This is a genomic window from Thermococcus sp. CX2, from assembly GCF_012027555.1.
GTDB lineage: Archaea > Methanobacteriota_B > Thermococci > Thermococcales > Thermococcaceae > Thermococcus.
On sequence record NZ_SNUQ01000006.1, the window covers coordinates 1 to 57671 of the forward strand.

Here is a 57671-nt window from a genome sequence, read left to right on the forward strand (position 1 = left end):
ATATATATCTTGCGCTTCTATGTGCTGATTTATAACACACGCACATTATAGGAACATGGGGAAAAAGGGAGACATCAGTGAACTGAAGCGAGCACTAAGAACGACCACGGTTCCAGCGGGAGGTATCTTAATCCGCCCGTAATGGGGAGGTACACCCGGGGGATTTTAACTTCCTGGGCGTTGGGTGAATAGTTTATGGCTACAAGAACGTGCTCGTTTCCATAGGTTCTCTCATATACGAGGAGCCGCCCTTTGAACTTTATCGGCCTGAAAAGCCCGAGCTGCAGGGCTTTACTGGTTCTCCTCAACTGTATCAGTGCTTTTGTCACCCCGAGTATTTCGGTGTTCCACGCTTCCTTCTCCCATCTCATTGGAGTCCTTGGACTTTCCATCCCAAAAGCGCCCATTCCCCTCAGTCCTATTTCGTCACCGTAGAAAAGTGCTGGAATCCCCTTGTAGGTCATCAGGAAAGCGAGAGCGCAGAGGTATTTCTGCTCGTCACCGACGAGGTCGAGGAACCTCTCAACATCGTGGTTGTCGAGGAAGTTGTACATGGAATATTCCGCTGGCCCATAATAGGCACTCAGAAGCTCGAGCCAGTTGAGGAACTCTTCGGCGTTCATCTCTCCACGCACGAAGAACCTTAGAATGGCCTCGTACAGGGGATAGTTCATCGTCCCGTGGAACTTGTCGAAAAGCCAGGGCCTTGCGTCGTCCATCACTTCTCCAATCAGATACGCGTCCTCCGGCATTCTCTCCCTGACCTCGCGCCACAGCTCTGGCGGGACGCCGTGGGCGACATCCAGCCGCCAGCCGTCGGCACCCTTCTCGAGCCAGTGTTTCATTACCCTGACTATGAACTCCCTAACCTGTGGGTTGTCATGGTTCAGGCGGGGCATGAGCCACACCGAGAAGAAGTTCTCATAGTTCTGACGGAGCTTCTTCAGCCTCTGGTACTTCCGCTCCGGTGGTTCGTTCGAGTTGAGAACCCGAAGGAAGTCCTCCGACACCACCGGGAACTTCAGGATTCTGTAGAAGTCCCGGTATCTGCTCTCTCCTCCATTCTTCACGACGTCCTGGAAATAGGGGTGGAAAAAGCTCGTGTGGTGGAAGACGCCGTCTAGAATCAGTTTTATGTCCCTCCTTTTCAGCTCCCCGGCGAGCTCTCTGAAGGCCTCGTTACCTCCGAACTTTCCAGCGACCTTGAAGTAATCAACTATGTCGTAGCCATGGTAGGTCATGGACTCGAAGATTGGGGTCAGATAGAGAGCATTCACACCGAGCTCCTCAAGGTGGCCGAGCCTCTTCGCGATTCCGACTAAATCGCCACCGTGGTGCCCCAGACCGGTTTCGATTCTCCTTCCCAAGGGCTTTTTGATTATACCTCTCTCGAACCTGTCGGGCATTATCTGGTAGAAGACCCGGTCGAATACCCATTTCGGAACTTGGAGCTCTCTCGGTTCTGCGGTGAAGTTACCGTATTCGATTGTTCCCTCTCCCGTATCTATCTCGAAGTGGTAGCTCAGCTCCCCAGTTCTTGGAAGAACGGCCTCGAAGTAGTCGAAGAACTCGTCGCTTGCCTTCTTTCTCATCTCTATACGCTCATCGGCGATGAGGTACGTGGAGATTGCTTTCCCCTTCACAGCCCTCAGCAGGACGTGAGTTCTGTTGGCAAAGGAGTAGAGATAGGTTAGCGCTGGCTCGTGGTAGAAGTCGTCCCCAGCCGAGATCTTGGCAACACTCACATCTCTCTCGAATTTGTATGACAGCCGTCTGTAGGTTATCTTCTCTGGATTCTCTGGGTCTGGAGCGTATTTTCCGTCAATTGAGAAGCCGTAGTACCAGATCCCCTCCGGCAGCTCGACCCTTATCCGCCACCTTCCTGCCTCTCTTCTCATCCGAAAGCTGCCTTCATTGAAGGCGTTGAAGCTCCCGACGAGGTAGGCGTAGCTTCCCCTGGACGGGACTGAAAATTCAACCTTTGCGACCCGGCCAAAGTACTCGTTTGACTCGAATCCGAAAATTTTATACACCTTCCCCACCCAGGTATCACTAGTGATGATTAAACTGATGCTAGTGAACTTAAAAAGTTGGAGGTCTGGAAATGAAGGAAGAGAAAATCGTCGAAAAGCTCCAGAAACTTGGCTTGACTAAGTACGAGAGCCTAGCCTACATAACCCTCCTTAAGCTTGGTCCCAGCAAGGCCACGGACATAACGAAGGAGAGTGGGATCCCCCACACGAGGGTCTATGACGTTCTGAGCTCCCTTCACAGAAAGGGGTTCGTTGACGTGATGCACGGTGCCCCAAGGCTCTACAAGCCCGTCAATCCAGAGGTCGTCCTCGAGAAGATAAAGGAGGAGTTCATCGAGGACATAGAGAACTTGAAGGCAGCCTTCCTCGAGCTCTACCGCCAGGTGCACGGGGAGGAACTGCCTGAGATATGGACGATTCAGGGCTTTGAGAACACCGTCGAGAGGGCAGAGTACGTCATCAGGACGGCCAAACACGAAGTTTTAATAAACACCCCATTCGAGTTCCTTCGCCTTTTGAGGGACGAGATAAAGCGCCGGAAGGACATAATCTTCGTTATAATCAGCAACTTCGAGGAGATTCCAGAGTGGCTCAGCGGCGACAACGTTATTCTGGCAAAGACAGGAGGTGCCCCGTGGCTCATGGCGAGCTGGATAATCGGCGACATTGACTATGCACTCTTCTTCGGTGCTCTGCCGAGGGACAAGAGGCGCGAGAAGTTCTACTCCTTCTGGGCTAAGAGTCCAAAGATCATCCAGAACTACATGCACTGGTTCTACACCATATACCTCGACAACAGTGAGATCATCAAGCCCCTCAACTACGATAAGCTTCCCAAGCCACTATCGTTTGTTAACATTAGAACTCTCATAACTGTCTTGAAGTTTACAGAGCTTCCAAGGAGGGCTGAAGTCATCGGCAGGCTCGTCGAGACGAAGAAACCAATAACCCTCGATGGGGAGATAGTTGGGTACGAGTACACGCCGCTTATGGCCAACGTTACGGTTAAGGCCAACGGTAAGGAATGGAAGATCGGCGGAATAGGGAGTTACTTCGAAGATGTTGAGGGTGAGAAGTTCATACTTTTGGAGTGATTTTTCGACCTCCTCTTATTTTTAAAAGGAGATGACCGCAATGCAGATTCTGATATTGGGATTTGAGTACCTGCCCGTGAAGGTTGGGGGCTTGGCCGAGGCCGTAACCAGCATAGCCGAGGGCCTCTCGAATCTCGGCCACGAAGTGGTGGTCTTTACCCCGAGCCACGGGAAAGAAATGGGTGAACCTTTCACCTCCTTCAGGGTTTCGGCCTTCGGGGAGAGAGTGGATGTGACTGTGAGGAAGAGGGAGCAAAACGGTGTCATAGTGTATTCTCTCGGTGGGGGTGTTCTTGACAGTCCTGACATCTACGGTCCCGGCTGGGACGGCCTGCTGAGGAAGGCCGTTCTCTTCGGCAAGGCCAGTGTTGGACTCATGAACAAACTGATAGGTGAGTTCAAGCCTGATGTCCTCCACGCTCACGACTGGCACACGGTCTTCGCGCTCGGTCTTCTCAGAAAATACTTTGGTTTGAGGAGCGTTTTCACCATCCACAGGCTCAACAAGGCCAAGGTTCCAGCGCGCTACTTCCACGAGGCCAACCTCGATGAGCTCGTCCCCTATCCGGACATAGACCCCGAGCATACGGCCGCTTACATAGCCGACGCAGTAACGACCGTCAGCAGGAGCTACCTCCTGGAGGAATGGGACTTCTTTGGGCTCTTCGAGGGCAAAGTTACGCACGTCTTCAATGGTATAGACTGCTCCTTCTGGAACGAGGATCTGATAGAGACGAGAGACCTCCCTCGGGAGGAGCGCAGGAGGAGGATTCTTGAGAACCTCGGATTGCGCGATGGAAAGGTCTTTATGTTTATAGGGCGTTTTGACCGGGCACAGAAAGGTGTGGACACTCTGCTGCGTGCGATAGAGCTCCTTTCCACTGACCCATCTTTCAGTGATATGCGGTTCCTCATCATCGGCAAGGGGGATCCGGAGCTGGAGGCATGGACAAGGGCCATGGAAAACCGTTTCCCAGAGAACGTGAGGGCAATTACTAAACTTCTCAGCAGAGAGGTCGTTAGGGAGCTCTACGGCTCCGTGGACTTCGTGGTAATCCCGTCATACTTCGAGCCTTTCGGCTTGGTTCAGCTCGAGGCGATGTGCCTTGGTGCCGTTCCGATAGCTTCCGCCGTAGGAGGGTTAAAGGACACGATAATAGACCTCAGCAGCGATCCGGAGCATGCCACGGGGATGCTCGTCCCCCCAAGGGACGCCTTTGCCCTGGCAAGTGCGATGATATGGGCCAAAGAGCTCGACGACGAGACCTTGGAGAGGCTCAGAGAGAACGGGAAAAAGCGAGCCAGGGAGGACTTCAGCTGGGAAAAGGCCTGCGAGCGATATGTGAGGGTTTATGGGGGGAGGGTTGATAAGGCTGTTTCCTTCCTTCGCTGATTTTATTTCCATCCGAATTCACTCAGGAACTTTCTCTTCAGCCTCTTTATCGTCCCAGAAACGCCAAGCGTCCTGAAAATCGCCTTAGAGCCGTTTATGTGAGTGACGAGCGTCAGGGCGAAGCGAAGCTCCTCCACGTGCTTTCTATCAACGCGCACTATACCAGTCTGGCTCTTCTCGTCGAACTTTATGAACCAGGGCTTGGCCCGAGCGGAGCCGAGCGTCCCGAGGGTCGAGAGGCTCGCCTCCCAGATGGCCCTCTTTATCTCGTCCTTTGTGAAGGTTCTCTCACCGATGACCTGAAAGGCAATATAGCGGTGCTTGTCCCTCAGTGTCGGCGGCAGTGTCTTGGGTCTTTCCCTCATTTCAACACCTTCTCAGATTTGGTGACCAACCTTTTTAAGGCCTGCTCCTCTGGTTGTGTTAGCGAGAGCTGGAGGGATTTGGATGTGGGAGACCCCTTACTTTTCATACGCCGTGAGAGAACTGCCGAAGGGCTGTCAGATGTGCGTTAGAGGAGAGAAGCTCGTCCTCTTCACCACGGGCGCATGTCCGAGGGACTGCTTCTACTGCCCGCTGAGCCCTTGGAGGAGGGAGGATGTCGTTTACGCCAATGAGAGACCAGTTAAGAGGATAGATGACATTATTGAGGAGGCCAAAATTCAGGAGGCGAGGGGAGCAGGAGTCACCGGCGGCGACCCGCTGGCGAGACTGGAGAGAACAGCTGAATATATTCGAGCCTTAAAGGAGCAGTTCAGGGAAAAGTTCCACATCCACCTCTACACGACCGGAGCTCTCACAACGAAAAAGGCTCTCGAAAAGCTCTACGACGCCGGTTTAGATGAAATTCGCTTCCATCCGGACCTCTTCAACCCGAACTCAAGGCTCTTCAGGGTGGAGATTGAGAACATAAAGAACGCATTCGACTTCGACTGGGACGTTGGAGGAGAGGTTCCCGCCGTTCCTGGTCAAGGCGAGAGGATTAAGTGGTTCGCGGAGTTTTTGGACGGACTTGGAGCGAGGTTCCTCAACATCAATGAGCTGGAGTTCAGCGAGACCAATTTAAGGAACCTCCTGGATAGGGGGTACCGGCCCATCAGCGACGAGAGTTCGGCGATTAAGGGAAGCTTAGAGCTTGGCCTCGAAATCCTCCGCTGGGGGGAGGAGAACACCTCACTGAGCTACCACCTCTGCACCGCCAAGCTCAAGGACGCGGTTCAGCTCAAGAACAGGCTGAAAAGGATGGCGAGAAACGTCGCTAAGCCTTACATGGAGATAACCGAGGACGGAACGCTCCGCTTTGGCATAGCAGAGTACGAGGACTTAGACGAGCTCTACGCTCTTCTCGTGGAGGAGGCTGAGGTTCCCGAGGAGTGGCTTTACGTAAACCGCGAGAAGGGCAGGATAGAGATGCCTGAGGAAGTAGCTCTGGAGCTTGCCGAGGCGATAGAAGGCGACGTCAGGTTCTTCATCGTCGAGGAATACCCGACCTGGGACAGGATAGAGGTCGAAAGGATGCCGCTACCGTGAGTTTTACTTTTTCAGGTTGCTGGTTCTGGGGGCGTAAGTAACTTACGGGGGCGTAAGTTACGAGGGTTTCGAGAGTTGTTTACCTCACTCTCTCAGAGAACTTCCTCTGGAAGAGTTTTCGGAACAAGCCCAAGCACTTCTGGATGAGATGGCTGGGGATTTTCTCAGGGGCATTTCTGAGGAAAGACAGAGAAACGCCAGGTTAAAGATAATCGTGGGAATTGCTGGTTTGACTGTCTCTATACTCGCCACAGTTCTTCTGGGTAAGATGCTTTAAAGGAAAAGGGAGAGAAGTCAAACCCTCTCAATCCCTATCTTCGCCTGAACCTCGGGCCATTCAACAACGAAGCCCCTAGCCTCCTCGAACTTTACTTCGACAGCTCTCGTCTCCTTCATTATGTAGTCGAGGTTCTCCTGAAGAAGCTCGCGGTTCTCGTCGGTGGTCTCTATGGTGACGATTATCCTGTCGTTGACGTCCAAATCGAGGCGCTTCCTCATCTCCTGTATCCTCCTCACGAACTCCCTCGCGAGGCCCTCAGCTAACAGCTCCCTCGTGAGGGTCTTGTCCACGAAGACCCTTCCGCCGTCGAAGTCTTCGCTGACGAAGAAGTCTGGCAGCTTCTCCTCTATGCTGAGGTGCTCCCTTGTGAGGTGGAAGGTCTTTCCTTCGATCTCGACGTCCATCTCGCCGGCCTCGTAGAGTTCCCTGCCGTGCTCGGCTATCCACTGGGAGACGAGCCTAGCGTCGCCCTTGAACTCCGGCCCGACCTTCGCGAAGTTCGGCTTTATGATGAGCTCGCGCTCGACCTTTTCTACAACGACCTCCTTGGCGTTGAGCTGGTCGCGGAGTATTCTGTTAAGCCTATCGACTGCCTTGGCGACGGTTTCATCCTCCGTCTCTATGATTATCCTCCTAACCGGGTAGCGGAGCTTTATCTTTGCCTTCTGTCTGGCACTTGAGCCGGCCTCGACTATCTTTCTTACGGCTTCCATCTCCTTCTCGAGCTCTTCATCAATGGCATTCTCGTCGGCTTTGGGCCAGTCAAGCATGTGGACGCTCTCAACGCCAAGGAACGGCTTGAGGAGGTTCTGGTATATCTCTTCAGCTATGTATGGCGTGAAGGGTGCCATAAGCCTCAGGAGGACGTTGAAGACCTTCCAGACGGTGTAGTAGGCAGCTAACTTGTCCGGGTCGTCGCCTTCAACCCACATGCGCTTCCTGATCAGCCTGATGTACCACCTGCTCAGGTCCTCGACGACAAAGTGGTATATCGCCCTCGTCGCCCTGCTGAGGTAGAAGCTCTCTATGCCGTTCTCGACCGCTCCGATTAGGCTGTTGACCCTGCTTAGTATCCACCTGTCCTCCTCGCGGAAGGGCAGCTCTTCGGGGTTGACTCTCGTCGGGTCGAAGTTATCCAGGCTCATGTAGGTGGCGCTCAAAACGTAGACGTTCCAGAGTATGTTGAGCATCCTCTTGACCTGAGCCAGGCCCTTCCAGCTGAACTTGAGGTTCTCCCAGGGGTTGGTGGCCCAGAGCATGTAGAACCTGAATGGGTCCCTTCCCTCCTTCTGGACGACCTCTTCTGGCCTTATGATGTTGCCGAGACTCTTGCTCATCTTGTCGCCCTTTTCATCGAGGACGTAGCCGTGCATGGCGACCTTCCTGTAGGGGACTGTGTCGAAGGCTATAACACTGGCCGCCTGCTGGGAGTAGAACCACTTGGTTACCTGGTCTTCACCCTCAACTATAAAGTCCGCCGGCCAGAGCTCCTTGAAGAGCTCCTCGTTCCTCGGGTAGTCGAGGGAAGCCCAGCTGGCTATTCCGCTGTCAAACCAGACGTCAACGACGTCCTTAACGCGGCGCATCTCCTTGCCGTTGACCTTTATGATGAATGCATCCACGTAGGGCCTGTGGAGGTCCTCCGGGCCGAGCTTCTCTTCGATGACCTTGAGCTTCTCTTCGTAGCTCTCCGGCAGCTCTATTCTCTCGCCGTTCACCTCTATGGCCACTGAGAGCTTGACAAGCTCCTCAAAGCTCCCAACGACGTGTATCTCCCCGTCCTCGCTCTGCCATATCGGCAGGGGTATTCCCCAGTAGCGCTGTCTGCTTATGACCCAATCTCCGGAGTTCATGACGCCGTTGTCGTACCTGACCTTCACCCAGTCGGGGTACCAGGTCACCTTCTCGTCGTTCTCCTTAATTATCTGATCCTTGACCTTGCTGACCTTGAGGAACCACTGGTCGGTGGCGCGGAATATAAGCGGCGTCTTACAGCGCCAGCAGTGCGGGTACTTGTGCTCTATCGTTCCGGCCTTGACGAGGTAGCCCTTCTCCTTGAGGTGCTCTATGATCTCAGGGTTGGCGTCTTTGACGTAGACTCCCTTCCACTTGCCCTCCACGTATCTGCCCTGGTCATCAACTGGTGAATACGCTGGAAGGCCGTACTTCCTTCCGACTTCGAAGTCTTCCTCACCGTGGCCTGGAGCGGTGTGGACAAGGCCAGTACCGTCCTCCAGGGTAACATGTTCTCCGAGGATCACGCGGTGGGCCCACTCGTACCTCTCGTTGAATTCTTTCTGAGTTGGGTACTCCTCCATGAGTATGTGCATGTAGCGGAGTCCCTCGAGGTCTTCACCCTTGAACTCCTCCACTACCTCGCCCTTGACGCCGACCTCGTTGAGAACCCTCTCAGCCAAGGCCTTGGCCACTATCCAGTACTCCTCGCCGTTCTCGGTCTCGACCCTGACCTTGACGTAGTCGTATTCTGGATGAACGGTGACGGCGAGGTTTGCCGGCAGGGTCCACGGCGTGGTTGTCCAGATGAGGAGGAACTCTTTTTCCTTCCCCTCAATCGGGAACTTGACGTATATGCTCGGGTCCTTCCTTATCTTGTACTCACCGCGAACCTCGTGCTCAGCCAGGGCCGTCTCACAGCGCGGGCACCAGTGCAGAACCCTCTTGTCCTTCTCGAGGAGGCCCTTCTCCCAGGCGCGCTTGAGCGTGAACCAGCCCGATTCTATGTACTCGTTCTTTATGGTCATGTAGGGGTTGTCCCAGTCCATCCATATGCCGAGCATCTTGAACTGCTCGGTCATGACCCTGAGGTTGTTGAGGGCGAACTCCTTACACTTCCTTATGAACTCGTCAACGCCTATCTCGGTCTCTATGTCCTTCTTGGTCTTCAGGCCGAGAGCCTGCTCGACCTTGACCTCTATCGGCAGGCCGTGCATGTCGAAGCCTGGCTGCCTGCGAACGTTGTAGCCCTGCATGGTCCTGAACCTTATCACCATGTCCTTGATTATCTTGTTCCAGGCCGTTCCGAGGTGTATGGCACCGCTGACGTAGGGCGGCCCGTCGAGGAAGTAGTACTTCGGTCCATTCGCCCTGCTGGCTTTAACCTTCTCGTAGACCTCGTTCTCCTTCCAAAAGCGCTCTATCTTCTCTTCCAGCTGAGCTGGAGAGTACTCCCTAAACTCTGGCTCCTTGATCATTTCAAAACCTCCCGATGGTCGTTGACAGGAAAGCTAAGACTAACTAACTCAGAATAGCGAGGGGCCTTACTCGAAACGAGCCAAGCGAAGGATAAAACACTCCCCCCTCATTGGCATCGGGGCAAAATTGGGAACTTTCCTTATAAGGTTTTTGGATGGGAGGCGCTGCGCGTCTCTCATTCCCCAAACGTTCCCTCCCGATTTTGGCTTGCTGGAGACTAGTGGAGAGAAGTGTGCCCTCCCCGACCGACCCCAGGTCACGTCTCCCAGGGGCGTGAGGGGGGAGGGCGCGGTGATGATTATCTCTCTAGAGAATTTAAACCTCACGGAGAACTGGGTGACGTGAAGAGCTCGGTGGGAATTAGGGGTCTCCCAGAGGCTTGTTTACTTGGCTTGTGGTCAAAAAGACAGGATTAGAAAATCGAAAGGGGCTTACTCCGTCTTCATCTGCCTCTCTTCCTCCGGCTCACCCTTTCTTCTGCTCTCATTCTTGATGACCTGGATGACGTAGTCTATGAACTTCCTGACCTCTTCGAGGTCTTCCTCGGGGATGTCCTGGATTTTCTTGTTCTTCGTCTTGTACGTGAGGAGCTTGAGGAGTGCGAGCCTGCCCAGTGCAGTCCTGGTGCTTATCTCACCCTCTTTCCAGTCTCGCCAGATGGCGTTGGCTATGCCGTAGAACTCGGGGATGCTGTCGAGGCCGGGATCTCCGACGTCGATGACTTCCTTTCCGAGGTACTTGTAGCGCTTCTCCTTCTCTTCCTTCGAGAACTCTCTGGCCTTTTCCTTAATGTACGCGTGGACCATCTTCATCACCTCCAGAAGAGTGTACTCTGAAAAATTTATTAACTTTTTGTTGGTAAATATCTCTCAGCTCTCTTTTCTGACCTCGTTCCATATGCCGGCCATGATCAGCGCCGCGCCGAGGTAGCCTTTGAGGCTGAGCACCTCCCGTATCGTGAGGAAAGCCGATATGTGGCCGAAAATGGGCTCTGCGGAGTAGATGAGGGCCGCCCTGTGGGCCTTGGTGTGGCGCTGGTGCTTGACCTGGAGGGTGAAGGCAATAACCGTGGCGAACACCGACGTGTAGAGAACCCCAAGCCACGGTATCGGGTCCTTTGGAACCATCAAAGGCTCGAAGGTGAGCGCGAAGGCCGAGGAGAAAACGAAGTTCCAGAATATCTGCCAGAAGGCCAGGCTCAGGTAATCTCGCTCCCCGAACTTTTGGACGAGGACTATCTGGAAGGCAAAGCTCAGCGCGCTGAGGACGGTCAGCAAATCGCCGTAGTTGAAGTTTAGGCTCGCCCCGGATATGAGGTAAAGGCCTGTCAGCGCCACGATCAGGGAAAGAACGTCCCTCCCCTTAAACCTGTCTCCAAGCAGGAAGTAGGCTATAAACGGCGTGAAGACGACGTAGAGCGACGTTATGAATGCCGAGTTCGATGCCGTCGTGTACTTCAGGCCGACTATCTGGAAGCCGTGGCCGAAGAAGAGGGTTAGACCGAGGATGAAGCCTTCCTTCAGGGTCTCCTTCCTGAGAACCCGCGAGCGGAAGAGAAGGAGCATCAGGAGGAATGCTATGCCGAAGCGGTAAGCTAGGAACAGGATTGGGGGCAAATAGCCGAGACTTACCTTCATGGCTGGAAAAGTGAAGCCCCAGATTGCCGTGATGCCCAGGAGGATGAGCTCAGAGCGGTTCATCGCAGGTTTCTCATGTTCTACATTTATAAGCGCTTCTGTTTGTATAAACGCCAATCTGAGCGTTTTCACAAGAGTTATATATTTTGGGTTCCACTCTTGATATTAGGTGTTCCAGATGAATGACGCTGTGTCCGATGAGAGGATGTGGATACTGATAACTCCCGACAAGTGCAGCGGATGCAGGCTCTGCGAAGTGGCCTGCTCACTTGAACACGAGGGTGTAATATGGCCAGAGGCATCGCGCATAAGGATTTTTGAGGAATTCCCAGGCGTTAACGTCCCACATACCTGCGTCCAGTGTCCTGACTATCCGTGCGTAAACTCATGCAACTTCGGAGCCCTGAGCGTTGATGAGAAAACCGGGGCCGTTCTCGTGGACGAGGATAAGTGCACCGAATGCGGCGCATGTGTCTTGGCATGTCCGGGCCGTGTTCCACGGATTCCTGCCGGCAAGGAAAGCGTTGTTATCTGCGATCTCTGTGGGGGCAGCCCTAAGTGCGTGGAAGTCTGCCACGAGGCCGGCCACGACGCCCTAAAGCTCGTCAGGGGCAACTACCGTTCAATATACAGGACGTTCGTGAAGGACCCGCTTGAAAAAACCGGCGATTTGGCGAGGAAGCTCTACGGGGAGGAACTGATGAGGTGATACCATGTACGGCTACGCTGGGAAGCTCCTAGACGTTGATTTGAGCAGGGAGAGCGTGAAGGTAGTTGAGCTCGACGAGGAGATGAGGAAGTTCTACGGAGGCAGGGGGCTGGGGGTTTACATCCTGTGGAAGGAGCTCGGTAAGGACTGGGAAAATATCGACCCCCTTGGCGAGGAAAACCTCCTGCTCATCCTCACGGGCCCGCTAACGGGCTACTACCCGGGCATGAAGACGGCCGTTGTTTCAAAATCGCCCGAGAGCAACGGCGTCGTGGGGAGCGTCCTGAGCAGCGAGGTTGGGCTGGAGCTGAAAGCGGCCGGCTACGATGGGATAATCATCAGGGGAAGGGCAAAGAGCCCGGTATATCTCTTCGTGAATGATGATACCGTTGAAATCCGTGATGCTTCCAAGTACTGGGGTATGGGTGGAGTGGAGCTTCATAAAACTCTCCTCAAGGAGGTGCATGAGGAGATAAGGAAGAAGGAGAAGCTCAAGGGAATCCCAAAGGAGCCCGCCATGATGTACATTGGGAAGGGTGGAGAGAACAAAGTCCGCTTCGCCGCGATAATGACGAAGCTTATGCACGCCGCTGGCTACGGCGGCTTCGGGGCGGTGATGGGCAGCAAGAACCTGAAGGCAGTAGTTGTTAAGGGGAGCAAGGCCCTTCCAGAGGTTTATGACAAGAATAAAGTCAAGGCCATGCTGAGGGAATTCTGGAGTGAGCTGTTTCAGATGACCACATTCAGGGAGTGGGGCACCGGGTCTGGCGGCTACAGCGTAGGAAAGGACCGCTCGAGCCAGCCCATAAGGAACTGGCAGGAGGAGTACCATGACGACGAGAGGATAAGCGTGGTGAACTTCGAACTCAAGGCCTGGGTGAAGAAGTACTGGGCCGACTATGGCTGTCCCGTTAACTGCATGAAGATTTCCTACCTCCGCTACGGGCCGTATAAGGGAGCCATCACAGACGCCCCGGACTACGAGCTGATGGCCTACATGGGGACCAACCTCGGCATCTTCGAGCCCGAAAAGATAGTCTACCTCTCATACCTCGTGGACGAGCTGGGCTTAGATGGCATAAACGCTGGCAACGTCCTCGGCTTTGCTGCCGAGCTCTACCAGAGGGGCATCCTCACGGAGGAGGACATCGGCTTCAGGCTTGAGTGGGGCGACGAGAAGGCCTTTGCAAAGCTCTTAGAGCTCATAGTCGAGAGGAAGGGTATCGGTGAAATCCTCGCGGAGGGAACCTACAGGGCGGCCATTAAAATAGGTGAGATGAAGAACGCCGATGCCCTCAGGTATGCGGTTCACGTCAAGGGGATAGGCGTCGGTGCCCACGGAGTTAGGAGCGATCTCGACTACACAAAGGATATAAGCTACGCAGTCTCCGTTCAGGGAGGCGACCACACCGCGACGGCTGGCCTTCCGGCGAGGAGCTATGAGGGTGAGCTCGTGAATGCCTTCTACGACTCTGCAGTGGTCTGTATGTTCGTAACTCGGCCAGGCTTCGAGAGAATCCTCGAGTTCGGGAACGCGGTTACCGGCTTTGAGCTCACTCCCGAAAAGTGGTTCAACGAGACCGGCCTGAGGATAATCCACCTCCAGAGGATTCTGCTCCTTCTTGGCGGCCCCGACACCTACTGGGACCCGAGGAGGGACGACGACAATCCACAGCGCTTCTACGAGCCATTGCCGAGCGGTCCTGTTAAAGGCAAGGCCCCAAGCAGGGAGGAGGTACGCTCCAAAGTCATGCAGTATTACGAGGAAGTCGGCTACGACGAGAACGGCATTCCAAAGGAGGAAGTCCTCGAGGAGCTCGGCCTCGGCGAGGCGAAGCGCGAGGTTAAGCGCATAAAGGAGCGCCTTGGCCTCTAACCTTTATTTTGGGGGTGGTTCCTATGAAGATTAGGCTGGTCATCTATGGAGAGCTGGCACTTCGCTTCTCACCGAAGATGGAGCTTGAGGTCGAGGAAGGAACAACCGTGGGTGAGGTACTCAGAAGACTTGGGATAAGCGCCGCCGAGCACCACATCCTCGTGAACGAGAGAAAAGTTGATGAAAGCCGCACACTGAAGGATGGCGATGTCGTTAAGCTTCTTCCTGTGATCTATGGAGGCTGATCATTCCCCCGGCCCGTTTACGCACCCCATGTTCATCGCCAGAAGCATCTCGACGAAGCCAGACTCAAGATTCTCAACTATCCTGCCCCTCAGGCTCTTGAACTCCTCTAAAGTCAGCGGTCTCTTATTCTTCAGCCACTTTATCTTTCCGTCGTTCCTGTCGAGGACGACTATCTCTCCATCAGCAATGAGCGGGACGTAGTTGATCTTAATTCCATACATCTCCTCGGCGAAGGCCATCTTGGCCCTGAGGAGCTCGAGGTAGTTGGCCAAATCCTCTCCCAAAAGCCTCCTGAACTCCCTCTCCATTCTCCCACCGAAATTATTTCGGGGGTCAGACTTATTAGCCTATCGGTCAAATTTGTGTAAGAATGAACTCCCGAAAGGGCAATAAACTTGAAGGTTATATCACTCTCGGTGAGACCATGCCCATGAAGTTTGGCCATCACTTCCACGCCTACCAGCCGGGTGATATAGTTTATGTCAAGGACGGTGATGGGAGTAAGCCAATAGAGTACGAAGAGCGCAAGAGTCCGGTCGCCATAAAAATCCGCGGGGAAGAAGTTAAGGGCGAAAACTGGACGAGGGCAATGCTCTATTCCTACGAACACATAGCCGATACACTCTGGCGGATGAAGGGAATAAGCATAGATATTGAGCCGTTCACCTTTCTAATGCTCCTCCGCTACCACAGGAAGGCCTTCGAGGAGACGGTTTCCCTCTTGGAGAAGTTTGACGCTGTTCCGACCACACCCTTCCATCCAATTGTCCCGCACCTCGACGAGTTCGAACAGAGGATTTTGGCGAGGGTCTCCTTTGACTTCTATGCACCCCTCATTGAGAAGAGAACGATCATCGGCTACTGGCTTCCCGAGGCGGTCATAACAAGGAGGAGCACCGAGATAGTCGAGTCCTCAACCGACAGGAGGCTTGTCTTCCTTCTCGACGAGAGGCAGCTCCTCTACGACTTCCCCCATGCGAAATACTCCTGCAACCGCTATTCTAACTCATTCGTCTTCGGTCGCGAGTGGGAGCTGAGCGATGCCTTCGCATTCAACACCCTCGACGTTCCCGGACTCATCAGTAAAACCCTCGAAAGGAGAGACGGCTACAAGGAGAACGCCGGAGTTCCCTATCTGGTTTTCACGGCAAGCGACTTGGAGAGCCTGCTCGGCAACCCAGAGCAGCTCGGCCGCTTCACGGCCTGGATGAAGGGCCTTGAGGAGAATGGAATAGAGAGGGTCTCGGCTCAGGAGTTCGTCATGAAAAAGCTCTCCGGCGAGTTCAAGCGCCTCGAGGGGGAATGCGAGTTCGAGATGGGAGTTAAGGACTACTCGGCTTGGAGCGACTACTTCGATTTAAGCCCCGATGGAAAGACGAGCGACTCTAGGTGGCTCGGCTATCTGAGGGGAGATGGGAAGGTCTTCGCGAGGAAAGTCAATGGGAGGAAGATAAGCCAGCTCTGGAAGGTCGCCTTCACTAAGCTCTTCGAGGAGCTAAACAGGGCCGTTAGATGGGGAGTGCTTGAGGGGTTGAGGGAGCTTGGAGTAAAAAACCCTGAGGAGTTCCTCGTGAGATATGCGAGGATTTTCTTCAAGGATTACTATGACTACTTCGGCATTGAAACTTCAATAAGCTACGTCCTCGAGCCCGCTAACGGCGAGAAGCAGGCTCTGAAGCTCGGAAGGATTTACTATCTTATGCTCCTGGCGAACCACTCATGTCCACGCTTCTGGGAGAACCTCGACACGCGCGTGGCCTTCGGCAACGTCTCCGTTATTGCCAAGGCCCTCATCGAGCTGATGAACTATTTTGAGGACGAGAGGGGGAGCGTTTTCGTTGAAGCATACCTCAAGCTCCTGAACTTCGGTAAACTCTATCACCTTTGGAACCTCGGCTCATTACCGGCTCTCGAAGGCTGGGAAACGAGCGAGAAAGCGTGGAATAGCGCGCTGAAGCCAGAGGTACCCAGCAGCGGCTACAACGTGGTGACGAGAGCCGCCCTCTACGTCGGGAAGAGGGACATGAAGGGCGAGCTCAGGAGGATAATAGACCCCTACAACCTCGAGTGGGCCGTTGCCGACACTGGCCACATTCCGGGCGAGAGGCACGGCCACTGGGAGAACCAGGGGTGGTGCGAACATAGAGACTGAATATTCGGACTTCAAATATTGTGGAGAACGAGAAGAGGTTGGCAAAAGAAAACTGCTCCCTTCACAAGGTGATGCTGAGTGAAGGAGTCCAAATCCTCTGGCGGGAACTCTCTCATACTGGAGCTGATATTTGGAACTCTGGATGGGAAGGAGTATTTGAAGTTGAAACGAATACTGGAAGAAATTGAAAAGCTGTTCAATGAACGGGAACTTCCGCCCTAGCCCTTTAAATCCCATTTTTTCCTGCTCAGGAAGAGGTATGCTTCCCTCTCGAGCTCCCCTGGAACATAATCCACCAGAATACCAGCGGAGTGGATGAACTCTCTTACCTGCTTGCCCAGGGCAACTTGATTTTTCCCCAGAAGTTCCACGATGACGTCAACCACGTTCTCCTTGACTCTCTTCTCGGCGTAGAGCCTCTTTCCGATCAGCCAGACCTTTTCGTTCTTCCGATAGAAGTCGCGGCCACTCTCGGTGAAGAACTCGGGGCCGGGCTTTATCATTACCCTCTCGCGCTCGGCCCTGTCCAGCTCAAGCATTATGAATGCCTTATCCCCTACATAGCCGTAGTCCCAGCCGAGAACCCTAAAGTTCTCCCGAGTTAGGGCCTTCTCAAATCCTTTAGCGCTCCTCTCCAGCTGGGGAAGGAGGATGTCATCAACGAGTTCGGGTTTGGGGAACAGGAGCGTCACCAAATGAGTGCCCTTCCTCCGAAGTTCGCCGAGGTAATCCCCGCTCGGTTTCTCCCTTGGGAAGAAGAACTCCACACTTGGTTCATCAAGGAAGGTCTGGGCTTTGAAGTAGAAGATTCCGTAGCGCTCCCAGCCAAGATTTGCAGCAACGTTCCTCCTGGGATCAACGGGGTCTATGACCACGAGCGGTTTGTCCTCCTCTCCCTCCTTCCTCACAGTTTTCATAGCCATCTCCCGCTCGCGCTTGAGCCAATTTCCTGGGTCGATTATCTTCTGCCTCAGTATGAAGTCGGCCTTCTCCAGAACGTCCAGGAAAGAGCCGTACTTGATGACCAGAATCTCGGCGAGGTAGCCCGAGAAGCCCCTCACGTAAATCTCGCTGCCGTAGGCTTTTATGCCCTTAAGGAAACGTTTTAAGAGCCTAACATCGTCGTTCCTTCCGCTGAGGTTCTCTATAACCCACTCCGTGTGGAGTATTGACCTGTCCACGGCCGTTCTGACGTCCTTCCAGCTCTTCACGTTGTAGCACGGCACGAGATCAATCTTGACGCCCCTATAGACCGCCCTTACGTATGGATGCTCGGCGTAGGCGACCTCATATCCACCGAGCCTCGTCCCTATCTCTTTCCCGAGCTCCAGCCCCCTGGAGCGGAGCTCCTCGAGGGGGGTATCGGGGGGAAAAGCTAGGAAGAGGTCAACGTCGTGGTCACCAGCGAGATAGGTGTCCTTGGCGAGCGAGCCGACGAAGTGTGGCCTAACGTCGAGGCCGAGCTTTTCAATGGCTTCGAGGGCGATGGCCTTGATCTCGTCCATCAAGCTCTCTACAAAGGCCCTCTCTTCCTCGCTCGGCTTGATTCTGGCTAGGACTTCTGAGATCACATCTTCAACCTGCATGGGCTCTTCTCAGCGCCGATGCTTAAAGGGATTTCGCATTTGGAATCTTCCAGATTTGATGACGTGGAATCGAGGGGTTTATACATTGGTTGATTCCGTGACATTACGGGAAGATTATGGAGGTTCTCGATACGTACTTTTCTGCAGCCACAAGGAAGTCGACTTCGTAACGCCCCCATTTGGCATTGAGGTTAAATGGCAGGGAAAGGTTAAACCGAGCGGCTTTTCCTCGCGTTGCCATCAAAAACAAGCTCCTGCGCTCAAAAAAAAGGATTTGGATTTCGTGGGAAGAGGAACCTTGTGATAATCCTGGTCCTATTCCTCCAGCTTTAATCCCCCACCAGCTCAAACCTCGCAACGGTCTCATAAATCGGGCCTTTCGGTGTCAGCGTGCTCTTCTTGAGCTCTATGGCCTCGACCTCAAACTCTCCGAAGTCCTCATTGGCGAGGTCTTTGAGCGCCATCGCCAGCTCCAGCTTGTCCCTCACGAACTTCACCCTTCCGATTGTGATATGGGCGACGAAGTCCTTATCCTTCTTGAAGCCCAGCCTCCTCATGGCCTTCTCTACGTCCTGGGCTATCGCCTTTATGCCCTCGTCGTTCTCTATTCCCGCCCAGATGACGCGGACGTAGTTCGGGTTGGGGAAGAGGCCGATGCCCTTTACCCTAACGCGGTGCTTCTTGTGCTTCTTCGCTATTTCTGCCAAAGCCCTCTTCACTTCTTCGGCGGTTGCCTCGTCAATCTCACCGAGGAACTTGAGCGTGACGTGGAAGTTCTCCCTCTCGACGAACTTTATCTTTGCCGCTTTATTTCCAATCCTTTCCTGAGCCTTCAGGAGGTTGTCCCTGACCTCGTCGCTAACTTCGATGGCTATGAACGCCCTCATATCACCACCCAAGAAAAATTGGGGGGAGGGGTTAAAGGGGTTTCGAGTCGTTCTTTCCTAATGCTTTCCGAGGAATCTTTCAACGAGGATCACTACAACCAGCTCGATAATGAGGCCCAAGAGTATAAAGTACTCTTTCTTGATGCTGATGAGGAATGCCAAAGCAAGCCACAGGAGAGTGAAGGCTCCGATCGTTATCAGTACACCCTTCGGAATGCTCCCATCGAGGTATCTCCCAAGCACGATCATGAAAATTAGTCCACCAATTTGAATCCACATCCATTGGCGGTTGATCTGTCGTGGGAAGTCCATGAATGCCAGTGCAAAAAGGAAGAGGAAGTAAATGAATGGAAGCACGAAAGTCCAGCGCTTCATGCTTTTCACCTCAAGGATTCGGTAGATGGTAGTCATTTTTAAGTGTGTAGCTGGCTATTCTTAGGTATTTTAGAACGGGTTCGTATACATATCCTGGGGGTATCCAGCGCCAGTGATATTCCCATTTCCAAGCGAACCATATCCACAAGCAACCATATTCATCTAAAAGGTAGTGCCCAAATGCTATTCCCCCTGCCAAGCCTACTATGGCTCCAACAATAGCCCCCGGCACATTGGCGAAGTAAGCACCTATAGCGGCTCCTAATGCAGTAGGGCCAACCTGAAGGATAAATGCTGATTTTGCATTGGAAAAGTGCAGGTGTGTGAGCTTATTACCTTTGATTGAAACAGTGTCCCATGGTTCTATCCCATAGTACTCGTAATCTGGATGCGGGTACCGTATCATGTAGCCTTTGACAAAGTATACTCCATCCCACCAGTAGTGTTGCTGTGTATTATAAGCTATGGTAGGGAAAGGCTCTTTGTTTATCAATGACTTTGATATTAACTGTTTTGTTCTCAATCCTGGGGCTATTATATTTATGGGAGTCCTTATGGAGTAATTGGCTCCTGAGGAATCTCTGACTGTCAGTAGGTATGAGTTATCAATCTTGGTGGATGTTATATAAACAACGTCTACTATCTTATCTGTAGTTGTGTTCTTGATTAGTATCGTTGCTTCATTGCCATTGGTTTTGTAGTCAATCAGTAGGTCTCCAAAAATAAAGACCTGTCTTGTGGATGTATTCACTAAGAGTTTAGTTGGGAACTCCTTCATAACCACTACCTTTGCGTGAGGATTTTGGGCGGGACTTGGCATCGCTACCGCGCTCCCTGCCGTCACTCCAACCATCAGCAGTCCAAGCAGGACTGCAAACAACGACTTCCACTTCACGAGGTCCACCTCTCCAAGGTTTTTGCATTATATTCTATCCAACTTAATCTTATAAGTTTTTCCTTTTACTTTAAGTAAAAATTCTTCCTTTTTTTTTTCAAGTATAATTTTATTCAGAATTGTGTTTTCCTTTTAGAATGAATCAAAAGAAGTCTGAGTAAGGAAGTTGCATGGTCATGCACTTGGAGAAAGTGGGGGCTAAAAATCAAAAACTCACTCCCTCACAACAACAGGGAACTCTTCCCATGGGAAGACTATCCACTGGTCGGTTCTGAAGACATAGAAGTCAGGAACGACCTTAGTCCAGGGCTTCATGCTGAGGCAGGCGACCTTTACCTCCCTGGCGCCGGCCTTCTTGACTTCCTCTATGACGACCTCAAGAGTCTTACCTGTGTCGCTGACGTCGTCGACGATGACGACCCTCTTTCCATCCAGCGAGCCGTGCAGCGGTATGGTCACCACAGGTTTCTCCATGTGCTCCTCTATATCCTTGTAGAACTTGACGGCTATGACCTTGACGTCAACGTCACCGAGGATGTGGCTGAGCCTTACAGCTGGAATGAGGCCGCCCCTGGCGACGCCGACTATGACGTCGGGCATGAATTTCTTCCTCATTTCTTCGGCGAGCGCGAAGACGGCCCTATCTATCTGCCACCAGGTGAAGTAAACCTTGTCCATGCTAACACCTCCGAATAGCGCAGGTTGGAAAGGCCCTTACTTTAAGGCTTTCGTCCGATGGGGAGAAGTTAAAGCCGTAGACTTAAAAAACCTCCGTTGACAGGGAGATGTCAAAGCATAAGAAAAAGGGGAGAAGTCACCCAATAACGCACTTGCTCCAGCCGCAGACGGGACAGGTGGCGCAGCCGCTCTCCATTTTCAGCTCGACGAGCTTTCCGTCCTTCTCATAGCAGACGGGACAGTAAGTGACTCCCAAGAGCTCCTTTATATTCTCTTCAGGGATCTCTGGCGGCTCCCTATGGTGGGGGTGCTCGTGAGTTTCTGGCTTAACCGCCTTCGGAACGTTCAGGGAGAAGCTGAGTGAGGGAGCTTCCTTCTTCTCCTTGCCGTTGGTGCCGTTGAGTATGCCCTCGACGTTGATGAACTTGGCCAGCCATGGCTCGGCCTCAACGACGGTCTTGAGCTTCTCGACAGCGTAAGCGCTCGGTTTACTCTTGATGCGCTGCTTCTTCTCTCCTTCAACGCTGTAAACCTGAACGCTGAGCGAGCCGTCGCGGTAGACGGTTATACCCTTACAGCCGAGCTTGTAGGCGAGCAGGTAGGCGGCCTTGACGTCCTCAACGGTGGCATCGTTTGGCATGTTGATGGTCTTGCTCGCGCTGTCTGTAAGCCAGAGCTGAATGTTGGCCTGAGCCAGTATGTGGTCGAGCCAGTGGATGTCCATCGAGGTGACAAAAACGCGCTGCATGTCCTCTGGGATTTCCTCGAGGCCCTGGACACTTCCGTAGTTGTCGCTTATCTTCCTCAGTATCTCGTCGCTCCAGAGGCCGCGCTTCTTCAGTTCGGCCTCGAAGACGGGGTCAACGTAGTAGAACTCGCCAACGGTTACGCTCTTCTTATAAACGAGGGCAAAGATGGGTTCTATGCCGCTGGAGGTATCGGCTATCATGCTGACCGAACCGGTGGGCGGACAGGTGGTCACCATTCCGTTCCTGACACCGTAGCGCTTGATTTCTTCAACCAGCTCATCCCACGGAAGGGTCCAGACCTCCCTGTGGTAGTAGCCCTCGACCGGAAGCTCTCCATCCTTGTATCTCGTCTTCTCGTAGAGCGGGAAGGGCCCGCGCTTTTTCGCGGCCTCAACGCTGTACTTGTAGGCGTAGAAGGTGAGGTACTCAGTGGCTTTCCTCATGAAGTCGTAGCCCTCCTTGCTGTTGTAGGCTATGCCGAGCTTGAAGAGGGCATCGGCCAGGCCCATCATTCCGACGCCTATTCTCCTAGTGAGCTTGGTGTTGTAGTCTATCTCCGGGAGCGGGAACTTGTTGACGTCGATTGCGTTGTCGAGGTACTTGGCGACCTTTTGGATTACGTAGGCGTACTCGTCCCAGTCGAAGTAGGGCTTGCCTTCTTCATCATACTTGACGAACTTGGCGAGGTTTATGCTGGCTAAATTACAGGATTCGTAGTCGTAGAGGGGCTCTTCTCCGCAGGGGTTAGTTGCACGGATTTTTTCGCCCTTTGCTGGCTCCAGAACGTTCCTCCTGTTGATGACATCGAAGAATATAACTCCCGGGTCGGCCTTGGCCCAGGCCATGAAAGCTAACTCCTCGAAGAGGCTCTTGGGGTCTATCTCCTTGACCTTCTCGCCAGTCCTCGGGTTGATGAGCGGATAGCGCTTGCCCTCTCTCAGAGCTTCCCAGAAGTCGGCCCATATGCCCACGCTGATGTTGAAGTTGGACAAAACGTTCGTTCCGATGTTCTTCTCCTTGGCGTGGATGAACTTCTCTATGTCGGGATGCCAGACTTCGAGGATGCCCATGTTCGCGCCCCTTCTCACTCCACCCTGCTTTATCACGTCGCTGACGGCATCAATGAGGTGCATAAAGCTGACAGGACCGGAGGCCGCCCCAGTTGTGGTTCCGACTAAATCACCCTCCGGGCGGAGTTTGGAGAAGTTCAAACCGGTACCGCCACCCATCTTCTGTATCATGGCCACATCGTGCGCTGCCTTCATTATGCTCTCCATGTCGTCCTCTATCGGAACGACGAAGCACGCTGAGAGCATCCCGAGTGGTCTTCCGGAGTTGATGAGGGCCGGTGTGTTCGGCATGAAAGTCTGGCTCGTCATCAGGCGGAAGTACTCCTCTATCTCGTCCTCGTACTTGTCAAAGGCCCCGTTCTCAAGCATCTTAATGACTTCGTCGATGGAGACCTTCATCTGGCCCTTCTGGGCGAGCTCGCGGTAGAGGTTGAGGAACCTTTCGAAGTGGTACTTGTTGAGCTTGAACCTGCCGATTGACAGTTTTCTATCGTACTCGTCGAGCCTCTCCATGTATTTCTCGACCTTACTTAGGTCCTGTTCGTGGTTTCCTTCCCTGTCGAAGACCCTCTCATCGTAGAGCAGATCTGGGATGACCGCCAGAATCGCGACCCTCTCGAAGAGCTCCCTCGGGCTTTCTATTATCTCACCTTTCTCGTTCTTTATGAGGTATCTGCTTGCCAAAACGCGGAGGGCGTTGATGGAGAAGCGTTTGTCTATCTCGTCGAGCTTGTCCTTGTTAAGGATCTTCTTCTTTTCCTCCCTGATCTCGGCCTTCTTCTTGCGGTAGAGGATGTAGGCCTTGGCGACGTCGAAGAGACCCACTCTCATCAGCTCGAGCTCGACTATGTCCTGGATGTTCTCTATGTGGGGCACCTGCCCATCGTAGAGCTCGTTCACCCTTTTGACGACCCTTCTGACGACCCTGTTGAGAAGCTTCTCGTCACGGATACCGACTTCGAGCATTGCCCTTTGGATAGCCCATTTTATACGCTCCTTATCAAATGGGACAATTCTGCCGTCCCTTTTCATCACTTTTTCAACAGCCATATAAACACCCCTGACATACGGTTGTCTATTGTTGTTCCCATTAGTAGAAGCATCAGCACAGCTTTATGGCTATCACCCCTACATATACCTTACCCCAGTGGCCTTTGCCGGGGTGACGAATTTAGGGCTATAAATTTGCCTGTGGGGTAAGGGGGTAGAAAAGGATGATGTCGGACAAATTATCCAAACGTCAAAGCCCCTCGTAGACCAGCCTGAGCCTGTAGGCGTGCTTGAGCTCCTCGCTGGCCATCATTCGGAAGATCTGACTCAGGGAACCGTCCAGGATTTCAGAGAGCTTTGTGTAGAGCTCGTAAGAGTGCTTTTCTCTCACGAGGGCTTCCAGTATCAGCTCTTCAAGGCTTTCTGGCTCGGCCCTCTCGTCGCTCAGCATGGGTTCAAGGCTCAGGGAGTCAAGGTATTCTATCACCGCCGTTCCTTCAAGGGTTCCCCCTGAGAGCATGTCCTCGAGGGTCTTCCTGTGCCTCAGTTCCTCCTCGGCTATGAGACGGAACGTCTCGACGAACTCGGGCCTTTCGTAGGTGGCGAACGTTTCGCCGAGCTTGTACAGGTTGTAGAGCTCGTTCTCCTGCCAGATGAGCTTTTCAAGCAGCTCCCCAAGGTTCATTTGGAAGCCTCCACTTTGACTTTCAGGTATTCGAGGAGCTCCCCCACGCTCGGGAGGATCAGGTCGGGTTTTACCTCGCTCTTCTCGACGTCCTTCAGCGTGCTGACACCGGTTAAAACCATCACCGCTTTCATGCCGAATCTCTTGGCAAAGGCTATGTCTGTATCGAGCCTGTCCCCGACCATCCAGACCTCGTCCACATCTCCAAGCTTCTCCATAACTACCTCGTAGGCCGGCTCGTTGGGCTTGCCGATTATCAGGGGCTCCCTTTCGGTTGAGGCTTTCAGTGCCGCTATTACCGAGCCGGCTCCAGGGTAGAGGCCCTCCTCAGTGGGGTAAGTTGTGTCGGGATTGGTTCCTATGAAGTGCGCCCCGTTCCTTATGGCGAGCGTTCCGTACTTGAGCTTCTCGTAGGTTAGGGCCGGGTCAAGGCCGACCACGACGTATTGGATTTCCCTCCATCTCTCCCTCGCTTCCTCGACGCTTATCACCGGCCAGCCTATCTTCTTTATTTCCTCTTGGAGCCCTTTCCCACCGATGACGAAGATCGGCCCCTCCTCAAAGTGGGTCTCAAGGTATCTGGCAGTAGCGTAGCCTGAGGTGACGATTCGCTCTTCCTCGACGTCTATTCCCATCCCGAGGAGCTTCTCACGGTACATCCGGGCGTTCTTGGTGGAGTTGTTGGTGAAAAAGGCGAAGGGGATGCCGTTTTCTTTCAGGAAGTTTATTACCTCCCGCGCGCCATCTATGGGCTTCTTGCCCCGATACATCACGCCGTCCATGTCGAATATTATGCCAATCATCGTGAGCACCGGAAAAAGAAAAAGGTGAGGAGTTTAAAAGCTCACTGCTCGGCGTTTATTTTCATGTCTACTTCCACTTTGTCGGTCTGGCACTCGTTGCCTGCTTCTGGTGAGAACCTTATCCTCATGACGACCTTTAGCACCTCGCCCTCTTCCAGGGAGCCTTTGAAGAGCTCTACCTCCTTCCTGTCGAGTTCTTTCAGGGTTTTGCCCGCTACCTCCGTCAGGTCTGTGGTTATATTCCCGTGCTGTACCGAGAGGCCGGTTATCACGAGATAGCCGCTCAGCTCGCCCCTATCTGTGGTGTTGTCGACCTCCTTCTCGGCGGGAGAGAGGGCACCGTCCTCTAAATCGTTAACGTAAATGGTCATCGTAATCCTCGAAACCTCGAGGTCTCCGCGGTTCTTCACGTAGAATGTTACTGTCCTCTCGTCGCCCGGCTTTAAATCCGAGAAGTCGAAGAGCTTGAGGTCGTTGTAGAATCTTTCCCCATCCTTGCTTATGCCTATGTCGAACTCCCCGGAGGAGATCTCGTTGTTCTCCGAGAGAGCAACGTCTGTGAAGAGGGAGCGGGAGAACCCCGCGAGCGCAACCAGCAACAGAAGGGCCCCAACTAATACTATCTTCTGGTGTCTCATTTCCACCACCGATGATAGTATTCAGTGACGATTACGTATGACTAACTTATAAAGTTTTCTCTCAAAATAGTAAGAAGTGAGACTCAGGGGATTACCTTCACGTTGAGCTTGAGGCTCTGTATCGTGCCGTTTATTGCCTCAAGGATGAGATTCCTAGCATCGGTTTCGGCGTAGTTCCCGTCCGGCGGTGCCGGCGGGAGCTCTGGCGGCTCGTCCTTGAAGAGGAGGAACCAGACCTGCCACTGGCCAGGTCTGTCTATGCTGAAGGTGTAGTTGGTCTCGAACTGGGGCGTCCAGTTGCCCTCGATGTTGACGGGGACGTCTGGCAGGGTGACGTTGAACTCGTACATCGGGTACATTTCGTAGATTATCGTCGTGTTGGTCGTGTTGTCCCACGTCAGGTTGACGAGCCATATCTGGACGTAGTAGGTGACGTTCCTATGCTCGTGGTTCACTATGCCTATTATCACCCTTCCCTCCTGGCCGACCCTCAGCTCGGTTGGGTAACCGGCGGCCTTGCCCTCCGGCCCGAGGATGTAGAACTCCGTGAAGGCCTCGCCGGGCTTCGGGTGGGTTATGACGTAGCCCAGCGTTCCAATGGAGGTTATGATGGCGATTATTAGGATCACCGTGAGGGCCTTGTCGAGCTTGCTCGACTCCTCCCACTCGAGCTCATCCTTTATCCTCTCGAGCGTTATCCATGGAATCCACGGTTCGAAGGCCTTTGCCCTGCGGTATATGGCGATGAGCGAGAAGGCGACGTTGAAAATCGTTAGGCTGATGAGTATCGGGATGAGCCTTATTCCCCAGGGAGTGTAGTTTAAGGCCAAGCCTATGAGCGGGACGATGGCTATGCTGAGACCGAAGCTGAGGGCAAGCCTCTCGAGGTTGTCGAGCTCCTTCCTGTTGGGGAAGAGGGCGGTTATGAAGACGTATCCCGGGAAGAAGAGGACGAAGGCTAATCCGAGGGCTTTTCTGAGCAGGCTGTCCGGGAAGAAGGCTATCAGGAGGTCGAGGATCAACGACAGGGCGAGGATTATGAGCAGATCCCAGTAGTCTTTGAGCTTCATCCGACTCCCTCCCTTTGGACGGGGTTGCTCCGCTTAAAACCCTTTCTTCCAAAACGTAGAGTAAGGTGGGCGCGTGGGTGCAACCATTCCGGATTAGGTCCGGCTGGGATAAAGGAGGGCAGACTTCGGTAAACCGCAAAGAGGATGGTAGTGAAAACCTGCGAAAAAAGGGGAATCCCATCACTTCCTTCCAAAGAGCCTCACCTCAAGGAACTCAACGTCTTTCCGCTCGGCGAGGAGTATGAAGAGCAGGCCGAGGCCTATGAGGACGAAGGACTGACCCACGGGGTCACTGAGGCTGTCCTTTGTCAGGTACATCACCGCGGCAGAAACGCCCAGCCAGCCGGCGAGATAGGCAACCACTTTCCCGGAGTGCCTGTAGGCCGAGTAGGTGACGACGGCCAGGAGGGCTATGAGGAACGTGTAGTCCGTGAGGGCTGAAGCTATGAGGACTGCCGAGAGGATGAGCTCCTCTTTTCCGACTTTAACCCCTCTAAGGACGTCGTCGAGTGCAAGAACCGTGGAAATGGCCACGAACCCAGCGAGTCTTAGCCCCTCCCACGTGTAAATCGAGATACCCGGGAGCGAGACTGCCATGAGGAGGACGTAGAGATAGAAAGCGGCCAGTGATAGGTCTCTGTCCTTGAACCGCAGTACGTAGGCTGGTATAACCAGGAGGAAGACGTAGTTGCGGAGTGCTATTCCGGTCAGGATAGTCGCTATCAGCCCTATCACAGTCTACCCACCACCCTCGGAAGCACATCTTTGGGGCCCACTTCAACGACCCTTATTCCGTTCATGACCTTCCTCATGATGGCCTTCCTCTCGCGGTAGCCGCGGTAGAGGATCTCTATCTCCCTCTCGGTGAGTTCGTCCTTGTTGACGAAGAGGATTGGGTTTGGATATATGAGGGCCGCCTTTGAGCCCTTTCTCTCAAGCACCCTTGCCGCCTTTAGTATCTCTCCCGGGTGGAGGCCCAGGTCATCGACCATTATCACATATGCCCCGTTCTCGACCTTCATGGCAGCCTTGAGCGGACCGGAGGCGGTGGAGCCGCGCTTCATCTTCAAGATCAACCTGCCCATCTTTGAGGGAGACGATATTCCTGCGGGTTTGAGCGGAGGCAAGCCCCTCTCGCCCCTGAGCCCGAGCTCGGAGATTGCGGTTAACGGGTCCCTCGCGTACTCAATCACCTTGACGATGTCGTTCTCGTCGTAGGCTATCAGCTTCACGCTGTGGCCGAACCTTCTGAAGTAGGTGAAGAGCTGGGTGATTATCAGGACGAGGTAGTCTATTTTACCAGCCTTGAGCTCCCTCCGGAACTTACTGTCCACGTTGACGAGCAGGTACACATCGGCCAGGGTTTCCCTCTTGAAGACCCTGACTATGAGGGTGTTGAGCCTCGACGTGGCCTTCCAGTCGATCTTGGTTATGTCGTCCCCCGGGAGGAACTCCCTCAGCTCCTCGAAGTCGAGGGTTTCCGCACCGATTCCAAGCGCGCTCTCCGCTTCGGCCAGGGCTTCGACCTGGCGCCTTTCCTTAAGGGCCTCCCTTATGCTCTTCGGCGACGGAAAGACAGTCATTTCTCCGTGCTCGACTACCTGGAAGTCCCTCTTGAACAGCCCAAGCTCGTCCTCAAATGTTGCCTCTGCCTTGAGTGTTATCCTGCCCTTTGACTGGGGCACTATCGTCTGTTCGAGGTACTTTCTCTCACCGGGATTCAGGAATACTTTAAGCTCCTTCGCAAAGACACGCCTCGAAGTTTCCCGTATCCTCAGGAGGCCCTTAACCCGCGAGAGGTTCTCGACTTTGATTCTGGCTTTTGCAGGTTCCTTCTCCGTCCCCCTGTTGGGGACAGTTCTCTCGACCCTGACGTTGGGCTCGAAGCTCAGCCTGGCAAGGGAGTAGTGGGCCATGATCCCGACCGCCGTTAGCGCCGCCGCTGGGCTGCCCGTCAGGTAAGCGACCGCTGAGACCACCGCCGCGAGGGAGAGCAGGACTTCCGCCCTTTTCATTCCGTTGGCACCTCTATCCTTTCGAGGACTTCCCTCACTACCGCCTTTCCGTCGATGCCGTCCACCTCGTACTCCGGTTTGACGACAACCCTGTGGGCGAGGACGGGAACGGAGAGCTCCTTGACGTCGTCCGGGATGACGTAGCTTCTCCCTTCAAGGTAGGCTTTGACCTTGGCGGCGTAGAGGAGATGTTCTCCAGCTCTCGGCGACGCTCCGATGATGACCCTCTCGTCGAGCCTGGTTTCTCTGACGATGGAGTAGATGTAGTCGATTATCGCATCACTCACGTGAACCTTCATGGCTTCCCGCCTGGCCTTAGCCAGCTCGCTCACGGGGACGACCTGGCTTGCCTCCGAGAACTCACCGCGGTTCTTTCTCCTGAGCATGGCCTTCTCGCTCTCCTCTGGGAGGTAAGTGAGGTCGATCTTCATCATGAACCTGTCCACCTGTGCCGTGGGGAGTTCATAGACTCCCTCCATCTCCACGGGGTTCCTGGTTGCGAGGACGATGAATGGCTCCGGGAGTTTGAGAGGGAGGCCCTCTATGGTGACCTGCCGCTCCTCCATCGCCTCGAGCAGAGCGCTCTGAGTCTTGGGCGACGCGCGGTTTATCTCGTCGACCAAAACCACGTTGGCGAATATCGGGCCCTTCCTTATCTTAAACTCTCCCGTGCGCATGTCGTAAAAGGTGTGGCCGATTATGTCTGCCGGCAGTATGTCCGGCGTCATCTGTATCCTCGAGAACTTCAGTCCAAGAGTCTGGGCGAAGTTCTTGCTCAGGGTCGTTTTCGCTATTCCCGGGACTCCCTCCAGGAGTATGTGGCCGTTGGCTATCAGCGCTATCGTCATCAGCTCGACCACATCGTCCATTCCGACTATGGCCTTTCCAACCTCGGCCTTAATCTTCTCGAGTATCATATCAACCACCCATCCTTTCAAGCATCTCCATTACCTCTTTCTCATCCCAGCCCCGCTCCCTCGCCAAAGCTAAGGCGAGCTCTTCGGGGCTTTTCCTCTTCCCGAAGAAGCGTGAGATTGGCCTCCAGAGCAGCCTCCCTATGACCCTGAAGGTTCCAAGCTCCTTAAGGAGTATCAGAATGCCGATGGCGAGTATGAGCTTAACGGCCAGCTCTTTGGGAAGGATCCTCGTTATCGTCACCGTTCCAGCGGTGTATAGGTTGAAGTCCGGGTGATGGGCCTCGTCGATGTAGAAAGTATCTCCGCCAAGGTACTCGACGAGGTTCCTCAGGAATGGCTCGTTCTCGTCGTAGAGCTGGTTTATCAGGACGTCCGGGTCTGCCAGGATTACAACCCTTCCCTCTCCGTATTCGACCTCCGTCAGGAGGGAGTACTGCCTCCTCTGGAAGTTTATCATAGCCACCTTGCTCGCGTAGACCGCACTGCCTCCCGTCACGAGAACTGCCGAGGGCTCGTTGGTGACTATTTTGGTGACGTTCCTGGCCAGTATGGGATCCTCTATTCTCACGGACACTATCAGCCTGTCGTCTTCCTCATAGAAGAAGTCGCGGAGCGGATAGCTGGATATGCTAACGGACAGGTTGAGGGCACGCAGTATCTCGTTGCCGGTGCCGAAGTCGTCCGCTATGAAAAGAGTGTTTCCACGCTCCACGAATGCCTTGAGCTGCTCTATCTCGGCGTCTGTGAACGTCATGTTGGGGCCGACGATAAGTAGAACGCCGTTTTTGCCACTGATATTGGCTATGTCGAAGGATTCAAAGATCGGAACGATCTGCCTTCCGTCCTCGTGGATCAGCCTGACGAAGTTCGAGATGCCGTCCCAGTCCGTGTTGAAGGCGCTGTACTGGGTAGAGCTCTTGAAGAGGGGCACCGTTAGGGGCATGGTAATGAGGGTGAAAATGAGGAGGATGAGGGTGAGGTACTTGATGGTTTTATTCACCGCTTCCACCCCGCAAGAGCTTCTCCAGCCTCTCCCTGAACTCTCTCAGCTCTTCCTCGCTCAGGGAAATTTCACCGTAGACGGCCTTCTCGTGGAGCCTCGTTACCGCCTCCAGGTCAGTGTAGAACTCCCAGTCGCGGAGGATCCTTAAGACTTCCCTCGGGGTCAGGCTCTCGCTTATCCCAAACCTATCCTTTAGCTTTTCCCTTAGGAGCTTATAAGCCTCACCGACGTCCTCGGGTATTTTCTCTTCCCGGATAACTTCATGCTTCACAGGAACAGCCTCAGCGACTCTCTGCGGTGCCGGAGAAATTGTCTTTCTCTCCCTTCTCCTCACAATAACGATGGCCAGCGCGAGTAGCAGGGAGAGGAGGGCTATCGCTATGTACCTTGGGAGCATGTTCTCCGGCGGGACGACGTTGAGCACCACGACGTTGGAGGTAGCTCTATCATACACCTCGCTGCCAGCGAAGGCAACGTAGACCCTCAGCTGGCCGGGGCTCTGGGGCTCTACTGTGAAGGAAAAGGTTCCGTTCTCGGCCCCAATGCTGAACTGGGGGGTGTCGTTCACATATACTGTAAGGGGGAGCGCTATATCCGGCTCAGTCTTTCCGGTGAAGGTAACCCTTTGGCCGAGGGTTATCTCACCTGGCCCGTTGAGGGTTATCGTAACCGGGAAGCGCCTGAACTCAACCGTGACTATCTCTGAGGTTCCGGTGTGGGTTCCATCGCCGGCGAATCTCAGCGGTACCTGGAACGTCACGGCCTTGGAGGAGTAGTAGCTCTTTGCAAAGCCTCCATCGGGGCCAGTAACGAGCGTTTCGTCTCCAACCGTTATCTCCCTTCCCTCAAGAGGGTGGCCGTAGTAGTCAACGAGCCTGCCCGACAACACAAGAGTCTGGTTCAGGAAGGTGCTGTACACGCTTTCCACCAAAAAGAGGGAGGGTATCTTTCCCACGGTCACGTTGAGCGTGTTTGATTTCATCCCTCCCTGAGTGGCGTATATCGTGTACGTCCCGAGCTCCTTAAACCTGTAGTTGGCGGAGAAAAGCCCGTTTTGGGGATTGACTATGATGAATGACGTGAAGTTCTTCCCGGTGATGACCACCGTAACGGTGCCGTTGCCGGGACAGGAGCCGAAGATGGTAACCCTCTGATAGAGTATAGGCTCGGAATCCGAGATTCCGATCTCGAACCTCCCGCTTGGGAGCTTTTCGGAGCTCACCTTCTCGATTATCTCGTTTAGATACCCTCGAACCTTTTTGGTGTTGAACTTCAGAACCTCAGTCCCGTTCATCAGCTCGAGGGTGTCTATCTCGTCCAGAAGGGACTCCATGTTGAGGGCTGTGCCCTTGATTCCGGCTATAATGGCTGGATTCTGGGTTTTATGGAACTCCAGCAGGAGCTCATTGATGGTTACGAGATTCCGAGAGAACTCGTAGAAAGGGGGGAAGACTTCCATGACCTTGGAGTCGACGCCCTTTTCCTGATAGTATAAGGCCTCCAGGCGGATGAGCTCCAGCTCGTTTAAGGTGGTGTTGGCTAGCGCGAGGCCGTAGCTCTCGTTGACGAGGGCGTACTTCAGGGAGTACTCAAACTGGACAATAACCTGAGAAAAGTATTCATATAGGAAGACGTCCCTCTGGGTTGGCTCCTCCACGGCTTTACTCGAAATGAGTGGTATAGAGCCGATGAGCAGAAGGGCGATTATTAAAACTGAGAGCTTTCTCATAGGCCATCACATCCATAAGGCATAAAAACCTTTTAAGCTTATTCATTGCCGGTGTTAGAATGGGGAGGATTTTAGGTAGTATCCTACTGGCAGCTGGAATTGTCCTTTGGTACTACGGTGGTGCCTCCGGAATAACTTTCTTGGTCAATCTTGGAATAGGTGCAATCATCCTCGGCCTTGTGGTGGCGGCCCTGCCTTCGAGGGGCCAGGTTGATAGGGAAGCCCTTTTCCTGACGTGTGAGTCCTCCTGCGAGTTCTTCAAAAAGTTCCGAAAAGACCTTGAGCTCAAAGGGGATCCAGTAGTCATACCCCCCTACGAGAACCTCCCGAAGGGTGGCATCTTTCTCCCGAAGTCCGAGAACTTTTCCCTAAGCCTTGGGAAGTTTGATGAGAAGACCGTTTTCGTGACCGGTACCGAGGAGGAGAGCGGGATTCTGATAAGTCCCCCCGCCGGGTGGGCGCTGGTGGAGTACTTCGAGGATAATGCCGGTGAGCTCTCTGGAACTGGGCTCGGCTATGCGTCGTCCGCGGTGTCTTCGGGCCTAAGCGCCCTGGGCCTCGGTTCGGCTGAGGTCTTCGAAACCGAGGACGGAAAGATAGGGGTCTTCATCAGGCCGCTCTGCGCTGGCCCGGTTTACGCCGACCCGGTTTGTTCAGCCGTCCTGCTCGGAGTGGCCATGGGAACCGGCGAGGTTCTGAGGGTAGAATCGGCCGAGAAGGTTAAGGACCACGTTAGGATAACCCTTGAGAGACTCGGTGGGATCGAGAGATGGCTATGAGGGAGAACGTCGTCCTGTTCCTTGCGGTATGGATCGTAATAGCCGCGCTCGTAAGCCCCTCCGTTGAGATATTCCTGACCATCGCCCTCATTGGGATCCTGATAACGCTCGAGATAGGCGAGTTCTACCTCCCAAAGGACGTCAAGAGTGCTCTGAAGCTCTCCGCGTACCTGCTGCTGCTAGCATTTGCCTCCATAGTGGCGAGAAAAGTGTATGAAGTGATAAGATAAACTAAACAGTCGCCAGCAGCTCCCTCACGGTTCTCCATACCGCCTCGTAGCTGTTCAGCCTCGGCCTCCATCCGGTTTTCTTCGCCTTCTCTATGCTCAGGCGCATGAACTTGACGTCGCCCTTCCAGCCGCGGCCGCCGTCAACGCCACCCGTGAACTTGAAGGCCGGCTTCAGCTCCATCTCCTCGCTCACTATCTCAGCTATCTCTTTAACTGTAATCCAGTCGTCGTTCCCAAGGTTGTAGACATCATAGGTCTTGCCTTCGCTCTTAAAGTGCTCAAATATATGGAGCATGCCCTCGACGGTGTCGCTCACGTGGAGGTAGCTCTTCCTCTGGGTTCCGTCGCCGAGGATTTCCAGCTCTTCCGGGTTCTCCCTGAGCTTGTTGATGAAGTCGTATATTACGCCGTGGTTGGAGCGCTCGCCTATGATGTTGGCCAGCCTGAAGACGAGAGCTTTGAAGTCGAAGGTGTGGGCGTATCCGCTTATCAGAGCTTCAGCCGCGAGCTTCGCCCCGCCGTAGACGCTTATCGGCTCGAGTGGGGCGTAGTCTTCGGGAGTAGGGATAACCTCAGCGTCGCCGTAGACCGTTGATGATGAGGTGAAAACCAAGTATTTGACCCCGGTTTTTCTCATCGCTTCAAGAAGGTTGTAGGTTATGACGACGTTGGTCTCGTAGAGGAGCTCCGGGCTCTGGGAGCCGATCCTGACCTCCGGATTGGCGGCCAAGTGAAAAACAATATCAACACCGTCAACGGCCTTCTCCACGGTTTTCATGTTCCTCATGTCCCCTTTGATGAACTCGAACCTCTCGTGGTTCAGCCAGCGCCCAATGTTGTCCAAGCTCCCGGCGCTTAAATCGTCAAGAACCCTGACCTCGTACCCGAGCTCCATGAGCCTGTCCACAAGGTGAGAGCCTATGAACCCCGCACCGCCCGTGACGAGAACCTTCATTCATACCACCACTCGTGATGAAACGAAATTATTTAAATATGTTTAGGCATAAACCCTATCACGCTAGTTAGTTTACCCGTGGTGAGTGCCATGAAGGTCCTAATAATGGCCGGTGGCTACGCAACGAGACTCTGGCCGATAACCAAGGATAATCCCAAGGCCCTCCTTCCCGTTGGGAACAAGGTGATACTCGACTACATCCTGGAGAAGGTCGAGGGACTCAGCCTCGAAACCTACATATCGACCAACAGGTTCTTTGAGATGCACTTCCGTCCCTACGCCGAGAAGAAAGGATTGAGCCTTATCGTTGAGGACACCCTCCATGAGGAGGAGAAGCTGGGCACGATGGGGGCCATGAAGAGGGCCGTCGAGGAGCTTGGCTTAGATGACTATCTCGTCATATCGGGGGACAACCTCTTCTCCTTCAGCTTGGCCGACTTCCTCAGGGCCTACGACGGGAAGCCACTCATAGCGGTATACGACGTCGGTGACTTGGAGCTGGCCAAGCGCTACGGTGTGGTCGTTCTTGAAGGCGACAGGGTCATTTCCTTCCAGGAGAAGCCGGCAGAGCCGAAGTCTACCCTCGTCAGCACTGGAGTTTACGTCTTCCCGAGAAGGGTGATGGAGAAAATCGACGAGTACCTCTCCAACGGAAACAGGGATTCACCCGGCTACTTCATCCAGTGGCTCCTGGAGAAGGGTGAGGACATCAGGGCCTACCGCTTCTCCGAGTACTGGTACGATATCGGAAGTGCGGACAGCTACCTGGAGGCCCTCAAGACTCTCCTCCGGGAGAGCCACGTCGAGGAGATACAGATAAGCCCCTACGCCAAGATAATCCCGCCGGTGGTAATAAAGCGCGGCGCGAAGATACTGGGCAGGTCGATAATAGGCCCCTACGCCTACATAGGCGAGGAGTGCGTCATCGAGAACTCCGACATCAGCGACTCGATAATTTTCCGTAGAACCATAATCAGGAACTCGACGATATGGCGCTCCATCATCGATGAGAAGTGCGAGATAAGGAACCTAGAGCTGAGAAAGAGCCTCGTCGGGGGTCATGCGAAGATACAGAGGGGCGAGTGAGGTCCCGGTTTACACTACCTGGCACGAATTGCCCTTTATTGTCCCCTCTATTTGTGTTCTGGTTATGAACACTAAAAGATTGAGGTGTATCAAGCCAGAGCAGGGCGCCCCCGATGATGTGACCGGGGCTAATGGCCCAATAGTGGGATTATGAAAGGCAACGGTCTCTAGGTTCTGAGAGCTTCCACGCCTTTTGACCTGGGAGGATATCATCCGCTGGGCCTTTTGCATCGCTCTTTATTTAGATGTCCAATGACGGTCAAAAACTCGGTTAGTTCTTGGAGGTTGTTGATAGGAGAAGGTAGTGAGGAGCGCCATGCAGACGAGGCCGGAGTGAAGTTCCACTCTTGACAGATCTTTACCCTAGTTAATAGTGACTCCGTGACCCTCTCAGATCATGGAATCACTGTTCGGGTTGGATCTGCCTAGGGTGAAGCTTTCGCTTCAGTCTCCTCCACACAGCACTCCTCATATACTGTTAGGTGCTTTAACTATATAAATCTTTGCTTTTATTTAAAGCAAAACTTTTTGACAACTCATTGAAATAATTTCAACCATGCTGGGGTCTGAGTTTGAAGCGGAAGGTATTCATGATGAGAATAGAAATTGAATCAGGCGCGAGAAGATAGTGAGGAGCACCTTGCAAGTGGGGCCTCGGTGAAAATCCCACTCTCAAGGAACACTAGGCTTGTGACTCCAGCCCTCTCGACTCATGGAACACGTTGGGCTTAGCGCCCGTCAAGGTGAAACTTCTGCTTCGGTCTCACCAACAGGGCACTCCTCATATATTATTAGGTGCTTTACCTATATAAACCTTTGCTTTTTTATGATACAAGTATATATCTGAATCTTTTTGAAATATATCCAAGTCATTAAGCCCCAAAAATAAATAAAAGGCGTCACTTCCGCTCAGCGGCGGTTTAGAGAAAAAGGCGCGCCGATGCCCTTCCAAACTCAATCCTTAAATTTTGCAAAGATCAGAGCAGTATATGGGGGTGTGGGCGATGGGCGAGAGATTGGTTAAGGTGCTGACGGTTCTGGTGGTGGTTCTGCTTATCTTCAACATCGGCATGGTCTACGGTGCGCTCAAAGCCAGGAGCATAGCGCTGGAGGAAATCGACAGTGTCATAACCCTCGTGGAGGGCATGAAGAACGAGAGGATAACCATCCACTATCCGCTGGATCAGGAGATAAAGGTACCTCTCAGGATGAACCTCAGCGTCCCGGTTTCCATGGTGGCCAGGGTCCCGGTCAACGAGGAGATTGCCGTGAAGGTTCCTCTCGATACCTACGTTGACGTTCCAGTAAACAAGACTGTGAAGGTGCACATCGTCCAGAACATAACCACCACCGTTGAGGTGAACGGCAAGCAGGAGACGGTGATAATTCCGCTTGATACCTACGTCGATGTTCCTATAGTCACGACGGTCAGGGTTAGGGTCAGGGACGTTATAGACACCACCGTGCCTCTCAACATGACCCTAGAGGTGCCGATAAACCAGACGGTCGTTGTGCCCGTTGATGAGACGCTGAACGTCCCGGTTAAGATGAACCTCACCATCGAGACGACGCCGGAGGAGATGGGTCTGGGTGAGCTGATTGATAGAGTAGTGGTGATGCTGGAGGGAATAAAGGCGGCGATTGGGTGAGTCGCGCGGGACATAAAGTTACATTTGGAATCCCCTCCATCCACTACTCTAAGGATACTGATCGTTACGACGGCCACGATAAGTTTTTATTTTCTTGGATAGTATTGGTATAAGGGCTTTGACAGAATACGGATCCACAATGCCTGGTACGGAAGAACAATATTGGGGAGATTATGCATGGTAGCGGGCTTAATTAAGAGTGAACTTAAAAATCTCAAAAATCCTCTCTACAGAAACTCCATTTATATCTCCTTATCGTCTATGATGACAGCAGTTGCAGGCTTTCTCTTCTGGAACGTTGCGGCCAGGCTCTATCCATCTGAGGATGTTGGAGTTGCCTCTGCTTTGGTGTCAGCGATAAACTTCGTCTTCATGGTATCCCTTCTTGGCCTGAACTTCTCCCTAATCCGCTTTTATCCAGAGTATAAAGAGAGGGCCGCGGGGAGTGCTTTTATCTTAACTCTCGGAGCGTCCTTCGTGGTCTCCTTGCTTTACGTTCTTGTTGTGGTGAGGTCTGAATCATTCCGTGGGGTTTTTTCTACTGAGTTTTTACTGCTCTTTGTGCTCTTTTCCATGGCGGGAACAGCCTACAACATTCTCTCGACCTACGCAATAGCCAAGAGAAAAGCCGAGCACAGCTTTGCTCAGAGCGTCCTTTTTTCATTGAGGTTCTTGTTTCTGTTTGTTCTCGTATCATTTGGTGTCTTAGGCATAATGACTGCCTTTGGACTGGGCTTGACTTTAGGAGTGCTTTACGGCTTTATTTTTATCGATGATATTAAGCCCAAGCTGGATTTTGAGTTCCTAAGAGAATCGTTCAAGTTCTCTCTTGGAAACTACATAGCTAACATTGCCAACCTCGCACCGACATACATAATGCCTACGATAGTTCTGATAACTGTGGGGAAAGAGGATGCCGCATATTTTTATATAGCCTTTGCAGTTGGAAACTTGATTCTCTTAATCCCAAATGCGATAAACATGGCGTTGTTTGTAGAAGGGAGCCATGGGCTTAAAGATTTAAAGAAAACTCTGAGGAAGGTTCTAACAATTGTCTATGCATACCTTGTAATGAGTTCTATGTTTGTATGGTTCTTTGGTAAATTTATTTTGAGATTATTTGGAGATGAGTACATAAGTGGTTTGAACTTGCTAATTGTTATTGTATTGTCGAGCTTTTTTGTTGTTGTTGTTAATATCTATTGTACCCTTCTGAATATATTGAAGAGAGTAACAGAACGTGTTATAATATATCTTTTAAAGGCAATCCTTTTTTTGACTTTTAGTTATGTACTGATATTAAAATTTGGGATTGTAGGGGTGGGATATGCGTGGATTACTACTTATGGGCTAATACTCATTTTCTTAGTAGTTGTGATCAGAAAATTTGAATGGCCTAGCTTTAGTTAGTATAATTGCATTTTCTGCTTTGACATTATTTTATTATATTAATTCTTCCGTAATTTTTCTAAATTCTTCTATCAATTTTTGTTTTTCATAATTTAGTCTATCTATGTCAACTCTTACTATCTCCTTAGTTATGTCTTTATCTAAGACTCTATTAAATAGTGCTGCTCTAGGAGTGCTTGAATATAGTTTTGCTTTTCGTCCGTAGGATAAGGCAGCCACACAGGCATGAACTCTGTCAGAGTGTACCTCCATTGCATTTGCATAGAGAAATAGATAATCCTTTATATTATCTGATACTAGGACGTTACTCTTTTTGAGGATTTTAGCTGGATGAAGGTGTAGAATCTTTGAGAGCGTCGTTTGTGAAGCTCGTAGAATTGGATGGCTTAGGCTTGCTAAATAAAATGGTTCGTGGTAGGCTCTAATTATTGGGTATTTTGTAGGTATCTCGGGCTCGGAAGATGAATCGAAAGTAAATACAACAAATTTTTTTCTGGAATGGGGTGGAGTATAGTAATCGCTCACGAAAAACCCACAATCAATACCATTATATGAGTATTTTGCGAAGGGGGCATATAATTTATAAGCTATAGAATCTCTGGACATAAATCCGTATAACTTGATTTTTCTCAGAATGTTCCTTACAGGTTTTACAACTTCTAAGGAATAACCATTTCCGCCTCCTCCTACAATTACCAATGGAATCCCATTATCCGTTAAAGTTTTCAAAGTTGGATAATATTTTATCAAGTTTATATCCATCACACAACCTGGAAGTACTGCAAGGTCAAAATCTTGAATGTCCATGAGCTCAACAATGTTGATTGTATGCCTTTTTGCTTGTAATATGTTGGATTTGTAAAGCAATCCGCTTTTTAACGTCGTTTTTAACATCTCTCTAGTTTTTAGGGACAAATAATATCCAACATGATCAGGATAACCACTGACTTCTATGATTTCTGCTTGTGGGATTGCTTTTTTAATACATGCCTTAGCTCCTTCTTCAATGAATCCATTTCCGATATTCAATAGCCATGTCCTTAATAGCAATATCCTAACTTTCATGTTATCCCCTCCGTACTATAGTAGATCCAACTCTCATTGCTAGAGTAGATCTTATCCATCTTTGCTAGTCCCCTATAAAATTTCTTAGTTGGCATTATAATCTTTGCAAGAATTTCCTTACTGAACATAGGGATTAAAAATCCCATCTCGAGATCATATTTTCTAATTATAGTATACCCAATTAAATATGTTCTAGGATTTTCGGGATTAATGATGTTTGCCTGTCTGTTTATTAGGATTTTATCAAACGCTTGAAACATAAATCTATTACTTCCATGGAGGTTCTGTAGATGAATATCTGCATACGTCAAGAATTTGGTTAGAGTTATTTCTGATAATGTGAGAGCCTCTCTGCTGGAAAGGTTTTTTGCATATAAATGACTGTTGGGATTTGCTACTGGAGTGGTTATCATTAAAAACACTAATATCGGGACAATAATAATATTTACATTTAAATGCTTGAACTTTAACTGTCCTAAACTCCATATACTAAATCCTCCGAAGATGGATAGAAATACTGAGGTAAAGATAAACCATCTACTAGGTAGGCTTTGAGGATAGGCTACCGCAAGAATGTACGGGATTAGTATAAATATTGATGTAAATACTGCCATTGGGAGAGCATTCTGGTCATATTTAACAGTCATGACTTTTTTCAAATTAAATGTGCTGTGAACTATTATATTTAGACTTCCTAATATTCCCATAAACAAAAAGATAGTGTATCCGAGGTCGTATAATAATATATCTTTATATGCATATATAGGTGATAAAGTAGCCCTCTCTACAGTAGTGTAATCAAAAGTACCTAATGCTGTTTTTATTGTGAGTATAAAAAACGAGAATAAATTACCTTGAATTCCGCTAGAATTCATCCACCAAGTCAATGTTAAAATAATCATTAGGAAAATAAATATTGGGGGTATGTTAATATCGCCTAACCTTATTATCTTAACAGATAACTTAATAGTTAAAAATGAAGTAATAATAATAATCGGGGTTAGTGGATGTATTATAATTAGTGATGTAAATATTAGTGTCATCAAAGCAATATTGGATGACATGTTTCTTTCATTACGCAGGGCCAGATAAAACAAAGAAACAAAATACACCCAGCTAAAATAGTTGGGCATATATGAATATCCTGCTTTTATAAAATATGGGGAGAGAACCATAATCATCATAGAAATAGTTGCAATCTTCCAATTGAATATTTTTTTGGCAATAAGATACACAAAAAGAGCAAATATTACCTGAACTATGCCAAGAACGAGACGAGTTAACTTGAATGAGAGGTCTGAAATAACAGTAACAAACACGAATAAGACGTGAAATCCTGGATACTGTTGGTAATGGCCTGGGAATCCTTCGATCTTACCGGTCATGAGTATATGTTGTATGAAACTTACATGATAAGATGCATCATTCCCATAATGCTGTGGAAACAAAAACAAAAATGAGGCGATAATGGTAGTGGCAAGGATAAAGATTTCAAGCATGATTATGTTTTTTTCTAGGGAGTATTCCTTAACGAATAAAAATTGTGCTGTTATTATAGTGACAATTGCCGAAATGACCAAAAAATATATTCCGGGCAAGTAGTAATTCTTACTATAGTTCTGATAAATAATTAATGCGATTATTACAAAAATCATAGAGATGGTGACGGTGATCTTAAAGTAGTTCCGAATATTTCCCTTCTGTACGGTCACATTATTTAATCTACTCGAATAGGATAGACCCACTGCTGCTAAAGCTCCCATAGACAACGCCAACCCTATATGTTCGCGGTTAAAGTTATGGATGTGTGAAATGAGCACTATTCCAATGCCCCCGAAGAAATATGTACTTAACGTGATATATCCAACAATTTTATCGATCTTGTTCATTATCCCCACCTATTTACTAAATATTAGGGAGATAATCTCTTTTAGGCGTTTTTTTTCAAAATATTTCCGTATTTCTCTATCTGGAATCTTCTCTTCTTCATACATCCAAGAAGTTACGTATCCTTCAAACATCCAGATACCAAGTTTAGATTTCTTACTTAGATAATAGAAAACGTTTAGGACAATCAAAACAGGATTGTATCCAAGGTAGTACATAGCCTTGCCCTTACTGATATATCCGTTTTTTAAACCTTCTTTACTACCTCCAACCCTATATTCATAAAACGGTAAGTCCTCTACTCTTTTTGTTTTCCAGCCCTTATTAATAGCTCGTAATACAATGACGACATCAGGTGAACAAGTTATTGGAAATCCCCCCATATCCTCTATACATTGGATTCTGTATAGCCTGGTATCTGGAAGTTCGTAAGGATATGTAGAAACATATTTGATATCTTTTCCATCTTTTACTAAATACTGAACGCCACTTGCTATTCCTAGCCGATGATTTTCTTGGAACTCCAATAATAGCCTCTCAAAATAATTGAAGGGTATCTTAACGCTGGCATCGACTTTGCCTATATATTCTAAGCTGATCTTCTTTTTTTTGGCAATCCATTTGGCATATTCGTATCCTTCCCATACGGCTAACGCAAAATTTAGATGGGGATGTTTGTCCCTGAAATAATGTTTTTGTTTTATCACGTATATCCATTTGTGTGGATGGTTATATTTTTTTGCAAGAGTATTTGCATATTCAAAACTTCCATCAGTACTATTTCCATCCACAATAACCCAGATTACTGGCTGTATTGTTTGACTAGTTATGTTCTTAAATAAGCTATCCATATTTTCAATTTCATTTCTTATTGGAGTTATCAACGCATAACTCATGATGTGTCCCCCACGGATGTTAAAGAGTACTAATTGCTCTCTGAATATTGTCTACCACACCAATATGGACTCTTTTAGTTTTAATGATTTGCTTTATCTTTGTTTTTAAAATATTATTGTACAGTCTAATCCAGTTATTCTCTGGGAAGATGTAACTATATGCAAGAATATAATTCGGAAAAGCACGCCTTTGTAATATTGATGGAATTACGGTTGTATAAAGCTCTGCAATATTATTAGATATCATCCTTAACAATAACGCATCTTTATTGTTTATGGTGAGGTTTTTTAGCTCTTTATTAATAAATATAAGGTAAAATATTGATCTTAATTTAACGCTTTCGTTTTCCCATATTTGGGGAAGGATAGAAGTTTCTTCCCTAAGAAGATATAATAACCGGATCTTATGATAGAGTGACAAATTTTCCCTTTTAGAATATTTGACAATAAATTCGAATATTTTGGGGAATATTGGAAAGCTATGTACTGTATAATTCTCCAAGTCAAGTATGACTCGATCATCCCCTAAGACTCTATATCCACTTTTGATGCTGTCCATTATTATAGTAGTCTTTCTACTACCTGCTCTACCAACAAATATTTCTGCATGTTTATTTTTTGATATGCCCCCTGCATGGAGCAACATAAACCCTCTTAGTCCTAATGCTAGCTCGATCATTGGAAGGAGGGCTAGATCTTGTACCAATAAATCCGGCGCTAAGAGTTGGTAGATTCCACGAATTTTTCCATGAAAATTTATGATTGTGGGAGGTCTCTCAAAACCAATAATCTCTAATTTCCACGAGGCTTTTCCATTAGCGGTATCAGAGCAATGGAAATAATTATCCTTAATGTAATACTTGTGATCTACAACATACGAGCCGCTGAGGTCTGGTTTAAATGGTCCAATATTAAGGATAATATCTGGATCTGTTATGTCCTCATCAACCTCAAAATAACTTAATGGGAAATTAAGTTCTGGGAGTTTTGCTTTGTTTTGGGTATTAATTTGAATAGTTAAAATATTGTGAATTCTATAGTTCTTAGTTAGCACCATCGTTAATAACCTCCAAAAGTTTTTCTATTGTATATATGTTGATCCGGGTTGGGACTATAGCCTTGTAGTATTTAGTACTATTATCCAAATTTTCATTGAGTCTTCTCTTATATGTTTCCCAGTGACGTGACAGAGGAGAATCCGGGAAGAAATAAGAATATTCATAAATATATCTGTTAAACAGAGGAAATTCTAACATTTGATTGTAAACGAGATGATCAAGGATTTCTTCTTTTTTAGTCTCAATGATTTTTGGTTCTATCACATCTGTTCTCGGAAATATAATAAACATTTTTTCGATTTTGGCCTTTTCGCACATATTATTTATCACTCTCCTTGGATTCAGTTTAGTGAAAAATTTTGCATATCCTTTAGTCATTCTATATATCAAATGTTTAATCTGCAATTCAATTTTTTGCTTTTGTGTTAGATTGTTCTTGATAATCGGGGCAAGATTATAAGTAAATATGCTCAAAGAGGTTGGAAAGCTTAGTGCAGTACTTTTATGCAAAATCGTAAAATTATCTCCAAGAAAACCAAAACCATGTTCAACCAAATGTAAGGCTATTGTAGTTTTGCCTCCTCCTCCCCTTGTTGAAAATAAAATCGCCTTATTATTCTTGCATAGTGATGATGCATGGATCATCGGATAGCCCATCTCCGTTAGTTTGAAATGTATTAGAAAATCTATGACATTCCCGACGATAAAAATCCTACCTAGTGGGTTACAAGAAATCCTGATATAGGTAGTTGAAGCTTCTATTCCCTCAATTTCGAACCTCCACTTAGCACCTTTACATTGCTCGTGGGGAACATAGAGATAATCTTGACCAAAATAGTACTTTCCATCGCCAACATTGTAAGTATTTGAAAGCTTGGGTTTAAATTTACCAATTTCAAATATCATATCTAAGTTTCCGGGTTCATCTTCAACTTTAAAATTGGCATAGTGAACTTCAAATTTATCCATGAGTCGGTTAATTATGCTGGTTTTGTCAATTACCGCAAAATTAAGGATATTCTGAACAGAATAATAGCTCTTTTTTACCATGTTATCCCCTCCAAGGCTCTTTTTAAATTGTCAGGGAGATTAGTCTCATTATTTTTGGAGATTTTTTCAATTTTTTTGGCAAGCTTACGCAGTGTTTTTGTATAATTTGCAGGATAGTTTGCTAAGGAAGTTACAAGAGAATATAACTCTCCCTTAGTATGTGCTACTTCAGAAAGCCCACTATGCTTCATGAATTTTGCGATTTCTAATTGATGGTCATCATTGTGCTCTCCATATCGGCTCAATCTTGGAAAGAGTATCAACATCGCTCCATATTTCAGAGCAAGGATAATGCTGCCCACCCCTCCATGTGATATAATGATCTTGGAATTCATATTAAAATGTATAATATCTTTATATTCAGGAACAAACGAGAAATACTTGGCGTTTTTTGGATTATATTTAGTTCTTCCTTTTTGTATCACCATTTCGTAGAATTCTAACTCAGGTGAAATCTCATCAGCGAGTTTAATTAACCTATCAAAAGGAGCAGTGCCTATTGTTACAAACACTACGTTTTTCTTAGCCATTTTTGACTGGTTAATGTGCGCTCTTTTTGGTACTAACACATTTCCGAGATGTTTTGCTTTTGAATACCTTTCAGCTAGCTTCTTCCATTGAACAATAAATAGGTCTGAGATACGATATACGGCTTTTCCCGTAAATGAAAGGTCATCAATTCTACAGACGCTCTCTATGTACACCTTTTTTATATTCAAAAGACTCGCAATGTAAAACGCTGGAATTGCAATTTCAGAACCAGTTGATATCAAAATATCCGGTCTCTCTTTTATCAATATGTGAAGCTCCTTAATAAAGAGTAGGAAAAAATGGACAAAAAGTATAATACCCTTTTTTATTCTCGCTACTCCCGGATACTTAATAAGCAGATTTTCAATTCTATAAATTTTTTTTATTTCTTTAGGCAGATTCAAAAAGTTTTCATTGTATGTGATCAAAAAGACATCATGCTCTCTAAATGCACTTGTTAGTTGTAACATCTCCGTCAAATGTCCCCCCGGTGAGCATACGATCCCTATTTTCATTTTAGGCTCTCCTCCAATATGCTCTCTTGTATCTCCAGTATCCGTTTCCAATCATAGTTTCTCTCAACAAACGTTCTTCCCCTGTTCCCAATGTAGTTCCTAGATTCACAATTCTCATAAAGTAACAGGATTTTTTCTTTCCATTCCTTATTTGTATTTGCATAAAGCACTTCCTCTTTAGCAACATCCATCACAGCGGGTAAAGATGTTGATATAACCGGTTTTTCACATGCCATATACTCGAATAATTTGAGGGGCAGAGCATGTTCAGTTATGGAGTTTAATTTAAACGGGATAACTCCTACATCCATAGCAGAGATATAAACAGGCACCTTGGAGTAAGGGACATTGCCGACAAATCTAACTTTTTCAATAACACCATATTTCTTTGCAAGCTCTATATTTTCTTGATATCTGCCCTCTTTCCCTACAACTAAAAATATAATATCTTCTGGGAGTTCTCTTAAGGCCTGGTATATGGGTTCAAAATCAACCCACTCTCTCAAAACCCCCACATAACCAACAACAAAATAATCCTCCAAACCTAATTGGGACTTAGTGTTGCCATAATTTCTAAACAGCTCGGTGTCTACGCCGTTTGGTAGAACTACAGCCTTATTATTGGGAATGTTGTACTTTTCTTTTAGGTAGCTATTTGTAACGGTGATTTTTTTGGATAATTTGATATTCTTTTTTAGAATCTCTCTCCCCACTTTTGCGCCAATCGGCCTTAATGGTCTTGGTATTTGGGGGGATTCACTTATCATCCCAACCAAATCGTCTGCGAGATCAAATATTGTAGGAACGCCCTGTTTTAATAGAGATTTAGTCGCAAAATATCCAAGAGTAAGGCTGTTGTAATTTATGTGGACATCAAAGGATTTATTTTTAAGCAGTCGCTTAATAGCAAAATAAGGATAGGCATTTTCCTGAATAACCGGACTAATTCTCTTGTCTGTTACATACACAATGTCTATCTTTTCCAGTACTTTTCTCCATTCTTTGCTGTACTCCTCAAAATCATGTTGCTTTCCTTTCCACCAATCATTAATGCTCACTACTGTTATATTGTGCTTTTTGGAAAGATATTTTACAAACTGATGCGGCCTATTATGCTGTGATTTGACTAGATCCACTATTGAAGTCATCAATATTTCCATATATCCCTATACCTCCCTCACCATTTTTGCTAGTACGTTCAATGTCAGTCCAGCAACGAACAGCTGGATTCCGATTATCGCGAAGATCCCTGAGCCGATGGCGGGGGTAAGATAGACGGTGCCCTCCCCGTAGTAGGGCAGGAAGGCGAGGTATCCGAGAATTATGGCAGCAAGGAATGAGATGAGGCTCAGCATCCCGAAGAGCAGGAGCGGTCTCCTATACCCTATTAAGCTCACAAGATCCGTCAGCACCCCAAACCCGTGAGCCAGGGGGTTCTTCTTGTGCTTGTTCGGGACGTCGTACCTGACGGTTATCGGCACTTCGGTGATCCTCACGCCCTTCTCCGCCAGGTACACCAGCATGTCGCTCTCCACGCTGTAGCCGTTGCTGTTGATTTTCATCAACTCACTTAGGGCTTTTTTGTTCATGGCCCGGAAGCCCGACTGAGAATCGGTGATCTTCAGCGTCCCGTTCAGGCTCATGTTTGTAGTGGTGTTCAGCACCCACAGGCCGAACCTTCTGTAGAAGGGGATGTTCTTCTTGGCCCCGTCCAGGAACCGTGACCCTATGACCATGTCGGCCTCATCGTTCAGAATGGGCTCCAGCAGCTTGGGGATCTCTTCAGGATTGTGCTGGCCGTCGGCATCCAAACACACCACGACGTCGTAGCCTTTTTCCGCCGCGTACTTGAAGGCCGTCTTAAGGGCTTGGGCTTTCCCCATGTTCTGGGAGTGCTTTATCACGTGAGCTCCGGCAGAAATGGCGATGTCATAAGTCTTGTCCTTGCTTCCATCATCGACGACAAGAACGTCACCATACCTTCTAGAAAGGGCAACGACTGAGCCTATCGTCAGCTCCTCATTGTAGGCTGGAATAGCTATCAAGATATTATGTGACATAACTCCCACCGGTGAGACTGTTGCAGTATATCCAAATTTTAGTAGTACTATTGATGATTCAAAATAGCTATACACATTGGATTCAGTAGCCTTTTGTTAATATACTCCTTATACTATTTTAAGTTTTTCTAACTGTGGGGATATTCAAGTTTGCACATAAAACGTCACTTATGATGAAATCGTTCTAGAATGGTGTTAAATGTGAAGCAATATTGGATTCATTGATACATTTTTCCCAAGATTCAATCTGAAACTTGAATTTAATTAACATTTTTTCCCGCCAATACCACGCGGGTCTGTCCCACAGTACAACTATCGAAAAAATACGAAGAATAAGAGCTTCGGCATGGCCTAGTTTAGCATAAATGCCATTCTTATCCTGCCGCGCCTCGTCTCGACCTCAACCCAGTCGCCGTCGGCTATGCCAAGCCTCTCGGCGTCGCGCTCGTTTATCAGAACCCTCGGCTCCCCCATGAGCTTGATCAGCACTGGGCTTCTCAGCGCCATCTCGCCTGTGTTGTAGTTGCTTATGAGCCTCACAGTCGTCAGGACGAATGGGTAAGCCCGTCGGGCGTCTCCCAGGGTGCTATCTGCTCGACAGCTATAAGGCGGGCCTTGCCATCCGGCGTCACGAACTCCCACGTGTGTAGCCTCTTCTGGGGCAGAAAGATTCCGTCGCCGGATTTCGGCTCCTCGACGGTCCTCTCCTCAAGCTCGGGGAACAGGCGGAAGTATTCGGCCGTTATCTCCTCGACACTCGAGTAGTCAAAGCCCAGCGAGCCTAAAGCCCTTCCGAGCATCGTTAGAATCTCCCAGTCGGGCTTTGAATCTCCTAGAGGCTCGTAGACTTTGTGGCTCCACTGAATCTTCCTCTCGCTTTCATGTAGGAGCCGTCCTTTTCGCAGAAGGCACTGGCCGGAAGGATATAATGGGCGTAGCGAGCTGTCCTCGTCATGAATATGCCTTGGACGACGAGCAGGTCAAGCTTTCTCAGGGCCTCTCTAACCTTCATGAAGTTGGCCTCGCTTACGGCAGGATTTTCACCGACGATGTACAGAGCTCTGACGTCTCCGTTCCTTATCGCGTCCCAGAGCTCCGTGAGATAAAGTCTCCTCTCCGTCGGCAGATCCTACCACCGATAAACAAATTGCGGCAAAAGATAAAAAGTTTCTAGCCAAAATATACGAAAATTTGTTAAATTAAAGAACCTTCCTCAGGAGGTACTCGTGAAGCCTCGTGTCATCGGTCAGCTCGGGGTGGAAGGCCAGGCCTATGATGTTCCCCTGCTCAACACCTACCACTTCCTCACCGTGCCAGGCTATCGGCTTGACCTTATCACCCAGAAGCTCAACTATCCTCGGCGCGCGGATGAAAACACCTGGGAACGGTTCATCACTGAAGGACAGCTTTAACGGGGCCTCGAAGCTGTCTACCTGCCTGCCGTAGGCGTTTCTGTTAACCCTGACGTCAAGGAGCTCCAGAAAGCGCTGCCCCTCAACGGCTCCCTCAACCTCCTTGGCCAGGAGTATCAGCCCAGCGCAGGTGCCCATTATGGGCAAACCTTCCTCACCGAGCTTTTTCACCTCATCAAAGAGGCCGTTCTCCAGCATCAGCCTCGAGATGGTCGTGCTCTCCCCGCCAGGGATTATTATCCCATCAATGCCCTCAAGCTGGCTCGGCTTCCTCAGCCAGAAAGCATCCCCCTCGACGCCGAGCTTTTCCAAAGCCCTTTTTGTTGCGTCGATGTGCTCGCTCACAGCCCCCTGAACACCTATGACACCTATCCTGAGCACAATCCCACCCCCAGAGGAACAAAAGGGAAAAAGCTCAAACGCCCCTCTCCTCGAGGCGGACCTCGAGCTCCTCAATCTCCAGACCCTTCATGGGCTCTCCAAGCTCCTTGCTTATCTCCACGAGAACATCTGGCTCATCCCAGTGGTTTACAGCTTCGACTATGGCCTGGGCCATCTTCTCTGGGTTGGAGCTCTTGAAGATTCCGCTACCGACGAAGACTCCATCCATACCCATCTGCATCATCAGGGCAGCGTCGGCTGGAGTGGCAACTCCTCCGGCGGCGAAGTTAACAACTGGGAGCCTTCCGAGATTCTTTATCTCCAGGAGAATCTTGTAGAGACCGTCAACAATCTCGCGGTAGGTGTAGTCCCCATAAACCGGCTCGTTCTCGAGGATCCTCTCTGGAAGGCCGCTTATCTCCCTTATCTGCCTGGCCAGCCTGAGGTAGGGCTCGGCGAACTTTTCAGCCACGGCGTAGACCTGCTCGTCCGTCATCCTCTGAATCAGCCTTATGTTGTCGCTGACGAGGCGAACGTGCCTTACCGCTTCGACAATGTTGCCTGTTCCGGCCTCGCCCTTGGTCCTTATCATGGCGGAGCCTTCCCATATCCTCCTGACGGCCTCTCCGAGATTCCTCGCTCCACAGACGAAGGGAACGTGGAACTCCCTCTTGTCTATGTGGAAGAACGGGTCCGCTGGGGTTAAAACCTCGCTCTCGTCTATCATGTCGACGCCAAGGGCCTCCAGGGCTTTAGCCTCGGCGACGTGGCCGATTCTGACCTTGGCCATAACCGGTATGGTCACGGCGTCCATTATCTCCTGTATCTTTTCCACTGGGGCCATCCTCGCCACTCCGCCGGCTTTCCTTATGTCGGCTGGAACCTTGTGGAGAGCCATCACAGCGACGGCGCCGGCTTCCTCCGCTATTCTGGCCTGTTCCGCGTTGGTGACATCCATTATCACTCCGCCCTTAACCATCTTGGCAAAACCGCGCTTCAGCCTCTCGGTACCCTTGGCTTCAATAACGTGAAGCTTCCCCATGGCAATCACCTTTTTAGGTTGTGGCCTGCAATAATCTCAAGGAAAAACTTGAATATAAGCCTTGCCACTGGGGTGCCCGCGGGTTGCTGAAAAATCTTCGGGGAAGAGCGAAAAGATGGAAGAAAACGCTAAAGTCTCTCCACGATTTCGAGGCTCACGTCGAAGTTCCTGACGGAATGCGTTAGAGCGCCGAGGCTTATGACGTCGATATCGAGTTTCGCGTACTCCTCGATGTTCTCCTCGGTTATGCCGCCCGAGACCTCTATCTTAACTCTCTCCCTGAGCCCTTCCCTCTTGAGGGCTTCTAAAACCTCGGCTATTTCCTCAGGCTTCATGTTGTCGAGCATCACAACGTCGGCACCTGCTCTGGCCGCTTTAAGGGCGTCCTCGAGGGTCTCGACCTCGACCTCGACGACTTTGTAGACGCTGAAGACCTTGGCGCGCCTTATAGCTTCTTCCAGGGGAACAAGAGCCAGGTGGTTGTCCTTTATGAGTACGGCATCGCTAAGGGAAAAGCGGTGGGGCTCACCGCCGCCGATGAGTATCGCCCTCTTGTCTATCGGCTTGAGGAGGGTTTTTCTCGTTCCGGCAATGCGAACTTTCGGGTTTACCGTCCTCACCTTCTCAACCAGCTTCCTGACTTCGGTCGCTATGCCGCTCATCCTGCCCATAACGTTCAACGCTGTCCTCTCGACGAGAAGTATTGCCCTCGCGTTCCCTTCGAGCTCAAGGAGAACGTCGCCCCTCTTTACGGCCTCGCCGTCCCTCTTCCTGACCTCAACTTTAACCCCAAAGTGCTCGAAGAGGGCCTTAGCTTCCTCAACGCCCGCTATTATTCCTTCCTGCTTCGCGATGATTACGGCCCTGGCTTTCATGCCCTCCGGAATAACCGCCTCGCTCGTGACGTCGCCAAAGGGGGCATCCTCCTCGATGAAGCGCAGGAGATAATTGAGGGGAACCATCATCATCACCAGCACCAGTTAAGAGGTAAAGAAACCGGGAAAGTTTCCCTCCCCACCGAACTAACTCAGCTCCAGCATTCTTTCTATTGCTCTCCTTGCCTTCTCCGCGATTTCCTCAGGTACCGTAACCTCATACTTCATGTCCCTGAGCGACTCGTAGATGTGGTTGAGCGTTATCGCCTTCATGCCGATGCAGATGGCGTCTTCTTTAGCCGGATGGAACTTGATGTCCGGATAGAGCTTCTGAAGGCGGTAAACCATCTCCCTCTCCGTGAAGACCACCCACTCGTCGTGCTCGGGGGCGCGCCTTATCATTCCGCCCGTGGAGACTATGATGTCGGCCCTCTCCTGTACCTCTGGCTCGCATTCCGGGTGAACCATCAGCTTGGCGTTGGGGTAGAGCTTTCTCGCGCGCTCGACATCCTCAAGGGTGAACTGCCTGTGCACGTAACAGTGGCCGTACTCAGGAACGGGGATGACCTTCTTGCCGGTCATCTTTGCCACATAACTCGCGAGGTTCTTGTCCGGACCAAAGATGATGACGTCCGAGTCGAGCTTCTCGACTATTTTGACAGCGTTGGCAGAGGTAACCGTAACGTCAGCGTAGGCCTTGGTCTCGGCGGTGGTGTTTACGTAGAGAACCACCGGCGCGTCCGGGTACTGCTCCTTGGCCTTGAGGATGTGCTCCACCTTGAGCATGTTGGCCATCGCGCAGGTTGCCCTCCTCGCTGGCAGCAGGACGGTCTTCTCCGGATTGAGGATTTTGGCAGTTTCAGCCATAAAGTCGACGCCCGCAAAAACTATGACGTCCGCATCAACGTTAACAGCTTTCCTCGCGAGCTCAAGGCTGTCACCTAGGAAGTCCGCTATGTCCTGAATCTCGGGCAACTGGTAGTTGTGGGCCATGATTATGGCATTCTTCTCCTCTTTGAGGCGTTCAATCTCCCTAACGAGCTCCTCCATTTTCATGCTCTCACCTAGAGAATGCTATGCCCAGGGGTATAAAAGCTTGTTCTAAAGCACGACGGCGATGTAAAGAAGCCCGAGCAGGAAGAGGGCCAGAGCTGGAACCAGCAGCCTCAAATAGACCTTCCGGAGCTCGGCCCCGTAGTACTCGGCCGAGAAAACGAAGCAGAGATGGACGGGACTGAAGAGCATCCCCATGTAGCCGCTTAGATAGGCAAGGGCGACCCTGTCAAAGCTCGTGAAGAAGGGGAGCAACAGCGGAAAGGCCATGCCGACGTAGGCGAAGCTTATGCCCGTCATCAGGCCGACAACGAAGGGCGTCACCATGAGGACGAGGGTCACCGGGAGGTTCATGGCCAGCATGGCCTTTGGGAGGGCCTCCACGGCCCCCGTAACCTCAAGGACGTATTTGAAGTACATGACCGAAACGAGGAGGAAGATTATCTTGGGCTGGAGGGCATGAGCAATGACCTCTTTCAGGCTCACCCTCTTCAGGTTGGGAATGAGAGCCGAGAGGAAGCCGAGAAAAGCACCGTGGACCATGTCGATGCCCAGAACGATTGAAACGAGTATGATAACCAGTATGGGGTACGTGCTCTTCAGGAGGAGCTTTAGGCCGGTTCTGAAGTCACCCTCGCCACTCCCGTCATCCGGAAGGGGCCGAATCAGCATCAGGTAGCCGATGATGGCCATAAGAACCGTTAGGGGGAACATCTTGGTGCTTATCTCTCTTATGGAAATCCCGACGATGGCGGAGGCGATTACTATGGCCTGGTACATCGGCCAGGAGTGCTCCCATATGTGCCTGAACCAGTAGTTGACCAGCGTCTTCTCTTCGGGCTTCATCTCAAGCCTGCCCGCGACAGGGTCTATCATGGGGGCCGAAACGAGGGCGCCAGCGGGCATCGGCATGAGGCCTATGAGGGCCGGAAGCATTGCCAGTGAGTACTTGGCCTTGGGGAAGAGGTTGCCCGCGGCGGCCTCCATATCCTTCAAATAGCCGATCTGTGAGAACACCGAGGTCATCCCCATGATGAAGGCGATGATAAGTACGAGCCTGATGGTCTCCCAGGAGGTGGCAGAGTGGTAGAGGGCCATAACCGCATCGGAGGGGCTCATGCCGAACAGAAAGGTCAGAACAAGTGAGCCGACGAATATCGAGACGCCGATGTTGATTTTAAGCCAGATGAGGGCGATAACGACTGCGAAGGAGGCTATGAGGTAGAGGAGCTCCACCCGTTTCACCGGGTATGGTAAGGATTCGATGAGAATTTAAATGTTTGGGCTCAGAGCCTGCACCTCCCATCGAAGAAGCTCGGCCTCTCAAACTCCCTCCTCATGACGGGAAAGTCCTCGCGGTAGTGGCTCCCCCTGCTCTCCTCCCTTGCCAAAGCGCACTCAAGAACACCCTTCGCGAGCAGCTTAAGCCTTTCATCAGCCTCGATCTCATTAAGCTTTTCCAGGCCAGCCCTCAGGCCCTCGGCAGTCCTCACTATACCAGCGTGCTCCCACAGTATTTCCCTGAGGGCTTCAACATCGCCTAGAGAGTCGAAGGTGTAGGGAACCTCTGGAACCTCGCCAAGCCTCGGCCTATCTCTCGCTATGGTTCTGGCAACTTCAAGTCCGCTCACGATGCACTCCAGCAGGGAGTTGCTCGCCAGCCTGTTCGCCCCGTGGAAACCATTGCTCATAGCCTCGCCTATCGCGTAGAGGTTCTTAATGCCCGTACGATACCACAGGTCGACCGCTACCCCGCCGATGGTGTAGTGGGCTATTGGAAAGACTGGAATAAGATCCTTGGAGGGGTCTATGCCCTCCTTGATGAGGAAGGCGTATATCTGGGGGAACTTACGTTTGAAGTCCTCTATGCCAGTTGCATCGAGATAGACTCTCTTTCCAGCCTGCATCTGGTGGTATATGGCCCTCGCCACGATGTCCCTCGTGGAGAGCTCGTTCACGAAGCGCTCACCGTCATCCGTCACGAGCCTGGCCCCAGCCCCCCTGACGGCCTCACTCACGAGCTTGACGCCCTCCTTCCCGATGAAGCCTGTGGGATGGAACTGGACGAACTCCAAGTCCCTTGCGGGAGCACCTTTTATGACGGCATCGCCTATCAGCGTCCCGAGGTTGAGGGGCGAGCCGGCGGTATACTTGAACAGTGAAGCGAAGCCGCCCGTGGCCAGAAGGGTAGCGTCGAACTTCAGCAGCTCCCCATCGAGAAAGACGCCGTAGGCTATACCATCTCTAACGGCGAGCTCTTCGGCAAGGCCTTCGACGAAGTTCACCCCATGTTCTCTTGCGGCCATATGGAGGAGCTTTATCAGGTGCTTTCCCGTCTCGTTCCTTATCGTGAAGACCCTGTGGAAGGAGTGTCCCCCCTCCGTCTCGTTGGCCTCGAACTCAAGACTGAGCGAGGTTAGAAAATCGTAAGCCTCGGAGGATTTTGTCACGACGTTCCAGACGACCTCTTCATCGTTGAGGTATTTGCCCGCCCTAACCGTGTCGAGGAAGTGAGCCCTAGGTGAATCTCCCTCAAGAATCGAGAAGGCTATCCCAGCCTGGGCAAGGTAGGAGTTGGTGTTTTTGAACCCCTTACCTATGACCGTGACGTCAAAACCTCTCCTCGCCAGGGCTATGGCGGCCGTTAAACCAGCTGCACCATCGCCGACGATTCCAACCTTCGTCATGCTCTCCCCCATGGAGGCTCGAAAAGGTAGTTTATAACGGTTTTTGGAACCAAACGTGGACGAATAAAGGAAGAAAAGCTCACTTTCCGACTGGATAGTTCGGAGCCTCGTTGGTGATGAAGATGTCGTGCGGATGGCTCTCCTTAACGCCAGCCTGGGTTATTATCACGAACTCGCCCCTCTCCTTGAGCTCCTCGATGTTCCTCGCCCCGACGTAGCCCATTCCCGAGCGCAGGCCGCCGACGAGCTGGTAGAGAACATCGCCCACGCTTCCCTTGTAGGGGACGACCCCCTCGACTCCTTCGGGGACGAACTTGCGCGTCTTCATGTGGCCCTTCTGGTAGTACCTCTCAGCTCCGCCCTTCATCATGGCTCCAAGCGATCCCATGCCACGGTACTGCTTGTATTTCCTGCCGTTTATGACGACCTCCTTTCCAGGGGCCTCCTTGGTTCCTGCAAGGAGCGAGCCAAGCATAACAGCGTCGGCTCCAGCGGCTATTGCCTTGACGATGTCTCCAGAGTAGCGTATGCCTCCGTCGGCGATGACGTGAATACCGTACTCCTGCGCCCTGTCAGCCACCATGGCTATGGCGGTAATCTGCGGAACGCCGACGCCAGCGACAACGCGAGTGGTGCATATGCTTCCTGGCCCTATCCCGACCTTGACGGCATCGGCGAAGGTTAAGTCATCGACGGCCTTCGGGTTGGCGATGTTTCCGACGATTAACTCGGCATCAATGGCGTTCCTTATCTCCTTCATAGCCTTTATCGCCTTGAGGTTGTGGGCATGAGCCGTGTCGATGACTATAACATCAGCCCCGGCTTCGTCAAGGGCCTTGGCCCTCTTTAAGTCGAATGGGCCAACCGCGGCGGCAACCAGCAGGTCGCCGTTTTCATCTCTTACCGCGTTCCTGTACTTCTTCCTCATCATGAGGTCGCTCACTGTGATGATTCCGACCAGCTTACCGTCCCCATCGACCACGGGGAGGCGGGCAATCCTGTTCTCGACCATAAGGTTGAGAGCCTCCTCGACGTCGATGTCCTCCGGGACCGTTATGACGTCCCTGGTCATTACCTCCCTCACGAGCCTGCCTTCCTTCGCCGCTATGTCCTTCTTGGTGATGATTCCGATGATCCTCCCATCCTCCCCGACCACCGGAAGGCCGTCGATGTCGTTCCTCTCCATCAGGAAGAGAGCGTAATCCAGGGTCTCCTCGGGTCCAATCGTTATGACGTCCTCGACGATGAAGCGCTCGGCGCGCTTGACCTTTTTTACCATCTCGACCTGCTCCTCGATGCTCATGTTCCTGTGGATCACTCCAAGGCCGCCCTCCCTGGCCATCGCTACTGCCATCTCCCACTCGGTGACGGTGTCCATAGCCGCGCTGAGAATCGGGATGTTGAGCCTAATCCTCGGTGTTATCTGGGTCGAGACGTCAACGTCCTTCGGCTCGACCTCGGTTGCCTGCGGAACCAGAAGAACGTCGTCGAAGGTGTAGCCCTTAATTGCATTGACAAGTTTTTGTTCAAATTTCCCCATAATTCGCGAACCTCCCCGTCCTTTTTAACATGAACCTGGCATGGGTTTTTAAGGGTTTTCACGTCGGCAATCAGATTCAAGTGAGAAAGTCTGTATGTGACATCAATGCCGTTCACCTTGATGGTATTGCCCTGATGATATGACAAAGAAGGCAAAAATAAAGAGCAGTCCGTCCGGGATTTAGGCCCTTTCTCTCCACATTTTGTCATCACATCAAGACTATTGCCGAAAAGCCAAAATACTCCTAGACATCCTTCCTTTTGGTGATTCCACAATGAGGGGGGAGTACCAAACCCATCGCTAAGGAAAGGATTTTGAAGGTGAGGAGCTTTAGTTTTGAGGAGATTTTGGGTGAAATACTGAAGGAAGGCCTTTTCTGGGCGGCCCTCGGAAGGCCGTCGGAAGTGATGCCGTTTCTGAGGGGCAAGCTTTTGAACAACGGGTACAGTGAAAGCACCAAGAGGGAGCTCGCGGATTTACTCAGGGAGCTGGAGATATTCTACAGCCGCGTCGCCTGCTGCGGCAGGATAGAAGAGCGGCACATGAAGGCGCTAAAATCCTTCCAAAGGGACATCATCGCAGTGATTTCCTTTGAGAAGGCTTAGCTTTTTAACCCCTCTTCTCCTTGCTTGTCGTTTTATCTTCTTCTCACCTTAACTAACCATCCGATGATGAGCAGCGTGAAGGTTATCCCGAGTAGGGTTAACCAGCGAATCATGGTTTGATCCAAAGGGAGTTTAACGAGTTTAACTTTATACCCGTCAAAATAAGCGAGTTCTTTTTCGTTGGAAAGCAGGCAACCGTTACCACAATCAGCTATGGTGACGTTGAATGGCAGTTTGAAGGTTTTTCCATCATAGATTAACAGAGTGCCGTTGATTGCAACGCTCCTCCCCTCCAAAGTTAAGGGCGCCTTCATGGGCTCTCCCCACTTAAAGACCGCTTGCGGTTCCCTTCTCGTGCAGGACGCCGTTAGGTTTGAGATGTTATCGATTTTCTCAACACATCCTTGGGAGACGAGAAAGTAACCCAAAGTCATCTCGTGGCACTTCAATGAATCATCTCCCAAGCTGTTGCACCAGTGCTTGTACTTCCTAACCACCCACGCCCCATCACGACTCCCAAGGAGTTCGAAGTAAACGTTCTCTCCCTCATCCTTGGCAAAGGAGTCAAGGGGAATCAAGCGAGAGTTCCCGCTCAAGCTGATAACCTGAAGGTAGTACCTCCAAACCGACCCGTTGTAAAAGATCACCTTAA

At 50.7% G+C, this 57671-nt stretch carries 52 protein-coding genes and 1 pseudogene (1 of these 53 running past the window's edge); 14 read left to right on the forward strand and 39 right to left on the reverse strand.

Annotated elements, in window-relative coordinates:
* Nucleotides 1-74: 74 nt before the first annotated feature.
* Complete coding sequence (locus tag E3E23_RS09170; protein WP_167908191.1) at nucleotides 75-2033, reverse strand: alpha amylase N-terminal ig-like domain-containing protein; 1959 nt, start codon at nucleotides 2031-2033, stop codon at nucleotides 75-77.
* A 71-nt stretch (nucleotides 2034-2104) separates the two neighbouring features.
* Here E3E23_RS09170 and trmBL1 point away from each other — a divergent pair, with 71 nt between their 5' ends.
* Together trmBL1 and E3E23_RS09180 are read left to right on the forward strand one after the other, a co-directional pair.
* A complete protein-coding gene (gene trmBL1 / locus E3E23_RS09175) occupies nucleotides 2105-3127 on the forward strand; it encodes an HTH-type sugar sensing transcriptional regulator TrmBL1 (RefSeq protein WP_167908194.1) in 1023 nt (340 codons plus the stop codon).
* 40 nt (nucleotides 3128-3167) lie between these two features.
* Nucleotides 3168-4520 (forward strand): glycogen/starch synthase, encoded by a 1353-nt coding sequence (locus E3E23_RS09180; RefSeq protein WP_167908196.1) that lies wholly within the window; start codon nucleotides 3168-3170, stop codon nucleotides 4518-4520.
* A gap of 2 nt (nucleotides 4521-4522) precedes the next feature.
* On the opposite strand, the gene E3E23_RS09185 is transcribed toward E3E23_RS09180, so the two are convergent.
* A complete protein-coding gene (locus E3E23_RS09185) occupies nucleotides 4523-4885 on the reverse strand; it encodes a ribonuclease P protein component 2 (RefSeq protein WP_167899898.1) in 363 nt (120 codons plus the stop codon).
* A gap of 82 nt (nucleotides 4886-4967) precedes the next feature.
* Between E3E23_RS09185 and E3E23_RS09190 the strand changes: the two genes are divergently transcribed.
* Nucleotides 4968-6050, forward strand: a complete 1083-nt coding sequence (locus E3E23_RS09190) for a radical SAM protein (RefSeq protein WP_167908198.1) — start codon at nucleotides 4968-4970, stop codon at nucleotides 6048-6050.
* Nucleotides 6051-6344: 294 nt separating this feature from the next.
* Here E3E23_RS09190 and ileS read toward each other — a convergent pair whose 3' ends face one another.
* From ileS to E3E23_RS09205, 3 genes are all read right to left on the reverse strand, one after another.
* Nucleotides 6345-9542 (reverse strand): isoleucine--tRNA ligase, encoded by a 3198-nt coding sequence (gene ileS / locus E3E23_RS09195; RefSeq protein ID WP_167908200.1) that lies wholly within the window; start codon nucleotides 9540-9542, stop codon nucleotides 6345-6347.
* A 432-nt stretch (nucleotides 9543-9974) separates the two neighbouring features.
* On the reverse strand, nucleotides 9975-10349 hold the full coding sequence (locus E3E23_RS09200; protein WP_167908277.1) for a hypothetical protein: 375 nt from the start codon (nucleotides 10347-10349) through the stop codon (nucleotides 9975-9977).
* Between the two features lie 63 nt (nucleotides 10350-10412).
* The gene (locus E3E23_RS09205) at nucleotides 10413-11243 is read right to left on the reverse strand and encodes a DMT family transporter (RefSeq protein ID WP_167908202.1); all 831 of its coding nucleotides are present in this window, start codon (nucleotides 11241-11243) and stop codon (nucleotides 10413-10415) included.
* A 115-nt stretch (nucleotides 11244-11358) separates the two neighbouring features.
* On the opposite strand from E3E23_RS09205, the gene E3E23_RS09210 reads away from it, so the two are divergent.
* Genes E3E23_RS09210 through E3E23_RS09220 form a run of 3 tightly spaced genes read left to right on the forward strand, consistent with a single transcriptional unit; the run spans nucleotide 11359 to nucleotide 14010 of the window.
* Nucleotides 11359-11889, forward strand: a complete 531-nt coding sequence (locus E3E23_RS09210; RefSeq protein WP_167908204.1) for a 4Fe-4S dicluster domain-containing protein — start codon at nucleotides 11359-11361, stop codon at nucleotides 11887-11889.
* A 4-nt stretch (nucleotides 11890-11893) separates the two neighbouring features.
* On the forward strand, nucleotides 11894-13765 hold the full coding sequence (locus E3E23_RS09215) for an aldehyde ferredoxin oxidoreductase family protein (RefSeq protein ID WP_167908206.1): 1872 nt from the start codon (nucleotides 11894-11896) through the stop codon (nucleotides 13763-13765).
* 23 nt (nucleotides 13766-13788) lie between these two features.
* A complete protein-coding gene (locus E3E23_RS09220) occupies nucleotides 13789-14010 on the forward strand; it encodes a MoaD/ThiS family protein (RefSeq protein WP_167908208.1) in 222 nt (73 codons plus the stop codon).
* Here the strand turns inward: E3E23_RS09220 and E3E23_RS09225 are convergent, their stop codons facing one another.
* Nucleotides 14011-14319: a hypothetical protein gene (locus E3E23_RS09225; RefSeq protein ID WP_167908210.1), complete on the reverse strand. Its 309-nt coding sequence runs from the start codon at nucleotides 14317-14319 to the stop codon at nucleotides 14011-14013.
* A gap of 116 nt (nucleotides 14320-14435) precedes the next feature.
* On the opposite strand from E3E23_RS09225, the gene E3E23_RS09230 reads away from it, so the two are divergent.
* Together E3E23_RS09230 and E3E23_RS09235 are read left to right on the forward strand one after the other, a co-directional pair.
* Nucleotides 14436-16163, forward strand: coding sequence for a glycoside hydrolase (locus E3E23_RS09230; protein ID WP_167908212.1), 1728 nt, complete (start codon nucleotides 14436-14438; stop codon nucleotides 16161-16163).
* A gap of 78 nt (nucleotides 16164-16241) precedes the next feature.
* A complete protein-coding gene (locus tag E3E23_RS09235; RefSeq protein WP_167908214.1) occupies nucleotides 16242-16385 on the forward strand; it encodes a hypothetical protein in 144 nt (47 codons plus the stop codon).
* Here E3E23_RS09235 and cca read toward each other — a convergent pair.
* The 15 genes from cca to E3E23_RS09310 form a co-directional block, all read right to left on the reverse strand.
* Entirely contained in the window at nucleotides 16382-17749 is a 1368-nt protein-coding gene (cca, locus tag E3E23_RS09240; protein WP_167908216.1) for a CCA tRNA nucleotidyltransferase, read from the reverse strand. The genes E3E23_RS09235 and cca overlap by 4 nt on opposite strands.
* A 329-nt stretch (nucleotides 17750-18078) precedes the next feature.
* On the reverse strand, nucleotides 18079-18636 hold the full coding sequence (thpR, locus tag E3E23_RS09245) for an RNA 2',3'-cyclic phosphodiesterase (RefSeq protein WP_167908218.1): 558 nt from the start codon (nucleotides 18634-18636) through the stop codon (nucleotides 18079-18081).
* A gap of 57 nt (nucleotides 18637-18693) precedes the next feature.
* Nucleotides 18694-19011, reverse strand: coding sequence for a hypothetical protein (locus E3E23_RS09250; RefSeq protein WP_167908220.1), 318 nt, complete (start codon nucleotides 19009-19011; stop codon nucleotides 18694-18696).
* A 10-nt stretch (nucleotides 19012-19021) separates the two neighbouring features.
* Entirely contained in the window at nucleotides 19022-19906 is an 885-nt protein-coding gene (locus E3E23_RS09255; protein WP_167908222.1) for a glycine zipper family protein, read from the reverse strand.
* Nucleotides 19907-20119: 213 nt separating this feature from the next.
* The gene (locus tag E3E23_RS09260) at nucleotides 20120-20584 is read right to left on the reverse strand and encodes a phosphoribosyltransferase (RefSeq protein ID WP_167908224.1); all 465 of its coding nucleotides are present in this window, start codon (nucleotides 20582-20584) and stop codon (nucleotides 20120-20122) included.
* A 136-nt stretch (nucleotides 20585-20720) separates the two neighbouring features.
* On the reverse strand, nucleotides 20721-23453 hold the full coding sequence (locus tag E3E23_RS09265; RefSeq protein WP_167908226.1) for an adenosylcobalamin-dependent ribonucleoside-diphosphate reductase: 2733 nt from the start codon (nucleotides 23451-23453) through the stop codon (nucleotides 20721-20723).
* A 190-nt stretch (nucleotides 23454-23643) separates the two neighbouring features.
* On the reverse strand, nucleotides 23644-24078 hold the full coding sequence (locus tag E3E23_RS09270; RefSeq protein WP_167908228.1) for a ferritin family protein: 435 nt from the start codon (nucleotides 24076-24078) through the stop codon (nucleotides 23644-23646).
* Complete coding sequence (locus E3E23_RS09275) at nucleotides 24075-24881, reverse strand: HAD-IIA family hydrolase (protein WP_167908279.1); 807 nt, start codon at nucleotides 24879-24881, stop codon at nucleotides 24075-24077. The genes E3E23_RS09270 and E3E23_RS09275 overlap by 4 nt, the downstream gene beginning before the upstream one ends.
* Before the next feature lie 41 nt (nucleotides 24882-24922).
* Nucleotides 24923-25519 (reverse strand): TasA family protein, encoded by a 597-nt coding sequence (locus E3E23_RS09280; protein WP_167908281.1) that lies wholly within the window; start codon nucleotides 25517-25519, stop codon nucleotides 24923-24925.
* Between the two features lie 83 nt (nucleotides 25520-25602).
* Entirely contained in the window at nucleotides 25603-26589 is a 987-nt protein-coding gene (locus E3E23_RS09285) for a DUF1616 domain-containing protein (protein WP_167908230.1), read from the reverse strand.
* Nucleotides 26590-26769: 180 nt separating this feature from the next.
* A complete protein-coding gene (locus E3E23_RS09290) occupies nucleotides 26770-27324 on the reverse strand; it encodes a hypothetical protein (protein WP_167908232.1) in 555 nt (184 codons plus the stop codon).
* Nucleotides 27321-28604, reverse strand: coding sequence for a DUF58 domain-containing protein (locus E3E23_RS09295; RefSeq protein ID WP_167908233.1), 1284 nt, complete (start codon nucleotides 28602-28604; stop codon nucleotides 27321-27323). The genes E3E23_RS09290 and E3E23_RS09295 overlap by 4 nt, the downstream gene beginning before the upstream one ends.
* Nucleotides 28601-29521: a MoxR family ATPase gene (locus E3E23_RS09300; protein WP_167908235.1), complete on the reverse strand. Its 921-nt coding sequence runs from the start codon at nucleotides 29519-29521 to the stop codon at nucleotides 28601-28603. Before E3E23_RS09300 ends, E3E23_RS09295 begins: the two co-directional genes overlap by 4 nt.
* 1 nt (nucleotide 29522) lies before the next feature.
* A complete protein-coding gene (locus tag E3E23_RS09305; RefSeq protein WP_167908237.1) occupies nucleotides 29523-30521 on the reverse strand; it encodes a DUF4350 domain-containing protein in 999 nt (332 codons plus the stop codon).
* Nucleotides 30514-32253: an Ig-like domain-containing protein gene (locus E3E23_RS09310; RefSeq protein ID WP_167908239.1), complete on the reverse strand. Its 1740-nt coding sequence runs from the start codon at nucleotides 32251-32253 to the stop codon at nucleotides 30514-30516. The genes E3E23_RS09305 and E3E23_RS09310 overlap by 8 nt, the downstream gene beginning before the upstream one ends.
* 59 nt (nucleotides 32254-32312) lie before the next feature.
* Here E3E23_RS09310 and E3E23_RS09315 point away from each other — a divergent pair, with 59 nt between their 5' ends.
* Both E3E23_RS09315 and E3E23_RS09320 read left to right on the forward strand, forming a co-directional pair.
* Nucleotides 32313-33032 carry a hypothetical protein gene (locus tag E3E23_RS09315; RefSeq protein ID WP_167908241.1) on the forward strand — a complete coding sequence of 240 codons (720 nt, stop codon included), beginning with the start codon at nucleotides 32313-32315 and terminating at the stop codon, nucleotides 33030-33032.
* A complete protein-coding gene (locus E3E23_RS09320; RefSeq protein ID WP_167908243.1) occupies nucleotides 33023-33262 on the forward strand; it encodes a hypothetical protein in 240 nt (79 codons plus the stop codon). Before E3E23_RS09315 ends, E3E23_RS09320 begins: the two co-directional genes overlap by 10 nt.
* Nucleotide 33263: 1 nt before the next feature.
* On the opposite strand, the gene E3E23_RS09325 is transcribed toward E3E23_RS09320, so the two are convergent.
* Entirely contained in the window at nucleotides 33264-34217 is a 954-nt protein-coding gene (locus E3E23_RS09325) for an NAD-dependent epimerase/dehydratase family protein (protein ID WP_167908245.1), read from the reverse strand.
* 90 nt (nucleotides 34218-34307) lie between these two features.
* On the opposite strand from E3E23_RS09325, the gene E3E23_RS09330 reads away from it, so the two are divergent.
* The 3 genes from E3E23_RS09330 to E3E23_RS09340 all read left to right on the forward strand — a co-directional run bounded on the left by E3E23_RS09330 (nucleotide 34308) and on the right by E3E23_RS09340 (nucleotide 38362).
* Nucleotides 34308-35303: a sugar phosphate nucleotidyltransferase gene (locus E3E23_RS09330; RefSeq protein ID WP_167908247.1), complete on the forward strand. Its 996-nt coding sequence runs from the start codon at nucleotides 34308-34310 to the stop codon at nucleotides 35301-35303.
* A gap of 1004 nt (nucleotides 35304-36307) precedes the next feature.
* On the forward strand, nucleotides 36308-36952 hold the full coding sequence (locus tag E3E23_RS09335; protein ID WP_167908248.1) for a hypothetical protein: 645 nt from the start codon (nucleotides 36308-36310) through the stop codon (nucleotides 36950-36952).
* 177 nt (nucleotides 36953-37129) lie between these two features.
* Nucleotides 37130-38362 carry a lipopolysaccharide biosynthesis protein gene (locus E3E23_RS09340; protein WP_167908249.1) on the forward strand — a complete coding sequence of 411 codons (1233 nt, stop codon included), beginning with the start codon at nucleotides 37130-37132 and terminating at the stop codon, nucleotides 38360-38362.
* Between the two features lie 33 nt (nucleotides 38363-38395).
* Here the strand turns inward: E3E23_RS09340 and E3E23_RS09345 are convergent, their stop codons facing one another.
* The 16 genes and pseudogenes from E3E23_RS09345 to guaB form a co-directional block, all read right to left on the reverse strand.
* Entirely contained in the window at nucleotides 38396-39427 is a 1032-nt protein-coding gene (locus E3E23_RS09345; protein ID WP_167908250.1) for a polysaccharide pyruvyl transferase family protein, read from the reverse strand.
* On the reverse strand, nucleotides 39424-41316 hold the full coding sequence (locus tag E3E23_RS09350) for a hypothetical protein (RefSeq protein WP_167908251.1): 1893 nt from the start codon (nucleotides 41314-41316) through the stop codon (nucleotides 39424-39426). The genes E3E23_RS09345 and E3E23_RS09350 overlap by 4 nt, the downstream gene beginning before the upstream one ends.
* A 9-nt stretch (nucleotides 41317-41325) precedes the next feature.
* Nucleotides 41326-42210 carry a glycosyltransferase family 2 protein gene (locus E3E23_RS09355; protein WP_167908252.1) on the reverse strand — a complete coding sequence of 295 codons (885 nt, stop codon included), beginning with the start codon at nucleotides 42208-42210 and terminating at the stop codon, nucleotides 41326-41328.
* A gap of 19 nt (nucleotides 42211-42229) precedes the next feature.
* Complete coding sequence (locus E3E23_RS09360; RefSeq protein WP_167908253.1) at nucleotides 42230-43267, reverse strand: hypothetical protein; 1038 nt, start codon at nucleotides 43265-43267, stop codon at nucleotides 42230-42232.
* On the reverse strand, nucleotides 43254-44318 hold the full coding sequence (locus E3E23_RS09365) for a hypothetical protein (protein ID WP_167908254.1): 1065 nt from the start codon (nucleotides 44316-44318) through the stop codon (nucleotides 43254-43256). The genes E3E23_RS09360 and E3E23_RS09365 overlap by 14 nt, the downstream gene beginning before the upstream one ends.
* Nucleotides 44312-45364, reverse strand: coding sequence for a PssD/Cps14F family polysaccharide biosynthesis glycosyltransferase (gene pssD, locus E3E23_RS09370; RefSeq protein WP_167908255.1), 1053 nt, complete (start codon nucleotides 45362-45364; stop codon nucleotides 44312-44314). Before pssD ends, E3E23_RS09365 begins: the two co-directional genes overlap by 7 nt.
* Nucleotides 45361-46500 carry a glycosyltransferase family 4 protein gene (locus E3E23_RS09375; protein ID WP_167908257.1) on the reverse strand — a complete coding sequence of 380 codons (1140 nt, stop codon included), beginning with the start codon at nucleotides 46498-46500 and terminating at the stop codon, nucleotides 45361-45363. Before E3E23_RS09375 ends, pssD begins: the two co-directional genes overlap by 4 nt.
* Nucleotides 46501-46530: 30 nt before the next feature.
* Nucleotides 46531-47424, reverse strand: coding sequence for a glycosyltransferase family 2 protein (locus E3E23_RS09380; protein WP_167908259.1), 894 nt, complete (start codon nucleotides 47422-47424; stop codon nucleotides 46531-46533).
* Between the two features lie 369 nt (nucleotides 47425-47793).
* Nucleotides 47794-48553: pseudogene (locus E3E23_RS09385) on the reverse strand (molybdopterin-dependent oxidoreductase); the annotation flags it as partial.
* Nucleotides 48554-48623: 70 nt separating this feature from the next.
* Nucleotides 48624-49217 (reverse strand): pyridoxal 5'-phosphate synthase glutaminase subunit PdxT, encoded by a 594-nt coding sequence (gene pdxT / locus E3E23_RS09390; RefSeq protein ID WP_167908261.1) that lies wholly within the window; start codon nucleotides 49215-49217, stop codon nucleotides 48624-48626.
* Between the two features lie 34 nt (nucleotides 49218-49251).
* On the reverse strand, nucleotides 49252-50259 hold the full coding sequence (gene pdxS / locus E3E23_RS09395; RefSeq protein WP_167908263.1) for a pyridoxal 5'-phosphate synthase lyase subunit PdxS: 1008 nt from the start codon (nucleotides 50257-50259) through the stop codon (nucleotides 49252-49254).
* Between the two features lie 128 nt (nucleotides 50260-50387).
* Entirely contained in the window at nucleotides 50388-51221 is an 834-nt protein-coding gene (nadC, locus tag E3E23_RS09400) for a carboxylating nicotinate-nucleotide diphosphorylase (RefSeq protein ID WP_167908283.1), read from the reverse strand.
* 60 nt (nucleotides 51222-51281) lie between these two features.
* Nucleotides 51282-52190: a quinolinate synthase NadA gene (gene nadA, locus E3E23_RS09405; RefSeq protein ID WP_167908265.1), complete on the reverse strand. Its 909-nt coding sequence runs from the start codon at nucleotides 52188-52190 to the stop codon at nucleotides 51282-51284.
* Between the two features lie 45 nt (nucleotides 52191-52235).
* Nucleotides 52236-53423, reverse strand: coding sequence for a TIGR00529 family membrane protein (locus tag E3E23_RS09410; protein ID WP_167908285.1), 1188 nt, complete (start codon nucleotides 53421-53423; stop codon nucleotides 52236-52238).
* Nucleotides 53424-53473: 50 nt separating this feature from the next.
* A complete protein-coding gene (locus E3E23_RS09415; RefSeq protein ID WP_371807539.1) occupies nucleotides 53474-54886 on the reverse strand; it encodes an L-aspartate oxidase in 1413 nt (470 codons plus the stop codon).
* 67 nt (nucleotides 54887-54953) lie between these two features.
* Nucleotides 54954-56414, reverse strand: a complete 1461-nt coding sequence (guaB, locus tag E3E23_RS09420) for an IMP dehydrogenase (protein WP_167908268.1) — start codon at nucleotides 56412-56414, stop codon at nucleotides 54954-54956.
* Nucleotides 56415-56734: 320 nt separating this feature from the next.
* Between guaB and E3E23_RS09425 the strand changes: the two genes are divergently transcribed.
* A complete protein-coding gene (locus E3E23_RS09425) occupies nucleotides 56735-57019 on the forward strand; it encodes a hypothetical protein (protein WP_371807540.1) in 285 nt (94 codons plus the stop codon).
* Nucleotides 57020-57051: 32 nt separating this feature from the next.
* On the opposite strand, the gene E3E23_RS09430 is transcribed toward E3E23_RS09425, so the two are convergent.
* A protein-coding gene (locus E3E23_RS09430) for a hypothetical protein (protein WP_167731085.1) crosses the window boundary here: on the reverse strand, nucleotides 57052-57671 show its 3' portion. The gene runs 688 nt beyond the window's last position; 620 of the gene's 1308 nt are visible here — the last part of the coding sequence; the start codon falls outside the window, past its right edge — the gene reads right to left on this strand; the stop codon is at nucleotides 57052-57054.

What these genes read in the sequence shown, in the direction of transcription:
- trmBL1 (WP_167908194.1), top strand. Translation starts at nt 2,105, where the DNA reads ATGAAGGAAGAGAAAATCGTCGAAAAGCTCCAGAAACTTGGCTTGACT.
- E3E23_RS09180 (WP_167908196.1), top strand. Translation starts at nt 3,168, where the DNA reads ATGCAGATTCTGATATTGGGATTTGAGTACCTGCCCGTGAAGGTTGGG.
- E3E23_RS09185 (WP_167899898.1), bottom strand. Translation starts at nt 4,885, where the DNA reads ATGAGGGAAAGACCCAAGACACTGCCGCCGACACTGAGGGACAAGCAC.
- E3E23_RS09190 (WP_167908198.1), top strand. Translation starts at nt 4,968, where the DNA reads ATGTGGGAGACCCCTTACTTTTCATACGCCGTGAGAGAACTGCCGAAG.
- ileS (WP_167908200.1), bottom strand. Translation starts at nt 9,542, where the DNA reads ATGATCAAGGAGCCAGAGTTTAGGGAGTACTCTCCAGCTCAGCTGGAA.
- E3E23_RS09200 (WP_167908277.1), bottom strand. Translation starts at nt 10,349, where the DNA reads ATGGTCCACGCGTACATTAAGGAAAAGGCCAGAGAGTTCTCGAAGGAA.
- E3E23_RS09205 (WP_167908202.1), bottom strand. Translation starts at nt 11,243, where the DNA reads ATGAACCGCTCTGAGCTCATCCTCCTGGGCATCACGGCAATCTGGGGC.
- E3E23_RS09210 (WP_167908204.1), top strand. Translation starts at nt 11,359, where the DNA reads ATGAATGACGCTGTGTCCGATGAGAGGATGTGGATACTGATAACTCCC.
- E3E23_RS09215 (WP_167908206.1), top strand. Translation starts at nt 11,894, where the DNA reads ATGTACGGCTACGCTGGGAAGCTCCTAGACGTTGATTTGAGCAGGGAG.
- E3E23_RS09220 (WP_167908208.1), top strand. Translation starts at nt 13,789, where the DNA reads ATGAAGATTAGGCTGGTCATCTATGGAGAGCTGGCACTTCGCTTCTCA.
- E3E23_RS09225 (WP_167908210.1), bottom strand. Translation starts at nt 14,319, where the DNA reads ATGGAGAGGGAGTTCAGGAGGCTTTTGGGAGAGGATTTGGCCAACTAC.
- E3E23_RS09230 (WP_167908212.1), top strand. Translation starts at nt 14,436, where the DNA reads ATGCCCATGAAGTTTGGCCATCACTTCCACGCCTACCAGCCGGGTGAT.
- cca (WP_167908216.1), bottom strand. Translation starts at nt 17,749, where the DNA reads ATGCAGGTTGAAGATGTGATCTCAGAAGTCCTAGCCAGAATCAAGCCG.
- thpR (WP_167908218.1), bottom strand. Translation starts at nt 18,636, where the DNA reads ATGAGGGCGTTCATAGCCATCGAAGTTAGCGACGAGGTCAGGGACAAC.
- E3E23_RS09250 (WP_167908220.1), bottom strand. Translation starts at nt 19,011, where the DNA reads ATGAAGCGCTGGACTTTCGTGCTTCCATTCATTTACTTCCTCTTCCTT.
- E3E23_RS09260 (WP_167908224.1), bottom strand. Translation starts at nt 20,584, where the DNA reads ATGGACAAGGTTTACTTCACCTGGTGGCAGATAGATAGGGCCGTCTTC.
- E3E23_RS09265 (WP_167908226.1), bottom strand. Translation starts at nt 23,453, where the DNA reads ATGGCTGTTGAAAAAGTGATGAAAAGGGACGGCAGAATTGTCCCATTT.
- E3E23_RS09270 (WP_167908228.1), bottom strand. Translation starts at nt 24,078, where the DNA reads ATGAACCTTGGGGAGCTGCTTGAAAAGCTCATCTGGCAGGAGAACGAG.
- E3E23_RS09275 (WP_167908279.1), bottom strand. Translation starts at nt 24,881, where the DNA reads ATGATTGGCATAATATTCGACATGGACGGCGTGATGTATCGGGGCAAG.
- E3E23_RS09280 (WP_167908281.1), bottom strand. Translation starts at nt 25,519, where the DNA reads ATGAGACACCAGAAGATAGTATTAGTTGGGGCCCTTCTGTTGCTGGTT.
- E3E23_RS09285 (WP_167908230.1), bottom strand. Translation starts at nt 26,589, where the DNA reads ATGAAGCTCAAAGACTACTGGGATCTGCTCATAATCCTCGCCCTGTCG.
- E3E23_RS09295 (WP_167908233.1), bottom strand. Translation starts at nt 28,604, where the DNA reads ATGAAAAGGGCGGAAGTCCTGCTCTCCCTCGCGGCGGTGGTCTCAGCG.
- E3E23_RS09300 (WP_167908235.1), bottom strand. Translation starts at nt 29,521, where the DNA reads ATGATACTCGAGAAGATTAAGGCCGAGGTTGGAAAGGCCATAGTCGGA.
- E3E23_RS09310 (WP_167908239.1), bottom strand. Translation starts at nt 32,253, where the DNA reads ATGAGAAAGCTCTCAGTTTTAATAATCGCCCTTCTGCTCATCGGCTCT.
- E3E23_RS09315 (WP_167908241.1), top strand. Translation starts at nt 32,313, where the DNA reads ATGGGGAGGATTTTAGGTAGTATCCTACTGGCAGCTGGAATTGTCCTT.
- E3E23_RS09320 (WP_167908243.1), top strand. Translation starts at nt 33,023, where the DNA reads ATGGCTATGAGGGAGAACGTCGTCCTGTTCCTTGCGGTATGGATCGTA.
- E3E23_RS09325 (WP_167908245.1), bottom strand. Translation starts at nt 34,217, where the DNA reads ATGAAGGTTCTCGTCACGGGCGGTGCGGGGTTCATAGGCTCTCACCTT.
- E3E23_RS09330 (WP_167908247.1), top strand. Translation starts at nt 34,308, where the DNA reads ATGAAGGTCCTAATAATGGCCGGTGGCTACGCAACGAGACTCTGGCCG.
- E3E23_RS09335 (WP_167908248.1), top strand. Translation starts at nt 36,308, where the DNA reads ATGGGCGAGAGATTGGTTAAGGTGCTGACGGTTCTGGTGGTGGTTCTG.
- E3E23_RS09340 (WP_167908249.1), top strand. Translation starts at nt 37,130, where the DNA reads ATGGTAGCGGGCTTAATTAAGAGTGAACTTAAAAATCTCAAAAATCCT.
- E3E23_RS09345 (WP_167908250.1), bottom strand. Translation starts at nt 39,427, where the DNA reads ATGAAAGTTAGGATATTGCTATTAAGGACATGGCTATTGAATATCGGA.
- E3E23_RS09350 (WP_167908251.1), bottom strand. Translation starts at nt 41,316, where the DNA reads ATGAACAAGATCGATAAAATTGTTGGATATATCACGTTAAGTACATAT.
- E3E23_RS09355 (WP_167908252.1), bottom strand. Translation starts at nt 42,210, where the DNA reads ATGAGTTATGCGTTGATAACTCCAATAAGAAATGAAATTGAAAATATG.
- E3E23_RS09360 (WP_167908253.1), bottom strand. Translation starts at nt 43,267, where the DNA reads ATGGTGCTAACTAAGAACTATAGAATTCACAATATTTTAACTATTCAA.
- E3E23_RS09365 (WP_167908254.1), bottom strand. Translation starts at nt 44,318, where the DNA reads ATGGTAAAAAAGAGCTATTATTCTGTTCAGAATATCCTTAATTTTGCG.
- pssD (WP_167908255.1), bottom strand. Translation starts at nt 45,364, where the DNA reads ATGAAAATAGGGATCGTATGCTCACCGGGGGGACATTTGACGGAGATG.
- E3E23_RS09380 (WP_167908259.1), bottom strand. Translation starts at nt 47,424, where the DNA reads ATGTCACATAATATCTTGATAGCTATTCCAGCCTACAATGAGGAGCTG.
- pdxS (WP_167908263.1), bottom strand. Translation starts at nt 50,259, where the DNA reads ATGGGGAAGCTTCACGTTATTGAAGCCAAGGGTACCGAGAGGCTGAAG.
- nadC (WP_167908283.1), bottom strand. Translation starts at nt 51,221, where the DNA reads ATGGTTCCCCTCAATTATCTCCTGCGCTTCATCGAGGAGGATGCCCCC.
- nadA (WP_167908265.1), bottom strand. Translation starts at nt 52,190, where the DNA reads ATGAAAATGGAGGAGCTCGTTAGGGAGATTGAACGCCTCAAAGAGGAG.
- E3E23_RS09415 (WP_371807539.1), bottom strand. Translation starts at nt 54,886, where the DNA reads ATGGGGGAGAGCATGACGAAGGTTGGAATCGTCGGCGATGGTGCAGCT.
- guaB (WP_167908268.1), bottom strand. Translation starts at nt 56,414, where the DNA reads ATGGGGAAATTTGAACAAAAACTTGTCAATGCAATTAAGGGCTACACC.